The sequence below is a fragment of the Kribbella sp. NPDC056951 genome (assembly GCF_042674205.1).
GTDB classification, from domain to species: Bacteria; Actinomycetota; Actinomycetes; order Propionibacteriales; family Kribbellaceae; genus Kribbella; species Kribbella yunnanensis.
In genome coordinates, this window is record NZ_JBHUQZ010000018.1 from 1 (window position 1) to 57,063 (window position 57,063).

Below are 57,063 nucleotides of genomic sequence, written 5' to 3' on the forward strand. Positions count from 1 at the left end.
GCCCCTGACGAAGACGGATCCCATCAAAGACAGCGTCGTCAGTGCTCAAGCGAGTCATCCGCCAAGGGCCACAACCATCATCACTGTGCTCAAGGCGCGCTGGTCGGGCGACCTCGAGCACGGTTCGACCGTTTCGCCGGGCGTCGGATGGTTGGTGGGCGCCCAAGGTGAATCTCGCCCCGCGATCTCGGGTCCCCCCGGGCGGCACGCCCGTCTGCCGATCGCAACCTCAGCGCTAACGTCCGACGATGTGGGCGGACGCCGACATCTCGGACTGGCTGGAAGGCGCCAAGACCCAACTCGAATGGCTCACTGCGGCCGACGTCGCCGCGACCGCCGCCTCGCCGCCTCGGGTGAACTTCCAGCAGGTCACGATCATGCCGACCGGTCAGCCGAACTGACGAGCTTCAACAGGTCGGTCATGGTGTGAGCGACGGGTGGTTGGAAGCCGGGCTCGGGGTGGGCGTCAGTGTCGTCACTGCGGAAGAGGACGGGCTGGAAGCCGGCCGCTTCGGCGGCGATCAGGTTGGTCGGCCGGTCGTCGACGAAGCGTGTGCGGGCAGCGTCCAGCCCTGGGTGTGCGAGCACCGGACGGTACGCCGCAGGATCGGGCTTGCGCGCGCCAATCGCGGAGCTGACGAACCACGTCTCGACGTAAGCAGTCAGCCCGAACCGGAGGCGCAGCTGTTCCGACCACGGCACCGCGTCGTTGGTGAGCACCAAAGGCGTGATGCCGGCCTCGCCCAGTCCTCGCAAGACCTCCGATACATCCCGCGTCAGCTCGTGACGACCGCAGTAGTCAGCATCGCTGGCGGTTGCCGCCACGCCGAGCGCGGACCAGAGTTCGCCGGTGGAGATCGCGCCCACCGTGCACCGGCGGTATACCTCACGAATCTCCGCCTCGGTATGAGTGCAGCCGTGCTCACGCAGGTAAGGGATGAGGACGCCCCGCACAACGTTCCCGTGCCGATAAAGCACGCCCATGGCATCGAACACAACAAACTCGCGCTGCACACCCGCGATCATCCCAGCCCTCGACGATCGCGTCCCGCCGATTTCCCCGCACGCCATCGCAATCGCATGGGTGAGCGCGAGGGCCCGGGGCTACGTGGGTGGGGTGGGGGCGAACTCGACTCGCACCCCGAGCAGCCGGACAGGGCGGCGGAGTTCGAACTTTTCCAGCAAGGCGAGTGCGGTCGCCGCGATCACCTCGGGGTCCTGCGTCACCGCCTTCAACTTGCGGCTTTTGATGGGGGTGAAGAACGAGGTGAAGCGGACCTTCACCCAGACACGTTGAATACTGCGCCCCTCCTTCACCACCTCCCGGGTCACCTCGACGGCGATTCGGCGTAGCTCGTCGGCGATCTCGGCCGGCTCGACCAGGTCGCGTTCGAAGGTTTCCTCGTGACTGCGGGACACCGGTTCGCGCGGTACGTCGGTTACCTCGGTATCGCCGAGGCCGCGGCCGAGGGCGGCGTACCAGGTGCCCATGTTCGGGCCGAACCGCTTCTTCAACGCCTCAACGTCGGCGGCTGCGAGGTCGGCCACCGTGTGCAGCCCGAGCTCCTGCAGGTTGCGTTCCATCCGGCTGCCGATGCCCCACAGTTCGCGGACCGATCGGTGGTCCATCACCTCACGCCAGTTATCGGCGGTCAGGCGGTAGACGCCCGGCGCCCCAGCGCCAGCACCCTCAAACGCAGTGGCGTGCGAGCGCGGCTGTTTGGCGAAGGTGGTCGCCAGCTTGGCCCGGGTCTTGTTGTCGCCGATCCCGATCGAGCAGGTCAGCCCGGTGCGTTCCACCACCGCCGCTCGCAGGGCGGCTGCGAGTCCCTCGGGATCGTCGGTTGTAGCGCCGACGATGCACTCGTCCCAGCCCCACACCTCGACCACGACCGGGAACGTCCGCAGCGTGTCCATCACCTCGGTCGACGCCGCCTCGTAGGCGGCAGGGTCCGACGGCAGAAAGACCGCGTCCGGACACTTCTTGTACGCCGCCCGAATCGGCATCCCCGAGTGCACCCCGAACTCACGAGCCTCGTACGACGCCGTCGCCACCACCTGCCGCGGTTTCGTCGGATCGCCCGACCCGCCGACCACGACCGGCAGGCCGCGCAGTTCGGGCCGGCGCCGGATCTCGACGGCCGCGATGAACTGATCCATGTCCACATGCAGGATCCACCAGCCCATCGCAGCCCTCCCTTCAACCACTACTCAGCGACGACCTCAGCTCGACGCACTCGCGTACGTCCGCAGCCCACGCTGCCACAACAACCGGATCAGCAACACCGCAATCACCGACAGCCCGATCCCTAGTGCCACCGGTCCCCAGCCGAGCGAGCCCGCCAGCGCCTGCACCGGGTACGTCGTCGCGAACGCCACCGGGAACACGAACGTCAGGAAGCTCCGCACCGCCACCGGGAAGAACGTCAGCGGATACCGCCCAGCCTCAACGACGTTCAGATAGATGATGCCGACCGGCCCGACCGACTGCAGCCAGAACGCCAGATACACCAGCGCCGACCACACCACCGTGAGCAGCACCAACCCACAACCCGCGAGTACGACGGCCTGCAGCACCTGACCCACATTCGGCGTGAGCCCCGACTGCACCAGCCCGAACGCCAGCACAATGATGCCGCTGGCAACATTGCTCAACTCCGCAACGTTGATCCACCGGAACGTCAGGTAGAACTGACTCGACACCGGACGCAGCAGTACGGCGTCCAGTTCACCCTCGGTCAGGTACGTCGTCATCCGGTTCAGGTTCGGCGCGATGAACGTCGCCATCAACCCCGTGATCACCTGATACATGCCAACCAGCGCGATCACCTCCGCGCGCGTCCAGCCGTGCACCTCCGAGGTGAACCCGAACAGCAGGAGCGTCGGCACGATCCCGAGCCCCAGCTGCACCAGCCCGACCAGCAACGTGGTCAGGAAGTGCGCGCGATAATGCGTCTCCCGTACGACGGCCTGTGCGAAGAACCGCCGCCACAACCGCAGGTGCCTCATCATGCGCCCACCGCCGAGTACGCGCGGATCCCGGCCGCCCAGACGACACGGGCGAGCACGCCGACAGCGACGACGTACCCGAGTTGGACGCCGAGCCCTGTCAGCAGTTCGGAGCCGGACAGGTTCCCGGCGACGATCTCGACCGGGAACGACACGGTGTACCGATACGGCTGGTAGTCGACGAACGTGCGCGACCACTCCGGCATCAGCGCCAGCGGTACGACGGACCCTGACAGCACCGAGCCGATGATCACCCGCGCCTGGACGAGGGCACTCACATCGTCCATCCAGAACGCGAAAGCCGCGATCAGGATGTCGATCGTGAACAGCAGGATCGCGCCGAGCACGAGAGTGACGAAGAACAGCGCCCACCGGCCGGCACCCGACGGCACATGCATCGAGCCGCGGAAGATCCACCACACCAGCCCGATCATCGGGACCAGCGCGAACAGCTTCAGGAACTTCTCCGACAGGTTGTTCGCGACGAACCCGACGAGCAGCGACGCCGGCCGGATCATCCAGCTGGACAGCTTGCCGAGCCGGATGTCGTTCGCGAGGAAGCCGGCCATCCACGACGAGGTGGCCATGGTCGCGAAGCCGAGCAGCACGAAGTACGTCGTGAGGTACCGCTGATCCACGGGGAGTTGGGCGCCATTCGCGAGCGCGGTCCGCCAGATCAGCAGCGAGATGAGCGGCGTACAGATGTTGGCCAGCATGAAGATGACCCACGCACCGCGGTAGACGGACTGCTGCGCGATCTCGGCCGCGACCATCCGTCGCAGTACTCGCAGGTTGCGGACGAACCCCTTCATGACGCCTCCCCGCGGCGCTCGAAGAGGTCGCGCATGATGTCCTCGACATCGGCGTCCGCGACGTCCAGGTCGACCAGCGGGCCGAGCCGGGTGAGCTGCTCCAGTACGTCGCCCGTCCGCTCCCGATCGGCCTCCAGGCGGAGGGTCAGGCCGGACACCTCAACCCCGCTGACCCCGGTGAGCCCACGGCCGTCCACAGGCGTCGCGTACGTCGCTCGCACCAGCTTGCGCGGTTGCGCGGTCCGGACGAGTTCGTCGAGAGCGCCGTCGAACTGCAGGCGGCCGTGGTCGATGATCATCACCCGCGAGCAGAGCGCCTCGATGTCGTCCATGTCGTGGCTGGTGATCAGGATCGTCGTACCGCGGAGCCGATTGACGTCGGCCAGGAAGCTCCGGACCCGGGCCTTGGCGACCACGTCGAGCCCGATCGTCGGCTCGTCCAGGAACAGGATCTCCGGACCGTGGACGAGGGCCGCCATCAACTCGAGCTTCATCCGCTCACCGAGGGAGGTCTTGCGGACCTGGACGTTCAGCAGGTCCTGCACCTCGAGCAGTTCGGCGAGTTCGGCGACGTTGCGCTCGAACACCGGCGTGGACAGGCCGTACATCTCCTTGTGCAGGAGCAGGCTCTCCATCGCCGGCACGTCCCACCACAGCATCGTCTTCTGCCCCATCACCAGCGCGATCCGGCGCAGGTAGTCGGGCTTGCGGTCCGACGGCGTGTGGCCGAGAACCTCTAGATCGCCGGACGTCTTGTACAGCAGCCCGGACAGCATCTTCAGGGTCGTGGTCTTGCCCGCGCCGTTCGGGCCGAGCAGCCCGACGACCTCACCGGGCTCGATCGCGAACGAGACCCGGTCGACAGCGAGCCGGGTCTCGTACTTGCGCTTCACCAGGCTCTTCAAGGCTCCGCCGAGACCGGCGCGCTGCTGGTGGAAGGTGTACGTCTTGGTCAGATCATGCGCAGAAAGGGCATGGGTGTGCGTCACAGTTGGGGCACCGCTTTCGAAAGAGCTGGACAGGACCGGGCAGCAACCCAAGGCCCATCACGGCACCGCGATCCAGCAGGATGGCGGGAAAATCAACCGTGCGCGCAGCTATCTCGAAACGGGGTAGTCACCGCATCGACGCTAAGCCGAAGCAGAGCGTGATGTCCAGTGGATTTCAGTCGAAGAGATTCTCCAGGAAGGACTTCTGCTTCTTCTTGTGCGAGTAACCGCGGTCGTCGTACCGCCGCTGGTCCTCGTACCGACGGTCGTCCGAACGGCGGTCGTCATAGCGCCGATCGTCGTCGTACCGCTTCTTCTCGTCGTACCGCTTCTCTTCGTAGCGCTTCTCCTCGTGCCGCTGCTGCTGCGGAGCGTTGAAGCGCGCCTCGGCATCCACCAGCCGCTCCAGCTCACCCCGGTCGAGGAAGATCCCACGGCACTCGCCGCACTGGTCGACCGTGATCCCACTACGTTCGTAGGTCCGCATCCCACCGCGGCATTTCGGGCAAATCAGGCTCTCCATCCAGAAACCCTAAGTGACGAAAAGCCCGGAACGCCGCGTTTTCAGCCAACTCTCAGCAACTTCGGCGCGTCACAACCGGTCGATCCCCGCCAGCCCCCGGACGACCAGGTGGTCGCGGCCGGCCGGCGGCTCGTACGGCTCCGGCCACGTTCATGGGTCGGACGGTAGCGGGCTCCACCGACACTTTGCCGATGGAGCTGACGGCTACTTGAAGCGGGCGAGGAAGTTCTTGACGATCGGGCCGGCTGCCTTGCCGCCGGACTCGCCGCCTTCGACGATGACCGCGAAGGCGACGTCACCGCGGTAGCCGACCATCCAGCCGTTGGTGCCGACCTTGCCGTTCGTCACGACCTCCGCCGTACCGGTCTTGGCGCCGACGGTGCCGCTCTGGGCGAGGATGTGCGCCGTACCGCCGGTGACCGTGGTGCGCATGAAGGTGCGGAGTGCGGCGACGGTTGCCGGGGGCAACGGAGAGGCCGCGGTACCGGCGGCGTCCTTGCCGGGAACCAGGACCGGCTTCATCGCGGTGCCGTGGGAGACGGTGGCGCCGACCAGGGCGATCGACAGCGGGCTCGCGGTGACGGTGCCCTGGCCGATCATCGAGGCGGCCTCCTCGACGTCGTCCTTCGGGGCCGGAACCTTACCGCCGTACGCCGGGATGGAGAGCTGGAGGTCGCGGCCGATGCCGAACATCGCGGCCGCCTTGGTCATCCCGTCCTTCTGCAGGCGTGCGTGCTGCGAGATGAACGCGGTGTTGCAGGACTGGTTGAACGCCTTCTGCATGGTGCCCGCGCCGTACGCCGCGAGGGCGTCGTAGTTCTTGAACGTCTTGCCGAACACGTTGATCGTGTCGGTACACGGGAGCGAGCTGTTCGTGGTGAGGCCGTTGCTCAGCAGCGCGGCCGAGGTGACGGTCTTGAACGTCGAGCCCGGGGCGTAGCGGCCCTGGAACGCGCGGTTGTAGCTCGTCACGTCCGGACCGTTCGCCGCGGCCAGGATCTGGCCGGTCGAGGCCTGAACGGCGACCAGCGAGGCGTGCAGCTTCTGGCTCGCCAGCGCGGCCTCGGCGGCCTGCTGCATCTTGGTGTCGATCGTGGTCTTCACCGGCTTCCCGGGGGTGCCCTTCTGGGTGAAGACCTCCTTGATCGTCAGCTTGGTCTTGCCGTCGCGCAGGCTCACCACGCCACCGGGCGTGCCGGCCAGCTGCTGCTGGAACGCGTACTGCAGGCCGTTGACGCCAACCTGGTCCTGCGCCGATGCGGTCGGGCCCGCGTTCTTCAAGCTGTCCTCGTTGGCCAGCTTCATCGAGCCGAGCAGCGAGCGGGCGAACGTCGGGTTCACCGCCAGCGACTGGGTCCCGCCCATGGTCAGCACGCCGGGCAGCTTGCCCATCGTCGGCCGCAGCTTCTCCCACTGCTCCGCGCGGATCGTGATCGCGTCAACGAACTGACCGGCCGGGGCCGCCTTCGCCCGCTTGGCCAGCTTCGCGCCGTCGACGTCAAGGTTCTTGGTGAACGCCGCGTACGTCGCCGCGGTCGCCACGTTGCCGGAGGCGACACCGACGATCACGACCGGTTTGTTCGAGGTCAGCGCGGCGCCGTGCCGGTCCTGGATCGAGGCCCGGGCCGGGAGAGTGCGGACGCGCTTGAGGTAGTTGGTCCCGTCGCCGAGACCCGGGTAGATCGTGTCGCCGGCCGCCTTGACCTTCCAGACATCGCCGACCTTGACCGCGGTCGCCGTACTGGTCCACTTCATCGCGCCGATCCCACGCAACTGCGCCTCGACAGCGAGCTCCTGGGTGCAGGTCGCGTCGTCGGAACACTTCGCGTCACCCTGCGGTACGACGGTCACCGTGCTGGCCGCAAGCGCTGAGTCGACATCGTCCAGCCGCTTGCCGAACGCGGTCGGGTTGTCGGTCAACGCGGCCGCGTCGGTCGGCTTCCCGTCCGGCGCCCAGGCCTTCACCCAGGCGTCCGCGAACTGCTTGACGACCTGCGCGGAGGCCTGCTTCTCGTTGTTCGGATCGGCCTTCCCCCCGTCGCCCGACTTGCTGTCGGAACAACCAGCGGTGATCAGCAGACTACTCAGGCAGACGACAGCAGTGGTTCGCTTCACGGTTCCAACTCTCGCACGACGATTGGCAAACACACGGGCGAAACTACTCAACCCACCCAAGTACGACGCTTGTGGCGGCCCGTTGGTTGGTTCCGGAAGCGCGTATCCTGCACGATTGTGACCCGCCTAGCCCTGCACAGCCGGCTCCTTCCCGGTACCGAAGAGGCCTACGAGCTCGAGCACGCCCGCGTCTGGCCGGAACTCATCACCGTGATGAACGCCGCCGGAATCTCCGACTGGTCGATCTGGCGCAGCGGCCGCGACCTGTTCCATCTCGTCGTCTGCGACGACTACGAGGCCGCCGTCGCCGAACTCCGCCAGAACCCCACGGACCAGCGCTGGCAGCAACACATGTCCCAGTTCGTAGAAGGCTTCGCCGAAGGCGGCAAACCCCTCCCCCACGTCTGGACCATGACCCAACAAACCGACTAACGACACCGCCTCCGGCGGCGGCAGCACTCTTGGCGCCTCCGGCGCAGTCGGCCGCGGTCCGACCCCCACCACCTGCGGCAAGTGATACACGCTGTTGTGGGGATGGGGCGCCTCCCACACGAGCACCTCGGCCCCCGCGGTGAGCCGACGACCACCGCCGCGCAAAGGACACCGCCTTCGGCGGCGGCTCCTTCTTCTGGCGCCTTCGGCGCGGTCGGCCGTGATTCGGCCCTCACCAGATGCGGCAAGTGATTCATGGGGTTGTGGGGATGGGGGCGTCGCCGGAGTGCCTGTCCGTGGGGGTGGGTGCGGGGGCGCTTGGGGAGACTGCTGTGCATTCGCCGGACTGGTCAGGGGGAGCGTTCGCGCAGCTGGTGGGCGCACAGGACTGCGTGATCGTGGGGGCCGGGGGCCGGGGGGGGTGCGGGGACGCTCGAGGGAGGCTGCTGTGCACCCGCTGGGCTGGTGAGGCTCGACGACCTTGAGACTCCACCAACCACCTGACACCTGTCGAAACGGTCGAACCGTGCTCAACGTCGCCGGACCATCGCACCTTGAGCGCCACTCAACCACCCTCCGGGCGCGGACATGGTTGACCCGTGCACAACGTCGTACCGGTCCGTGCGGAGAGCCCCTGGCAGGAGGCCCCGGCGTGGAACCCCACACGCCGAGCAGAAGAACCGCTAGTACATCTCCCAGACGAGTACTTCGGTGCCGGTGGGGCCTGCGGTGAGCTGACGGCCGCCTGAGTCGGTTAGGCGGGCGGTGTCCGCTGTGGCGAGGTCGATGCCTTCGAGGGTTGCTGTTCCGTCGGCTATGAACACGTGGAGGTGTGGGGCTTCCGGCAGTTGGACGTGTTGTGCGGGTGCCAGGCGGGCTACGGAGAGGCCGGCGGATTGTTGGTGTAGGGGGATCGCTGTGCTGGTGGCGTGGTGGGGGAGGCCGGAGACGACTGGGGTTAGTTCGCCGGTGGTTAGGTCTATCGGAGACTGGGCGTAGGACGGGGGGAGGTCTAGCTGGTCGGGGCGGACCCACATTTGGACGTAGTGGACTGGGTCGGGGCCGTCGTTCCATTCGGAGTGCTGGATGCCTGAGCCGGCGGTCATTCGTTGGACCAGGCCTGGGTGGACGACGCCGTGGCGGCCGAGGGAATCGCGGTGGGCCAGGGCTCCTCGTAGTACCCAGGTGACGATCTCGAGGTCCTGGTGGGGGTGGGTGTCGAAGCCGGTGCCGGGCGCGACGATGTCGTCGTTGTGGGCTACCAGGAAGCCGAAGCCGATGTTCGCGGGGTCGTAGAAGGGGCCGAACGAGAACGAATGGCGCGACTCGAGCCAGTCGGACGAGGTCACGAAGCGATCGTCTGCCCGGCGGATGTCCATGGGTACTAGTAATACCCGGTTTGGCCGTCGGCGAGTTCGCGCATTGCGTCCAGGTGGCCGACGTGGCGGGCGGTCTCTTCGACCATGTGGATGACGATCCAGCGCAGGCTCGGCTGGAACTCGGGGTCCTGCGCGATGTCGTCGAGGCTATGGGCGGCGACGATTTCGTTCGAGCGGGCCCACTGCGCGTCGTACTGGTCGAGGAGCTCAGAGAGCGGTACGCCGGGGACCAGCATCTCGGCGTTTTCGACATCCTTGCGGAACGCCGGGTTCTGGTCGCGGGGAACGTCCCGATAGACCACCTCGAACCACAGGTGTTCGACCCATCGCAGGTGTGAGACGAGGCCGGCCGGGGTCATCAACGGTGACTGGGGTAGCAGCGCTCGGTGCTCGTCCGCGGGGGACAGGCCTTCGAGTTTGTGGCGGACCAGGACGCGCTGCAGGTCGAGCCAGCCGATCAGCTGGGTTCGTTCGTCGGCCACGATCGGCGGGCGGGCCTCGTAGAGATTCATGGCAGGAACCCAACCACAGAACCCGACCACACAAACGGACTCCGGCCGCTCGGTGGGCGGCCGGAGTCCTGACGTGGGGTGTGTCAGCCGGTCGGCTTGCCGTCGTCGGAGCCGAGGGTGGCGGTGACGTCCTGGGATTTGCCGGCCCGGGTGATGGTGACCTTGACCTGATCGCCGGGGCGGTGCGAGCGAACTGCGGCGACCAACGCGTCCCCTGACGCGATCGCCTTACCGTCCACAGCGGTCACCACATCGCCCGCTTGCAGACCGGCTTTGTTCCCCGCACCGCCCGGCGTGACCTCGCGGAGGGTTGCTCCGTTCACGAGCCCGTCGGAAGACTGCGCGTCGCCGACCGACACTCCGAGCCGCGCATGCGTGGCCTTGCCCTTGGCCACCAGCTCGTCGATGATCGGCTTGGCCTGGTCGATCGGGATTGCGAACCCCAGGCCGATGTTCCCGCCGGCGGATTGTCCCGATCCGCCCGCGGTTTTGATCGCGCTGTTGATACCGACCACCTGGCCCGCGAGGTCGATCAGAGCGCCGCCGGAGTTGCCCGGATTGATGGCGGCGTCCGTCTGGATGGCTGGGAAGACCGTGGTACTGCTCTGCTCCTCGTCGCCCGAGGTGACCGGGCGGTTGAGCGCCGAGACGATCCCACTCGTCACGGTGGACTGGAGGCCGAACGGCGAACCGATCGCGACCACGCCCTGGCCGACGGCGAGTTTGCCGCTGGAACCGAGGGTCGCCGGCGTCAGATCGGTGGCGTCGGCGTGGATCACGGCGAGGTCGGTCAGCGGGTCGAGCCCCTTGACCGTGGCCGGGACCGTGCGGCCGTCGTTCAGGATCACGGTGAGCTTGGCGCCCTGCCCGGCGGCGCCGGCCACCACGTGGTTGTTGGTGACGATCAGGCCGTCCTTGCTGATCACGATGCCCGAACCGGTCGCCGCGCCCTGCTGGGTGGCGACCGCGATCTTCACCACGCTGCCGAGCACCTTGGCCGCTGCGTTCTGCACCGAGCCGTCGGGTGCCGAGGCCGGTGCGGCCTGGTTACCGTTCAGCGGTGCGGTCACCGACGGGCTTGCACCTGTGTCGTTCGTGGCCGAATACACCGCGGCTGCGCCCACGCCACCGGCCGCCCCGACCAGTAGCGCGGTCGCGGCCACGATTGCCAGGCCCATCCGCTTCGGCTTGCCCGGTGTGGGAGCCACCGGCTGCTGCTGCGGACCGAAGGGCCAGTTCGGGCCGGGAGACGCCCCCTGATGCGTCCCCGGCGCGGCGAACTGCGGGTAAGCACTCCCACCTGAGGGGTGCTGACCCGGCTGACCCAGCTGCTGCTGTCCACCCTGCGGCGCGAAATGCTGTTGCTGATGTTGCCCAAGGCTCGAATACCCAGGCATCGGCAACTGCTGCATACGCTCCGGCGGGTTGGAGCCGAAGGGGGCGGGCCCACTCTGCGGCTCGGGCGGCTGGTTGTCGGTCATGACGAGTACTTTGGCTGCCGGACCTGAGAACCCCCTGAAGATCCCGTCAGAGCTCCCGAAGAACTCTGTGAAGATCCCCTGAAGGCGCCCAGCAAACTCCCAGCTTTAGCGGGTTTGGGTGGCGGCGTGGGGGAGCCAGAGGGTGAATTGGGCGCCGGCGCCTGGGGCGTTGCGGGCGTAGATCATGCCGCCGTGTTGTTCGGCTGCGTGTTTGACGATGGCTAGGCCTAGGCCGGACCCGGGGCGGCTGCGGGCTTCGCTTGAGCGGTAGAAACGCTCGAACACATGCGGTAGGTCCGCGTCTGCGATTCCTGGGCCGGAGTCGGTGACAGTTAGTACGCCGTCCTGTAGGCGCACGGTGACCAGGCCGACGATGCGGCCGTCGGTGGGTGCGTCCTCGGGGACCGAGTACTTCGCGGCGTTGTCGAGCAGGTTGGTGACCGCTCGACCTAGTAGCCGCTCGTCGCCCCACACCGGGAACGGCTCGATGCTGACATCCCACTCCAGGTTCGGAGCACGTCGCCGTACCTTGATGAGGGCGTCTTCGACGACGTTGGACAGCTCGATGAGCTCGGCGTTGCGGATCTGCGGGGTGTCGCGGGCGAGCTCGGTCAGGTCGCCGATCAGGTTGGTCAGCTCGTCCATCTGAGCCCGTACGTCGTCCAGCAATTGCTGGCGGTCTTCCGGGCGCAGCCCGCCGCGTTTGTCCGCCTGAGCGAGCAGGTCGAGGTTCGTCCGGATGCTGGTTAGCGGCGTCCGCAGTTCATGCCCGGCATCACCGATCAGCCGGCGCTGGCGATCCTGAGAGCGCGCCAACGCGGCCAGCATGGAGTTGAACGACACCGCGAGCCGGGAGATCTCGTCCGACCCGTCGACGGGGATCGGCCGCAACTCCGCCGTCCGCGCGACGTGCTCCGCCGCACCAGACAGCCGCGCCAGCGGCCGAAGACCGGAGACGGCGATCGCGTTGCCGGCAATGGCTGCGCCGATGACGCCGAGCAGCCCGACCGCCCACAACACGATGCCCATGTTGTGCAGCGTGTGGTCGATCGGCTTCAGCGACTGCGCTACCACCAGGGCAGCGGGCTCCCAGACCCCCGGCCCGTCGGGTTCACACTCGTCCCGAATGGTCTCCTGTGGGCAGAACTGCGCTGGTACGGCGACGACGCGGTAATGCTGACCCGTCGCCGCGTCCCCGACAGTCCGCTGAGTGATCTGGTTCTGGCTCTGAGCCACCTCGAGCTCCGGCTCCTCCATCGGAGGAAGCGGGCTCTTCGTGCTGCCGATCCGCTGGCCGTCGGCGGTGTAGACCCCGAGCAGTGTGTCGCTGAGACCGAGCGCCTCGGGTGGGATCCCCTCCAAGGCGACCTGCTGGGTGAGCACCCGCCGCTTGGCGACCTGGCTGGCACGGTCGGTCAGGCTGTCGTCGAGGTTCTGGTACATCTGCTGGCGGACCGTCAGGTACGCGGCGACGCTCACGAAGGCGACTGCCAGACCCACCGCGACCGCGGCGAGTAGCGTCACTCGCGAGTGCAGGCTCAGCTTGTGCAGCTTCTCCTGCCACCAGCTCTGCGTGTTCGCGACCATCCGCCGTCCGTTGCCGTTGGCAACAGGTCGTGGCTGGGCTTCCGGCCGTGGTTGGGGTTGCGGTGCGCGGCGGGCATACGAGGGGAAGTTGTCGGGACCGCTCACGGTGGCGTGTCCCGCAGTACGTAGCCAATGCCGCGGACGGTGTGGATCAGTCGCGGCAGATCGTTGACCTCGGTCTTGCGGCGCAGGTAGCCGATGTAGACCTCGAGCGAGTTCGCGGTGGTCGGGAAGTCGTAGCCCCAGACCGCGTCCAGGATGACGGCGCGTTCGAGCACCCGGCGGGGGTTGCGGATCAGCAGCTCGAGCAGCGAGAACTCGGTGCGTGTCAACTGGATCGGTACGTCGCCACGGTGCACCTCGTGCGCGTCCACGTCGACCACGAGGTCGGCGTACTGCAGGACCTCGCCGCGCGGGCCGCCCTCGCCGGGGGTGCTGCTGCGGCGCAGCAGCGCGCGCAACCGGGCCAGGAGCTCTTCGAGCGCGAACGGCTTGGTCAGGTAGTCGTCGCCGCCGGCGTCCAGGCCGTCCACCCGGTCTGCAACCGCGTCCCGCGCGGTCAGCACCAGGATCGGCACGTTGTTGCCGGCGGCCCGCAGCGCCTTGGTGGTCTCCAGACCGTCCAGCCGCGGCATCATCACGTCCATCACCACGACGTCGGGATCGACGTTCCCGATCACGGCCAGCGCCTCGGCGCCGTCGGCGGCGGTGACGACCTCGAAGTCGTTGAACTCCAGCGAACGGCGCAGCGAGTCCCGGACCGCCCGGTCGTCGTCCACCACCAGTACCCGCATATCGCTCCCCGCTCGAGGTCAAGTGGGCGGTCCAGCGCAGACCACCGCGGATCCGAGCGTAGGCGGTCCGCTTGAGAAACGCCTGAGAACCCGCTGATCACTCGCTCAAGAGTAGGTTTGGGCGGGTGGATGTCCTCGAGTTCAGCCCCGAGCCCAACGACTACACCTGGACCTTCGGCGGTGCACCGCCGCTGCATCGGGTCAAACCCGGTACGGCGTTGCGGCTGTGGACCGAGGATGCGTTCTGCGGACGCCTGCGGAGTACTGCGGATCTGGCCAGCGCGAGTCTGACCATGCCGTTCGTGAATCCGCAGACCGGACCGTTCTACGTCGAAGGCGCCGAGCCGGGCGACACCCTGGTACTCCACTTCGTCGAGCTGACCCCGGCCCGCAGTTGGGGCGCCTCTGCGACCATCCCGTTCTTCGGTGGGCTGACCAGTACCGACCGGACCGCGACGCTGCAGGACCCGCTGCCGGAGCGCACCTGGATCTACGAGGTGGACACCGCTCGGCAGACGGTTGGGTTCCAGGCGCAGGGCAGCGATCTGGAGCTCGCGCTGCCGATCAACACGATGCTCGGCACGGTTGGCGTGGCTCCGGCCGCGGGCGAGGTGCGGTCATCGCTGGTCCCGGATGTGTTCGGCGGCAACATGGACACCCCCGAGATGAAGGCCGGCGCGACCTGCTTCCTCCGGGTCAACGTCGAGGGCGCACTGTTCTCAGTCGGCGATGGTCACTACCGCCAGGGCGAGGGCGAGTCCTGCGGTACGGCGGTCGAGGGCGCGATGAACGTCGTACTGATCGTGGAGCTCCTCAAGACGCCCGGACCGGCCTGGCCGCGGATCGAGAACGACGACTACCTGGCCGTGGTCGGGTCCAGCCGCCCGCTCGAGGATGCATGGCGAGTTGGTCAGGTCGACATGGTCGGCTGGCTCAGCGAGCTGTACGGGCTAGACAAACTCGATGCGTACCAGTTGCTGAGCCAGATCAGCGAGGTCCCGTTGGCCAATGTGGTGGACGCCAACTACAGCGTGGTCACCAAGGTCCCGAAGCGGCTCCTCCCGCAAGTCGATGCCTACAGCAACATTCACGTCCACCTGCGCGAGTTGGCCGCAACCCTCTAGCCGAAGGCCGGTACGACGTCTGCTGCGAATCGCTCGAGTGGTTCGTGGTCGTACGCGACGCCGGGGATGTAGACGACGACGTACTGGATCCCGGCCTCCTGCAGTTGCTCGAGCTGAGTCCGGATCTGCGCTGGGGAAGCCATCGTGGCCGGTCCGGCGGAGCCGCCGCCTCCGCCGTTCGCCAGGAACTCGTCGACGGTGTAGCGACCGCGGGCCTTCGCGCTCGCGGTGACCGGGTCGGCTCCAGCGGCTAGCGGGAACAGGTTCAGGCTGGTCGACTTCACGATCTCGTCGTAGTCGCGGCCGACGGTTTCGCAATGCGCTCGCAGGATCGAGAGTTTGCGTTTGATGATGTCGACCTGGCCGGTGCCGAAGTTGCAGGCGTCGCCGTACTGCGCGACCAGACGGAGTGTGACTTGCTCGCCACCGCCGCCGATCCACAGGGGTGGTTTGCGGCGTGGTTCGACGATCGGCTTGTCGACCGAGTGGTATTTGCCCTGGAAGACGACGTCGTTCTCGGTCCACAGCCGGTGGATGAGCTCGACGGATTCGGCGAATGAACCCATCCGGTCCTTGAGTGTTGTCCACGGGTAGCCGTAGGCCTTCCACTCGTGTTCCGACCAGCCTGCGCCGAGGCCGGCGTACAGGCGTCCGTGGCTGGCGACGTCCACGGTGGCGGCGATCTTCGCGTACAGGGCGGGGTTGCGGTAGCCGTTGCAGCCGACCATCTGGCCGATGTTCACCCGGGTGGTGTCTCGAGCGAGGGCGGCGGTGGCTGTCCAGGCCTCGAAGACTGTCTCGCGGGCTGGTTCGGGGACGGTGTGGAGGTGGTCGAACAGCCAGATCGAGTCCCAGGGGCCGGCGTCGGCGGCTCGGGCGACGGCGGTCATCGCCTCCCATTGCTCGACCGGGTCATCGAAGTCGACGAGGTCCATCCGCCAGCCTTGGGGAACGAATACTCCGAACTTCATCGGCCACTCCTTCGGGAGATTGCTACTCCGGTGAGGCACAGCGCGCCGCCGGCCAGGGTGAGGAGGGCCGGGGTTTCGCCGAGGAAGAGCCAGCCGAGCGCGATGGCTACGACGGGGACGGCGTACACGGTGACGCCCATCTTTCCGGCGGTGGTACGGCGGAGTGCGAACGCCCAGGTGGTGAAGCCGAGCGCGGTGGGGAAGGCGGCGAGGTACACGGCCCACCAGATCGCGCCTGCGCTCGCGGTGCGGAGTTCGTCGATCAGGGTGGGGGCAAACGGGAGGCACGCGACTGCGCCGACAGTGCAGGCGAGCCAGGTCACCTCGGCGGCGGGGAGCCTGCTCAGCAACGGCTTCTGGGTGACGACACCGACGGCGTACGCGATGGCGGCGACGATGCACAGGACCACGCCCCAGGTCTCCGCGTGGCCGGTCGAGGTCGACGTACCGATCACGATGATGCCGGCGAACGCGACCAGGCCGCCGATGACGAGTCGGCGCGGGAAGCCCTCGCCGAGGGTGAGGCCGGCGAGTACGGCGATCAGGAGGGGCGCGATGTGGACGAGCATGGCCGCGGTACCGGCGTCGAGGCGGCGCTCGGCTTCGTTGAGGGCGATGTTGTAGACGCCGAACCAGAGCAGACCGCAGGCGAGGAGTTGCGGCCAATCGCGCTTGGCCGGCCAGCGGCGTACTGACGGCTCTTGGCGGGGGCGCGCGAAGAGCATGGCGCCGAGCAGGAGACTGCCGAGGCCGAGGCGGGCCAGCGACAAGGCGCCGGCGGAGAACTCGGTGCCGAGGTGGCGGATCGCGACGAACGACGAGGCCCAGAGGACCACGGTGATGGCTGCTGCGGTGGTTGCTTGCTTACTCACCCGATTACCCTAGGAAGGTCGCTCGTGGTTTCCCATGGCGATCTGAAACCTGGAAGGTGCTGATGGTTGCCGGAACGAATGTCGAAGGCGGGCAATACCTTCAAACCGAAAAGCCGGTGCTGGATGAGCTGAATCTGCGGCTGCTGCGGGAGCTCTCGGCGGATCCTCGGTTGCGGACGACCGAGCTGGCGCGGCGGCTCGGAGTTTCGGCGCCGACGGTGCGCGAGCGGGTCACCCGGCTGGAGGAGTCGGGGGTGATCCGCGGGTATCGGCTCGAGGTGGATCCCGGTGCGTTCGGTCTGCCGGTGGCGGCGTGGGTGCGGCTGGCGCCCGGGCCGGGGCAGATCCCGAAGATCATCGACCTGGCCGCGCGGACGCCGGAGGTGGTTGAGTGCCATCGGATCTCGGGTGAGGACTGTTTCCTGATGCGGGTTCAGGTGGCCGCGATCGCGGGGTTCGAGGATGTGCTGGACAAGTTCCTGGTGCATGGGCGGACGACGAGCTCGTTCGTCGTGTCCACGCCGGTACCGCCGCGGTCGGTGCCACTCGGCTGACTTTCGTTGGCGCGCCGGATGCTTTGGAACGACGTACCGGTCCGGTTGCGCTCGGTAGCGTCCTTTCATGAGACGCGTTGCACCGGCGATCGGCTTGTTCCTGCTGGCGCCGTTCGTCGGGGAGTTCCTGCTCGGGAACCTGCGGCTGGATGAGCTCGGGATCGGTCTGATCCTTGCTCCGATGTATGGCGCTGGTGCGCTGCTGATCCGCGAGGTCGCGCGCCGTACCGGGCGTGGCTGGCCGACCATGGTGCTGCTGGCGATCGCCTACGCGTTGATGGAGGAAGGCCCGATCGACCAGCTCCTCTGGAACGACTCGTACGCCGGGCAGGATCTTCTGCACGGTGATTCGTATGTTTCTGCGTTGGGCATGAGCGTTGAATTGACGGTCGCGATCATCGCGCTGCACACGGTGTGGAGCATCTGCGTGCCGATCGCGTTGGTCGAAACCATCACCAGCCGCCGTACGACGCCGTGGCTCCACACACCGGGTTTCGTCGTCGTGGTGCTCGTGTACGTGGTTGGCGCCGTACTGGTCTTCCTGGGCAACTACTCCGAAGAACACTTCCTAGCCAGCCCGTGGCAGATCGGCGGTGTCGCCGTGGTGATCGCCGCCCTGGTCGCCGCAGCCTTCCGCCCATGCCCAGCGGGTCCGGCTGCGCCGGCCAACAGGATGGGAGAGCGCGAGCCGCGCGCGGCTGCGGGTGGAGTGGTGGGCGAGGACGCGGCTGCGGGCACGGGGCTGGCGGGGCCGGCTGGCTCCACGGGACGTGCGCCTGCGCCTTGGGTGGTGGGGGCCTTTGGGCTGGTGGCTACTAGTGCTTATTGGGGGCCGTCGACGTTGGTGACTGCTGGTTGGTACGAGTGGGTGAACGTGGTGACCTTTTGTGTGGTTGCAGGGGTGGGGGTTGTGGTGGTTCGGCGGTGGGCTGGGTTGGTGGGGTGGGGGCAGGGGCAGGTGTTCGGGTTGGCTGCGGGGGCGACGCTTACTTATGTGTGGACGGCGTTTCCTACGGTGCCGGAGAGTGGCGGATCGGCGGCGGGGGATCTGGTGGGGAACGCGGTGTTCGGGGGGATTGCGTTGGTGGTTCTGGGGGTGGGTGTCCGGAAGGTGGGCACCGACCACCATTAGGAGTGGTCTGCATCACTACGCTGTTGGTGACTTCAGCGACCTTCGGAAGGACCCTGACCCATGGCTGCCGACAAGTCTGTCCGCAGAGTTGCCCTGCTCACGGCCGGTGGCCTTGCGCCGTGCCTGTCGTCCGCCGTCGGCGGGCTGATCGAGCGCTACACGGAAGTGGCGCCCGACGTGGAGATCATCGGGTACCTGAACGGGTACCACGGCCTGCTCAGCGGGCGGCATGTCGTCGTCACGCCCGAGGTGCGGGAGAAGGCGGGGCTGCTGCACAAGTTCGGTGGTAGCCCGATCGGGAACAGCCGGGTGAAGCTGACCAACACCGCGGACCTGGTGAAGCGTGGGTTGATCGCCGAAGGCCAGAACGCACTGCAGGTGGCTGCGGAACGCCTGGTGGCGGACGGTGTCGACGTACTGCACACCATCGGTGGTGACGACACCAACACGACTGCTGCGGACCTGGCGGCGTACCTGCAGGAGCACGACTACGACCTGACCGTGGTCGGCCTGCCGAAGACGATCGACAACGACGTGATCCCGATCCGGCAGAGCCTGGGTGCGTGGACCGCGGCCGAGCAGGGTGCGTTGTTCGCGCGCAACATCGTCGCCGAGCACAGCTCGAACCCGCGGATGCTGATCGTGCACGAGGTCATGGGCCGCAACTGTGGCTGGCTGACCGCGGCGACCGCGAAGGCCTACCGCGACTGGCTGGACCAGCAGGAGTGGAACCCAGGCATCGGTCTCGACGAGTCGAGCTGGGACGTGCACGCGGTATACGTGCCGGAGGCAACGATCGACCTGGACGCCGAGGCCGAGCGCCTGCGCAAGGTGATGGACGAGAACGACTGCGTGACGATCTTCCTGTCCGAAGGCGCCGGCGTCCCGTCGATCGTGGCCGAGATGGAGGCCCGCGGCGAGGAGGTCGGCCGCGACCCGTTCGGTCACGTCAAGCTGGACACGATCAACCCCGGCGCCTGGTTCGCCAAGCAGTTCGCCGAGCGCATCGGCGCCGAGAAGACGATGGTCCAGAAGAGCGGCTACTTCAGCCGCTCAGCCGCCGCCAACGACGCCGACCTCGCCCTCATCAAGCAGTGCACCGACTACGCAGTCGACGCCGCCCTCCGCGGCGAGAGCGGCGTAGTAGGCCACGACGAGGACCGGGGTGACGAACTACGCGCCATCGAGTTCCCCCGCATCGCCGGCGGCAAGGAGTTCGACCCCACCGTCGCCTGGTTCGTCGACCTGAAATCCACCATCGGCCAGTCCTAACCGCCCCGCCGGCTGCTAGCCACTCCCCCGGTTATCCTCCCCAGCTGTTGTGGCCTGGCCGGTCGGCGGGGGCTGGGGAGCGCGAACGGTCGTTTTCGGGTGGTTTCGGTCCCCAGCCGGCGTGCAGTTGTTGCGGGTGTGAACAAGAAATGGGGGCCGTGAACAAGGCATAACTTGTTCAAGCCCCCCGCACCGGGTGCACACCCCCGGGATGTTTCCCATGGACTCCCCCGCCCTCGCATCAGTAAGGAATCGGCGGGCAAGGGGATTCAGCCGCGGAGGCGTGAGACCCAGCGGTCGGCCGCCTTCTCGATCTGTTGCAGGACTTCGTCGAAGCCGGCGTCGGCGCCGTAGTAGGGGTCCGGTACGTCGGCGTCGGCGAAGAGGGAGATTGGTACGTCGGCGCGGCCGCGCGACTGGCGTGTCAGCGCGGCCAGGTGGCCGGTGTCCATGGCGAGGACGAGGTCGCGGGAGTCGAACCATGCGCGGTCGAATTCGCGGGCTCGGTGGGAGCGGCCGTCGTACCCGCGGCGGTGGAGGGCGGCGGCCGCGCGTGAGTCCATCGGGTCACCGGCGTGCCAGCCGCCGGTGCCGGAGCTGGTGACGACGACATCTTCGATGCCGGCTTCGGCGAGTTTGGCGCGCAGCACGACCTCACCGATCGGTGACCGGCAGATGTTGCCGGTGCACACGACCTCCACGTATCTCAGCGGAGTTCGGCCTTGTCGGGCAGCACGGCGTTGATGATCATGCCGACGACGCTGATGATCAGGGCGCCGAAGAGGGCTGACCAGAAGCCGTCGACGTGGAACTGGACGTCGAGCTTGCCGGTGATCCAGGAGGTCAGCAGCAGCATCGCGGCGTTGATGACGAAGGTCAGCAGCCCGAGCGTCAGGATCAGCAGCGGCAGTGACACCAGCTTCACCACCGGCTTCACGATCGCGTTCACGATGCCGAAGATCGCGGCGACGATCAGCAGCGTGAGGATCTGCTTGCCCCGGGTCGCACCTTCCAGGGTGATCCCGCTGACGAGCCAGGCGGCGATCGCGAGGGCCACCGCGTTGGCGAGCAGCCTGATGATCATGTTCTTCATACCTCGATCCTTCCACCCCGGTCCCAGTCACACGCTCCGTACACGCCCTGACTCACCCCTGAACTCTTGACAGGCAAATGACCAAGTGATCAGATCAATTTCATGTCACGACGAAGTCTGGCCGGAATTGTCGCGCTGTCCTTGGCAGCCGCGAGTGTCACAGCGATTGGAACAGGGCCCGCCGCAGCGACCCGGGCGGACTGCAATGCCGTGGGGACGAACTGGACTGCTCAAGCCCAGCCGCATGCGGCCCCAGAGAGCCTGCTGAACGCCTACAGCGACACCGGCAAGGGCTGGACGGGTGCCGACAGCACCTACTCAGTCGCGCTCTCCGGCGGCCGGACGGCGTGGATCTTCTCCGACACCTTCCTCGGTCCCGTCAATCCGGACGGCAGCCGCCCGCGCACGACGCCGTTCCTGAACAACTCGTTCGTGATCCAGCAGGGTCAGACGCTGAAGACAGTGACCGGCGGTACGGCGTCCAACCCGACAGCGCTGGTCCCGCCGCCGGCCAACGGGTGGTACTGGTTCGGTGCCGCACAGACGAGTGATGCGGGCCGCAAGCTCGATGTGGTCGCACTGCGGTTCGAGAAGACCGGAACGGGCCAGTGGGACTGGCGCTGGGCCGCGAACTACCTCGCTCGTTTCGACAGCCGCACGTACAAGCTGTTGAGTCTCACTCCGCTCCCGTCCACGGCCAATGTGCAGTGGTCCGGCTGGCTGCAGCGGGACGGCGGTTTCACCTACATCTACGGCGTCGAGGACCTGGGCGCGTCGAAGTACCAGCACGTCGCCCGAGTGCGCGGCGATGACTTGACCAAGCCGTGGGAGTACTGGACCGGCAGTGGCTGGTCGGCCGACGAGACTGCGTCGGTCAGAACGCTAGAGGGCGTGGCCAACGAGCACAGCGTGACCAGGTGGAGCGATGGCTACCTCTTGGTCACTCATGACACCAAGGAGCTGTTCAGCCGCCGAGTCGTCGGGTACTTCGGCTGCTCGCCGACCGGTCCGTTCGTCAAGCCGGTCGAGCTCTACCAGACCCCGGAGACGGGTGGGAACCACATCACCTACAACTCCCACGACCATCCGGACCTGCGCTCGGGTTCCCAGTTGCTGGTGAGCTACAACGTCAACAGCCTGGTCAGTGACGAGCTGTACGACGACGTGAGCATCTACCGACCGCGGTTCGTCGGTGTGACTCTGCAGGCGGCCCGATGACTGCCGTCGTACGGCGGAGCCTCCTCGATGACCTGGCTGCGTCGATGCTGGGGCTCATCGCGGACCGGAAGCTCGCGGTCGGCGACCAGTTCGAGTCGGTGCGGTCGTTGGCCGAGCGTTTCAGGGTCGCCGTACCGACTGTGCGAGAGGCGTTGCGCCGACTGGAGGCGATCGGAGCCCTCGAGCTCCGGCACGGCTCCGGCGTGTACGTCGGTCCGAACGTCGGCCGGCTCGTCCTGGCGAATCCACTGGCGCTCACACCGTCAGCTGACCGACTCGTCGAGCTCCTGCAGGCACGGGCCCTGATCGAACCACCGGTCGCCGCACTGGCCGCCAAGGCGCGCAGTGAGGCCGCACTGGTTCAGATGGAGCAGGACCTGGAGCAGGCGGCCGAGCTGATCGCTTCTGGCGACCATGACCGGCTGGCCGAGATCAACATGGACTTCCATCGTGCGCTGGCGCAGGCGTCCGGGAACGCGACGCTGGCTGAGGTGGTCGAGTCGGTGACCGTGGTGAACGTCCGCGAGCAGCTGGAGATCCTGCACATCCACGGGGACCGTGAGACCGACCTGGCCGAGCACCACGCCATTCTGGCCGCGGTCCGGGCCGGCGACGACGTACTGGCCGAGCAGTTGACCCGTGCGCATCTGGACGGCGTTCTCGCCGTCATCAACGACCGCGTGAACCCCTGACTTCTTCGGAGGACGCACCACCATGCAACGCATCAGCCATTGGAAGGCGCTCACCGCCCTCACCATGACCGGAGCCCTCGCGCTCACCGCCTGTGGAGGTGCCGGTGGCGCCAAGCCCGCGGCCGACAAGCCGGTCGAGTCGCTGAAGTTCTACAACGACAAGGGCGGCTGGAAGGACGCGTTCACCCAGGTCGGTGCCGCGAGCAAGCAGGACATCGGTGTCGGGATGGAGCCGGTCGGCTACTCGGACTCGAACAGCTACACCGCCTTCATCCGTTCGTCGTTCCGGACCAAGGAGAAGGCGGACCTGTTCACCTGGCATACCGGTAAGGAGCTGGAGGACCTCGTCGACCAGAAGCTGGTCGCCGAGACCACCGAGCAGTGGACCAAGGCGGTTGCCGACGGCAACGTACCCGAGGCGCTGAAGCCGTACTTCACCTACGACGACAAGCAGTACTGCGTCCCGCTGAACGCGGGCTACTGGGTGATGTACTACAACAAGGCCGTCTTCAAGAAGGCCGGGATCACTGCGAACCCGAAGACCTGGCCGGAGCTGCTCGCCGTTGCGGACAAGGTGAAAGCCGCCGGGGTGAAGCCGTTCTACCAGACCAGCATCCTGTTCAGCTTCGTCTGGTTCGAGACGCTGCTGGCCGGCAAGGACCCGGACCTGTACGACGCTCTCGCCGCGGGCAAGGCGAAGTACACCGACCCCGGTGTGGTCGAGGTGATGAACGACTGGAAGAAGCTGATCGACGCCGGCTACTTCAGCGACCCGGGAGCGAAGACCGAACCGCAGGCGCAGCTGAAGAGCGGCGATGTCGCGATGGTCAACTTCGGCACCTGGTTCAGTGGCTCGCTGAACACCCTGAAGATGAAGGCCGGTACCGACTACGACTTCTTCGTCATTCCGAACGTCAACCCGGCGCTGCCGAAGACCTCGATGATCTTCGAGACCGGTCCGGTCTGTTCGGCCGCGGCGAGTGAGCACAGCTCGACAGTCAAGAAGTGGACGGACTGGTGGGTCACTCCGCAGGCTCAGACCGCGTGGGCGAACTCTCGCGGCGACCTGTCCTTCAACCCGAAGGCGGAGGTCAAGGACACCGGACTGGCTGCACTGAACAAGGACGTGAGTGGGGACGGCTACCGGCTGATCAACCGCTGGTTCGAGGCGACTCCGGTCCCGGTGGCGAACAAGGCGCTTGAGGTGTTCGGTGCGTTCGTCACCAAGCCGGGTGACCCGATGCCGGGCCTGCAGAAGATTCAGGCCGAGGCGGACGCGTACTGGGCCAAGCAGAAGTGAGCCGGAAGGGGTTGAGCAGCCGAACAGGGGCGCGGGCGGCGCCGCTGTTCGGCCTCCCGGCCGCCGGGGTCGTCGCTCTGCTGCTCTACCTGCCGTTCCTGTGGACGACGTACGTCAGCTTCACCTCGTACGACGGTCTGGCGTCGCCGGTGTGGGCCGGGCTGGCCAACTACCAGGCGATGTTCAGCGACCCCGATCTGATCGGTGCACTGGTCAATACGCTGCTGTGGGTCGTCGGGATGGTGACTCTGCCGGTGGTACTCGGGCTACTGGTCGCCGTACTGACTTATGGGCATCGGTGGGGGAGTTGGCTGCGGCTGCCGTTTCTGTTGCCCTATGCGATCTCTGGTGTGGCCGTTGGGGTCATCTGGGGCTTTGTGCTGCAGCCGGATGGCGCACTGGGTCAGGCGCTCGGGTTCTTTGGGCTGCCTGGTGCGCATACCGGGTGGCTGCAGTCCGGGCCCGGGAACACGCTCATGATGATCGTGGCGGTCACGTGGCAGGCAGCGGGAGTGAATGCGCTGCTGTTCGTGGTGGGGCTGCAGTCCATCCCTGGTGAGCCGTTGGAGGCTGCGCGGTTGGACGGTGCGGATGGGTTCCGGCTGTTCCGGCATCAGTTGTGGCCGCAGCTGCGTCCGATCACCACTGTGGTGGTTGGGCTGTCGATCGTGGGCAGTCTGAAGACTTTTGATGTGGTGTGGGTGATGACGCAGGGCGGACCCGGTACGTCGTCCGAGACGCTGGCGTTGTCGATGTACAAGGAAACGTTCGTTCTGAACGACTACGGGCAAGGTGCGGCGATCGCGTTGTTCCTCAGCCTGGTGACGTTCGCCGCGTCGATCCTCTACCTGCGCTACCAGTTGGGGGACGCCCGTGAGCAGGCTTAGAACCGGACTCCTCGTCGTACTCGGGCTGCTGTGGCTCGCGCCGATCTACCTGCTGGTGGTGAACGCGGCCAAGCCGGTCGACGGGTACGACGCCGACTCGGTATGGCGGCCTGCCGGCTTCGCGTTGTTCGCGAACTTCGGGGACGCGTGGTCGAAGGCGGCTCTCGGGGACACGCTGGTGGCTACGACGCTGTATAGCGTGGTGGCGCCGGTGCTGGCGGTGGTGATCGGTGCGGCGGCTGGATACGCGATCGTCGTACTGCGGCTGCGGCGTGGGTTCTTGTGGTTCGTGTTCATCTTCGGTGGGACGATCTTTCCGTTGCAGATGGTGCTGATGCCGCTGTTCTCCGGGTATGCGTCGTCGGGTCTGTACGACACGCGGGTCGGGATGATCATCGTGTACACGGCGATCAGCGTGCCGTTCTCGGCGTTCGTGATGCGGAACTTCTTCACCGGGATCGCGCGGAGCGTCTTCGAGGCTGCTGTCGTTGACGGTGGTGGGTTGTTCCGGATCTTTCGGAGCATCTACCTGCCGATGGCCGGGTCCGCGCTGGCCGCGATCTTCATTTTGCAGGCGACGTTTGTCTGGAACGACCTGTTGCTGGGGTTGACGCTGAGCCAGTCCGAGTCGGTGCGGCCGATCATGCCGGCGCTGACCGGGCTGCAGTCGACGTACGGCGGTGCTGCGTTGCCGACTGTCCTGGCCGGCGGGCTGCTGGTGTCGCTGCCCACGGTCGTGCTGTTCCTGGCCGCCCAACGTTTCTTCTCGCGCGGACTGGCCCTCGGCCAGTTCTGAAAGGACCTCAATGTCTCGCACCGTTGTCGTCACCGGTGGTGCCGCCGGAATAGGCCGAGCCGCCGTAGAACGCTTCCTCGCTGCCGGGGACTCTGTCGTTGCTCTCGACCGTGATGCTGCCGCGCTGGCGACTCTCCCTTCTTCTGTGCGCGGGATGGTCGTTGATGTGGCTGATCGTGCTGCCTTAGCAGGAGCTGCAGAACAGGTCGGTGGGGTGGATGTGCTTGTGTGCGCAGCCGGGGTGCAGCGGTACGGGACGGTGGTTGATACGCCGGAGGATGTGTATGACGAGGTGATGGGGGTGAATGTCGGCGGGGTGTTCTTTGCTTGTCGGGCGTTTGTGCCTTTGGTGCCTCGGGGCGGGAGTGTGGTGGTGGTTGCTTCCGTGCAGGCTTATGGGGCGCAGCGGGGGGTGGCGGCTTACTCGATGGGGAAGGGGGCGTTGCTGAGTTTGGTGCGGGCTATGGCGGTTGACCATGCGGCGGAGGGGATTCGGGTTAATGCTGTTTGTCCGGGGTCGGTGGATACGCCGATGTTGCGGAGTTCGGCGGAGTTGTTCGGGGCTTCGGTGGAGGAGTGGGGGCGGTCGCATCCTTTGGGGCGGGTGGCTGAGGCGAGTGAGGTGGCTGAGGTCATTCACTTTCTGAGTTCGCCGGCGGCTTCGTTTGTGACGGGGGCTGATGTGAAGGTTGATGGCGGGCTTACTGCGCAGATTCCTGTGGTGTTGCCGTGAAGATCGTCGATATCCGGGCCACCACGGTGACTGTGCCGTTGGAGGCGCCACTGAGACACAGCAACGGGGCGCACTGGGGGCGGTTCGTTCGGACGGTGGTTGAGGTTGAGGCTGACAACGGGCTGATTGGGCTGGGCGAGCTGGGTGGTGGCGGACAGAGTGCTGAGGACGCCATTGCTGGGCTGAAGCCGTATCTGGTTGGGCATGACCCCGCGCGGACGGAGGCGCTGCGGTGGATGATCGCCAACCCGACTGCGAGTCTCTACAACAACCGCACGCAGTTGCTGGCGGCTATTGAGTTCGCCTGTCTCGACTTGCAGGGGCGGGCGCTCGGCGTTCCGGTGCATGAGCTGCTGGGCGGCAAGGTGCGCGACCGGGTGCCGTTCGCGAGCTATCTGTTCTTCCGGCATCCGAATGAGGACGGTACGGGCGAGATCCGGACTGCTGACCAACTGGTGGCGCATGCGCGGGAGCTGGTTGATCAGCACGGGTTCAGCGTGCACAAGCTCAAGGGCGGTGTCTTTCCGCCGGACTACGAGCGGGACTGCTTCCGGGCGCTGGCTGAAGCGTTCCCGGGGCACCGCGTGCGGTTCGATCCGAACGGCGCGTTCGGGGTCGAAGAGGCGATCCGATTCGCGCACGGGATCGAGGACCTCGACAACGACTATCTCGAGGACCCCACCTGGGGGCTGAACGGGATGCGCCGGGTCCGCGAGAACACGCGAATTCCCCTTGCTACCAACACGGTTGTGGTGAACTTCGAACAACTCGCCGCCAACGTCCGAGACCCGGCGGTCGACGTGATTCTGCTGGACACCACCTTCTGGGGTGGAATCCGCGCGTGTGTGAAGGCGGCCGGGGTCTGCGAGACCTTCCAGCTCGGCGTGGCCGTCCACTCCTCCGGCGAACTCGGCATCCAGCTGGCGACGATGCTGCAGCTGGGCGCCGTCGTACCGAACCTGTCGTTCGCCGCGGACGCGCACTACCACCACCTGCGCGACGACATCATTGCCGGCGGCAAGCTTCCGTACGCCGACGGCGCGATCGCGGTCCCGGACGGACCAGGGCTTGGCGTCGAGCTCGACCGCGACAAGCTGGCCGAGTACGCCGAGCTGTACCGCGAGCTCGGCAACTACCCCTACGACCGCGACCCGGCACGCCCGGACTGGTACCCCCTGCTCCCGAACACCGATTGGGCCGACCCCTCATGACCATCCCGCGCAGCCGCGACTTGGCCAGCGACGTCCTCACCCACACGTACGACGACATGTTCAACCCGCCCGGGCTGACGAACTTCCTCGGTACCGCACAGGTCGACCTGGACGTGTTCGCGATCCGCAGTGTGAACTTCCCGCCGTACTCGCACGGCGACTGCATCACCGGCCAGCTGTACGTCGACGGTCGGCTGGTCCGCTCGTACGGCGGCACGGTCGAAGTGGTGTGGCGCCCCGACCACGTGGTGCGGTCCACCACCGTCGACGGGCTCACCCTGCGCACGACCACCGCCTGTGCACCCGGCCGCCCGGCAGTCGTCGTACAGCTGGAGGTCACCGGCGCCCCAGGGCGTGAGGTCGAGCTGGGACTCACCCTGGCCAGTACGGCGACCGGTGCGGCCGGAGGCTGGTCGAACTACATGCCCCCGTCGGAGCCGAACACCCTGCACGAGGTGGACGGCAGACTACTCGGTGTCGGGGAGTCCGGAACCGCAGTGAGTCTGCAGGGCCTCGACATACCGGCCGTGGTCGACAGAAGCATGCTGAAGACCACCATCACTCTGGACGCCGACGGCACAGCCCGCCTGGGCTACGTGCACGTGCTGGCGAAGGACCTGACCGAGGCGGAGGACCACTTCGAGGTCTGCGTCTCCGACATCCCCGCGGTGATCGCGGTGGCGGAGGGCGTGTGGGACGTGGCGTTGTCTGACGCCTTCGACCCGGACAGCGACGGCTTCAGCGGATCGCTTCCCGTCCTCGAGACCACCAATGAAGCGCTGCAGAAGCTGTACTGGTGGGGCGTGCTGGGCGTGATCTGGTTCCGCCGCGACAACCCGGCCAGTGTGCTCGGACGCGCCTACGACACCCTGATGCCGCGGCACTGGGCGACGACCACGTTCATCTGGGACTACAGCCTCTCGTCGCTCACGCACGCACTCCTCGACCCGGTACCGATGCGGCGACACATCGAGCACTGGATCGACCTGGACATCCATAAGCACTTCGGCACCGAGTGGCTGACCGGTGGACCCGTCGGACAGTGGTACTCGGTCAACGACTTCGCCATGACTCGCCTGGTCCGCGACTACGTCCGATTCACCGGCGACAACAGCTTGCTCAGCCCTGCAGTCACCGATCACGTGGTCGAGTGGGCGACCGCGTGGCGCGGTCTGCGTGGGAAGCACGCCCTGGCCGACTATGGCGGTATCGACAACCTGCTGGAGTGCGTGAGCAGCTACGTGCACGAGGTGGCCAGCTTCAACGCAGCCAACGTCTGGTGCATGCGGGTGGCGGCCGAGATCACTGGCAACCACGACCTGCTGAAGCAGGCCGACGAGCTAGCCGGCCACGTCAAGGAGCTGTACGTCGAGGGCGCCGGCCACTGGACCGCACGTCAGCCCGACGGTGAGCTGGTCCCGGTCCGGCACTGCTACGACTTCAACATCATCGGTACGACGATCGCCGACGACCTCTCCGAGTCGCAGCAAGCGGAGATGGTGGCGTTCTTCCAGCGCGAGCTCCAGACACCCACGTGGATGCGCGCACTCTCGCCGTACGACGCGGATGCGTCCTTCAGCCTGCGCCCGGATCACCAGTGGAACGGCGCCTACCCGGCCTGGCCGGCTGATGCGGCTCGCGCACTGATCGCCTTCGGCCGCACCGACGTCGTACTGGACTGGCTGCCCGGTCTGGCGCGGTCAGCGAACCAGGGCCCTTGTGGACAAGCGCACTTCGTCGAGGAGGGTGCACCGCTGATGGCAGGCGGTGCCCGGAAGGCTCCGCCGCAGGACCCGTACCTGATCGACTGGGCCTGCTCCTCGTCCGGCGCCTGGGTCTCACTCGTCCTGGAAGGCCTCTTCGGTGTCGAGGTCGATCTGGACGGCACAGTCACCGCAAACCCGCGAGTCGCCGCACTGGACCCCTCAGCACGACTCCGCGGTCTCAAAGTCGGCAGTACGACGTACGACGTCAGTGCCGACGGACTGCAGCAGGTCTAGGCCGGCGGGGTGGCGATTGCTTCGAGGAGGGACTCCTCGGCGCCGGCCAGGTGACGGCGGAGCTCCTCGACGCACTCGTCCAGCTCGCCACGCTCCAGCAGCCGGATCAGCTTGCGGTGCGAGGCGACCTGCTGGCGGGCGTCCTGACGCAGGGCGTCCACCCGGGCCAGGGCGAGCCGGGCCTCGCCGGTGATCGAGTCCTGGGTGGCGATCAGTCGCTCACTGCCGGTCAGGGCGACCAGACTGCGGTGGATGGCCAGGTGGGTCTCGGTCATCGCCTCCGGGTCAGCGCCGTCCTGGGCGGTCGCAGCGAAGGTCCGCATCGCCTTCCGGACCTCCTCCCGGGCGTCCTCGTCGGCGTCGAACCAGGCCCGGATCCCGGCCGACTCCAGCACGAACCGGGCGTTGCAGATGTCGGCCACCGCGGCCGGGTGCAGGATCGCGACGCTGACACCCTTGTTCGGCTCGCGGATCGCCAGCCCTTCGGTGACCAGCATCGTCATCGCCTCGCGGACGGTACTGCGGGCGACGCCGAGCGCCTCGGCCAGTGGCTGCTCACGGAGCGGCGTACCGGGTTCGAGGTCGCCGGCGAACAGTGCGGAGCGCAGCGCGTCGACCACCCGGTCCACGGTGGTCGAGCGGTCCACCCGCAGCTGTTCGTACATAGAAAGATTCTCTTCCAATTGGCCGTCGTTGTCGCGTGCGGCACGGTACCCGGGCCGACCTGTGGATAACTCACGACACAATGACCTCGATCTGCGAGAAGATCTGCTGAGCAGTTGCCGCCCCGACGCGCCGAGGAGAGCAGGATGGACAACAAGGGTCCGCTGATCCTCGGTGGCGTGCTGACGGTCTTCTTCCTGCCGCTCATCATCGCCATCGCGCTGATCATCGGCAGTCTGATGAGCCTGCCGGACGCCGAGGCCTCCGGCTGCGGTGGACCGAGCGGCGGCGAGGTGAAGCCGTTCTCGTGGCCGACCGACGAGAAGGAGATCGACGAGGAGTGGTCCGACGACCACAAGGGCGTCGACTTCGATGTCGACGAGAAGAGCCCGGTTTACGCGGTCGACTCCGGCGAGGTCATCAAGAACGCCGACAACGAGATCTGGATCCGGCACGAGAAGGCCGTCGAGTTCCACTACAAGTTCTTCCACGACATGCCGGTCAAGGTCGGCGACAAGGTCGCCCGCGGCCAGCAGATCGGCACCTCCGGCTCGGGTGACGAGGAGGAGGGCGCGAGTGGCGAGCACCTGCACTTCGAGCTCTGGGTCGACGAGAAGGGTGACGGCAAGCTCGTCAACACCGACCCGAAGGAGGAGTCGTTCGGCGACACCCCGCCGCCCGCCGGCGGTGGCGGCTGCGGCTGTGGTTCCGGCCCGCTGATCGGCACCGACAACCAGCAGAAGGCCTTCAACTTCCTGGTCAGCAACGGGTACTCCAAGGAGCAGGCCGCCGGTGCGGTCGGCAACATGGTCGTCGAGTCCTACGGCGTCCGGCCGCTCCAGTTGCAGGACACCAAAGAGGGCGCCGAGACGACCGCGCAGCAGGCCGAGGGCAGTTCGGCCGGCTGGGGCATCGTCCAATGGACGCCGGCCAGCAAGATCATCAGCGCCTCGCGCCGCGACGGCGTCCCGTACGAGACGATCGGCACCCTCGAGCACCAGCTCAACTTCCTGCTGAAGCAGCTGCAGACCAACGAGAAACCCGCCAGCGACCAGCTGAAGAGGACCACCACGCCGGAGGATGCGGCGTACGCGTTCGGGCACTACTACGAGCGGTTCGCCGGTCACGAGGGGGACCCGAACAGCCAGAACTACCGCGAGCGCAAGACCGCGGCCCGCCTGGTCTTCACCACCTTCTCCGGCGCCAGCCCCGGCGCGAATCCGGGCGCCACGCCGGCCACCGCCTGCGCCCAGGGCAGCGGCGACATCGCGGCCGTCGCCAAGAACCTCGCCTGGCCGAACCAGCGCCCGGAGTACAACCACCAGGGGTCGAACGCCGCGGATGCCAAGGTCGCCAAGCCGGAGTTCGTCCAGGCGATGAAGGACTTCAACGATCCGAACGGTGACCGTGCCTACACCGACTGTGGCCGGTTCGTCGCGACCGTCATGCACATGAGCGGGGCCGACAAGAGCTTCCCCAAGGTGTCGACCGGCGACCAGAACACCTACATGAGGTCGTCGGGCAAGTACGACTTCTGGCACGGCGAGCCGCCCGGCGGGATGAAGCCGGGCGACATCCTGAACGGCCCGGGCCACACGTACCTCTACACCGGACCGTGGGGTGAGGAGGGCAAGGGGTACAACTCGGCCTCCGGATCGCTCGGCGACCACGTTCCGTACGCCACTTACCTCTACAAGGTGGGCACGCAGTTCACCGTGTTCCGGTTAAAGGTCGCCCCGGCCGGTCCGGACAAGAAGTCCTGAGGAGGGACGCCAGATGGAGAGCGAAGGCCAGCACCGGATGCTGATCGGCGGTGTCGTGCTCGTGGTCGTCGTCGTGGTGCTCGGCAGCTTCCTGATCTTCCGGGACAAGGGCGCCACGATGCAGGTCACCGCGATCCCGAACGACCTGACCCTGACCCTCGACGGTCGGCAGGTCGACGCGTCGGGCGAGATCAAGGTCAGCTCCGGCCGGCACACGCTGGTCGGCGAGCGCCGCGGCTTCCAGCCGTACTCCACCACCTTCACCGCCGAGAGCGGCGACGAGATGAAGCTCAAGATGTACCTGTACGCCAACAGCGCCGAGGGCCGGGACTGGACGCGGAAGAACCCCGAGGCCGAGCGGGAGCTGGAGGCCGAGGCGGGCCGGAACTTCGACGAGGGGCAGCGGCGGATCGTGGCCCGCTACCCGATCATCCAGCAGCTGCCGCACCTCGGCCGCGGGTACAAGGTCGACTACACGACGTCGAAGAGCGACCCGCAGAACCCGGAGGCGCTGTCGATCCGGATCGCGACGTACACCGCGGACGGGAAGGACAACGCGCTCTACTGGATCACGTCGAACGGCTGGAATCCGGACGCGCTCGACATCATCTACACCACGATCAAATAGCGGTCAGAGCGGCAGGTGGAGCTCGCCGCCCGGGGTGCTGATCGCGGTCAGCGGGAAGTCGAGTGGGTTCGTCATGCAGCGGGCCGAGCCGCCGCCCTTGTGGAACTCGCTCAGGTCGACCAGTACGACGCGCAGGCCCAGACCGGTGAGGATCTCGTGCAGCCGCGGTGAGCAGGCCGGCATGATGATCGTCTCGTTCACGACCAGCGAGTTACCGCTGAAGGCGAAGGCCTCCTCGTCGGTCAGCACGATCGGGTCCGGGACGATCCCGGCCAGTTCGGCCTGGCTCGCGGCGTCGAAGGCCGGCGGGTAGATCATCGCGTGCGTGCTGTCGACCGGGCAGAACGGCAGGTCGAGGTGGTACATCCCCTCGTGCGCGATCCGCAGCCCGCGGACCCGGATGTCCCACTCGGTGGCCAGGTGCTTGAGCGCCTCGGCCTCGGTGCGCGGGCCGTAGCCGACGACCAGGCTGTCACCGAAGACGAACGCGTCGCCCGACTCGAAGTGCGGCCCGACACCCTCGGTGCCGGTCCGGCCGAGGTCGAAGCCGTGGCCGACGAACCAGTCGGCGGCGGTCAGGGACTCCTTGCGCCGGGGCTCGAAGCGCATGTGCGAGAGCATCGCCCGGCCGTCCGCGGCCGCCAGCCCGAGGTTCATCGCGTAGACCATGTCGGGGGAGTCCGGCCGCTGGGCCAGCACCTCGACCTCGCCGCCGGCGTCGACGATCGCCTGCCGCAACGCGTCCCACTGCTTCAGCGCGAGCTCGGCGTCGGGCTGGTCCTGCGTCGACATGTACGGGTTGATCACGTAGTCGATCCGGAAGTGGTCCGGGCGGACCATCAAGTAGCGACGACCCCACTCCAGCGACTGACCCATGACCCCTCCAGAAATGACTGATTGTCCGACAATCAGTCATTGTGCAGCCCGGTTCCTCTGCGCGCAACACAGCTCGGCAGGGCGCTCGTCACACCGCCCGGCAGGGTCTGGCCGGAGCGGGGTGTCAGGACTAACCTGCGGCTATGACTCCTGACAAAGGGCTCCCCCCGGGCGTTCGCTTCCGCGGTTGCCTGGACGACGTCGCGGCTTACAAGCCCGGTCGTCCGCCCGCGACCTCAGACGGCAGGCCGTCGTACAAGCTGTCGAGCAACGAGAACCCTTATCCGCCGTTGCCAGGCGTGCTGGCGGCCGCGACCGACGCTGCCCAGCACATGAACCGCTACCCGGACATGGGCGCGGTCGACCTGCTGGAGGCGCTGTCGGAGCGGCTCGAGGTGCCTACCGACGACATCGCGGTCGCGACTGGGTCGGTGGCGCTGCTTTACCACCTGCTCCAGGCCGCGGTCACCCATGGCGACGAGGTCGTCTACGCATGGCGATCGTTCGAGGCGTACCCGATCGCGGTCCAGCTGACCGGTGCGACGTCCGTCCAGGTCCCGCTGACCGAGGACCACCGGCACGACTTCAAAGCCATGGAAGCGGCGATCACCGACCGGACAAAGGTCGTCCTGGTCTGTACGCCGAACAATCCGACCGGCCCCGTGGTTCACCGCGACGAACTGCTCGCCTTTGTCGAGGCAGTCCCGTCCAACGTGCTGATCGTGCTCGACGAGGCGTACCGCGAGTTCGTCCGCGACCCGGAGGTCGTCGACGGGGTCGAGGTCTACCGCGACCACCCGAACGTCGTCGTACTGCGGACGTTCTCGAAGGCCTACGGCCTGGCCGGCTTCCGGGTCGGGTACGCGGTCGGCCACCCGCCGGTGGTCGGCGCGATCCGCAAGTGCGCGCTGCCGTTCGGGGTCAGCTTCGTCGCGCAGGCTGCGGCGATCGCTTCGTTGCAGGCCGAGGACGAGCTGCTCGCCCGCGTCGAGGACCTGGTGACCGAGCGGACCCGGGTCGTCGAAACACTGCAGGCGTCGGGCTGGCGGGTGCCGGACACCCAGACGAACTTCGTCTGGCTGGACCTGGGCGAGGCCACCGTGGAGTTCACCGCCGCGGTACAGGCCGTGGGAGTGTCGATCCGCCCGTTCCCCGGAGATGGCGTGCGCGTCAGCATCGGTGAGCGCGAGGCGAACGATCTGTTCCTCGAGGTCGCCTGCGCCTGGAAAAGCCCATAAAAAATCCGGCCCGCGCTGGGACGAGGGCCGGAATGAGTGCGGCGCCGGGAGGAGTGAGGCTTTCTCCCGGCGCCGCCGGTAGTGCATCCGAATCAGTCACCCCACCGAGGTGGCTCTTTCGGGTCCTGCATCACTGACCAGGGAGAAGGTCAGTTGTTCTGCGACGTGGCCTGCTCGCAGGTCTTCAGCGAGTCGATGGCGTTGTCGTCGTTGTCCAGACCCAGGACACCGGCGATCGTGTTGATCGGCACAGCCGCGCCGATGCCCGATCCGGCGATGTCGTTGTGGCAGGCCTGGAACGGGCCGACGCGGTTGTCGCTCACCGAGACCAGGTCGTCGTTGCCGACGCGGTACCACTTGCTGTTGTCCTGCTTGGTGCCCTGCTCGCAGGTCTTGACGGCGGTGACCGAGTTGCGGTCGTTGCCCAGGCCCACGATGCCGATGACATCCTGAACGCTCACGGCGCCGCCGATGCCGGTGCCGGACGCCTGGTTGTGGCACGCCTGGAACGGGCCGACGCGGTTGCCGTCGACGCCAACCAGGCCGCCGCCCTTGGTGATCCAGTACCACTGCTTGCCGCCACCGTGGCCGTAGCCCTTCGAGGCGACCGACGCCGCGTCGGCCAGACCGCCGACCTCAGCCTTCTTCTGGGTGTCGTCGAGAACGTTGGCGCTCACGACGGTGGCCAGGCCGAGGGTGGCGACAGTCGCCACAGCCGCGGCAGCGGCGATCTTACGAGTTACCTGCATTGTGCCAGGTTTCCTTTCGGGTTTGACGGGATCGTCTTAGTGGTAACGACACCTGGCAAGGCCGGTTACAAACTTTTTTGTCAGCTATTCGAGTCATAATCCAGCTGTAATGAGATGCCTGACGCGGCATACAAACTGCCGGAAAGTTGTGTCGGGGTGGGCCGTAACCGGTCGATGGGTCCGTCGTTGAGTCAGCGCGGGTGACGGAAAAGTCCGGTGATTCGGAAGATTGTCGTCGATGGGCTCGGTGGCCGTCGAATAGGCGATACCACGATGAATCCGGAAATCGTCGGAACTATTGCCGGGGTTTCGCGCCGTGTTTTTTCGGGGCAGGGCGCGCCGCCTGGCAACTCATGCCCGCTGCCGCGCGCATCGGCAGCGGTGGGAGACCCGGGTCCCCTAGGGGCCCGGGTTTTTCCGTTCCGCCGACACCACCAGGGCGACCCCGGAGATGATCACCGCGCCGCCGGCGACGATCTGCCAGGTCAGTGGCTCGCTCAGGATCAACCACCCGAGCAGTACGGCGACCGCCGGGTTCACGTAGGCGTAAGTACTGATCAGCGAGATCGGCGCGTTCGCCAGTAGATAGGAATAGGCCGAGTAGGCCAGCAGTGATCCGAACAGGATCAGGTAGCCGAGCGCGATCCAGCCGCTGCCGTGGATCCGGTCGAGGTGCAACCGCCCGGGCTCGCCGCGGATCACGCCGAGCAGGACCATCGCCGTACCGCCGAAGAGCATCTCGTAGAGAGCAGTCACGAGCGGGTCGCGCGGCAGGCCGAGGCGCGGTGAGAAGCGGGAGCCGGTCGCCCAGGAGATCGTGCCGAAGATGATCAGTGCGATCGAGAACGGCTTCGCGCTGGTGTCGCCGCCGGACAGTGCCAGTACGGCGACGCCGCCGAACCCGATCAGGACGCCGAGCCAGGTCAGGGCGCGTGGGCGTTCGCCGCCGCCGACCCGCAGGGCCATCAGCCACAGCGGGGTCGCGGCCACCAGGAGAGCGGCCAGCCCGGACGGCACCGTCTGCTCCGCGACCGCGACCGCACCGTTGCCGAAGGCAAGTAGCAGCAGACCGACCGTGGCGGCGCCGAGCGCCTCGCGGCGGGTGATCCGCAGCCGCTGCCAGCCGGACTTCAGGGCCAGTACGGCGGCCAGCAGGGCGCCGGCGACCAGGAATCGGCTCGCCATCCCGAGCATCGGCGGGATCTCGGCCTCCACGACGACCCGGATGGCCAGGTAGGTGGAGCCCCAGACGACGTACACGACCGCGAGCGCGGACCAGATCATCGCGGCGGACGCGGTCCGGCCGGTACCGACGACCGGTGCAGCCTGGGCGGGAGCGGCCATCCGAGCCTCCTGAGTTCGCCACCCCGAGGCAGCCGGCGGCCGTCAGGAGTGTCTTTGCATGATGATGCTTACGCTATGGCCTCCCGGGGTGGGGTGCAAGGGTTTTCCTGCCAGGGGCAAATGATGGGGTGGCGCATGTCACATCGCTGGAGTTCCCGCTCGGCGGCGGGCGGTGGAGGCGAAAAACCTGACCAGTGGGTGGACTGGTGTCTCGTGTCGAGACCGATTTCGGTACCGCCGTACCCGCGAGCGTCCAGACTGTTAGCGGATCAGGCAACTGCTCGGTACGGTGTGCCGCAAGTGGTGTGCATCAACCCCTGGATCCATGTGGTCCTGCCTGCGAAGCCTCATCCGGCACAACGGCCGGGCCCGTGCAACGTTGCGGTCGCGGCGATCCCGCGCTCGAACCCGAGGAGTGCATGTGAGTGAGTCGGTGCCGGGGACTCCCCCGGAAGTGTTCGCACCCGTCGAGGTGCCGGTCAGCCCATCCCAGCCTCCCGAAGAGGTCGAGTTCGTCCAGCTCCTGACGCCCGAAGGTGAGCGCGTCGAGAACCCGGACTACTCCTTCGACCTCGGCGACGACGTCATCAAGGGTTTCTACCGGGACATGACCCTGGTCCGCCGGATCGACTCCGAGGCGACCGCCCTGCAGCGTCAGGGTGAGCTCGGCCTGTGGGCGTCGCTGCTCGGCCAGGAGGCCGCGCAGATCGGCTCCGGCCGCGCGCTGAACAAGAAGGACATGGTCTTCCCGACCTACCGCGAGCACGGCGTGGCGTTCTGCCAGGGCGTCAACCCGCTGAACCTGCTCGGCCTGTTCCGCGGTGTCGACCAGGGCGCCTGGGACCCGAAGGACAACAACTTCGCGCTGTACACGATCGTCATCGGCGCCCAGACGCTGCACGCGACCGGGTACGCGATGGGTCAGCAGCGCGACCACGCGGTTGGCGACGCTGACAACGGCGAGGCGACGATCGCGTACTTCGGCGACGGCGCCAGTAGCCAGGGTGACGTGAACGAGGCCTTCATCTACGCCTCGGTCTTCAACGCCCCGGTCGTCTTCTTCTGCCAGAACAACCAGTGGGCGATCTCGGAGCCGATCGACCGGCAGACCCGGATCCCGCTGTACCAGCGCGCGGCCGGCTTCGGTTTCCCCGGTATCCGCGTCGACGGCAACGACGTTCTTGCGACGTACGCCGTCACTCAGCAAGCGCTGAAGCGCGCCCGCGAGGGCAGTGGCCCGACACTGATCGAGGCCTACACGTACCGGATGGGTGCGCACACCACCTCCGACGACCCGACGAAGTACCGGCTCTCCGAGGATCTCGAGCACTGGAAGCTGAAGGATCCGATCGAGCGGGTGCACGCGTATCTGACCCGGCATGCCGGGGTCGACAGCGACTTCTTCGACGAGGTCGAGGCCGAGGCGGACAAGGTCGCGGCCGAACTGCGGGCCGGCTGCCTCGCGCTGCCGGACCCGACGATGACCGACTTCTTCCAGCACGTGTACGTCGAGGAGACGCCGCAGCTCGCGGAGCAGCGCGACCAGTACGCCGCCTACGCGGCATCGTTCGAAGGCGAGGGCTGAGCGATGGCGAAGATCACTCTCGGCAAGGCCATCAACGCCGGGCTGCGGGCCTCGATGGAGGCCGACCCCAAGGTCGTCGTGATGGGTGAGGACATCGGCAAACTCGGCGGGGTCTTCCGAATTACCGAAGGTCTCCAGAAGGACTTCGGCGAGGACCGGGTGATCGACACCCCGCTGGCCGAGTCCGGCATCATCGGGACCGCCGTCGGGCTCGCCCTGCGCGGGTACCGTCCGGTCTGCGAGATCCAGTTCGACGGGTTCGTCTTCCCGGCGTACGACCAGATCATCAACCAGGTCGCGAAGATGCACTACCGGTCGATGGGCAAGATCAAGATGCCCGTCGTGATCCGGATCCCGTACGGCGGTGGCATCGGCGCGGTCGAGCACCACTCGGAGTCGCCGGAGACGCTGTTCGCGCACGTCAACGGGCTCAAGGTGGTGACCTGCGGCGACCCGGTCGACGCGTACTGGATGATCCAGCAGGCGATCGCCTCCGACGACCCGGTCGTCTTCTTCGAGCCGAAGCGGCGCTACCACGAGAAGGCCGAGCTGGACGAGTCCGTCCCGCCGGCATTGCCGCTGCACAAGGCGAAGGTGGCGCGCGAGGGTACCGACGCCACGCTCTTCTGCTACGGCCCGATGGTGAAGACCTGCCTGCAGGCCGCCGAGGCCGCGGCCGAGGACGGGCGGAACCTGGAGGTCGTGGACCTGCGTTCGATCTCGCCGTTCGACCTGGAGACCATCTTCGCCTCGGTGAAGAAGACCCGGCGCGCGGTCGTGGTGCACGAGGCCACGCTGTCCTTCGGGCCTGGTTCCGAGATCGCCGCGCGGGTGACCGAGGAGTGCTTCTACCACCTGGAGGCGCCGGTCCTGCGCGTCACCGGCTACGACACCCCCTACCCGCCGTCGCGGATGGAGGAGGAGTACCTGCCCGACCTGGACCGGGTCCTGGACGGTATCGACCGGGTGATGGAGTACTGATGGCCATCCAACGCTTCAACCTCCCCGACGTCGGCGAAGGCCTCGTCGAGGCCGAGATCGTCAGCTGGAAGGTCAAGGTCGGCGACACGGTCAAACTCAACGACACCATCGTCGAAATCGAAACCGCCAAGTCCCTGGTCGAGCTTCCCGTCCCGTTCGCCGGCACCGTCCACGAACTCCTGGTCCCCGAAGGCGAAACGGTAGACGTCGGTACGCCGATCATCGCCGTACTGACCGATGCCCCCGAGCCGGCCGCCGTACCCGACGAACCCGCCGACGGCGGCCGCACCGCCGTGCTGGTCGGCTACGGCCCCCGAACCACCGAAGCCAAACGCCGCCCCCGCAAGGGTCCTGGTGGTGCTGCGGCTCCTGCCGCTCCCGCAGTACCAGCTACACCTCAGCCGGTCGCGCAGGCCCAGCCTCCGTCCGCCCCAGCCCAGGTTGCGGGGCTTGGTGCGGCCGTCTCCTCCTCGACATCACCGGTTGCCGTGGGCAACGGGGTGGGGGCGCATGTCCTGGCCAAGCCGCCGGTGCGGAAGTTGGCTAAGGACTTGGGGATCGACCTTGGCGCGGTGACGGCTACCGGACCAGGCGGAATCGTCACCCGCACCGACGTGGAGAACCACGTGGCTGCTCCGGCTGCACCGGCGTACGAGGCTGCTCCTGTGGTTAGTGGGCGTGGGGACACTCGGGTGCCGGTCAAGGGTGTGCAGAAGGTGATGGCGCAGGCGATGGTGGCCAGCGCTTTCAGTGCGCCGCATGTGACCGAGTGGATCACCGTCGACGTCAGCGCCACGATGGAGTTGGTCGAGCGGCTCAAGGGTGACAAGGCGTTCCGCGACCTCCGGGTGTCGCCGTTGCTGATCGTGGCGAAGGCGGTCACCTTGGCTGCGCGGCGGACGCCGATCATCAACGCGGCCTGGGATGAGCAGGCTCAGGAGATCGTCTACAAGGGTGCGGTCAACCTCGGCATCGCCGCGGCCACCCCGCGTGGACTGATCGTCCCGAACATCAAGAACGCCGACACCCTCACCCTGCCGGAGCTCTGCGCGGCCCTGGGCGAGCTCGTCGCCACGGCCCGCGAGGGCAAGACCTCACCGGCTGACCAGGCCGGCGGTTCGTTCACGATCACCAACGTCGGCGTCTTCGGCGTCGACGCGGGGACCCCGATCATCAACCCCGGCGAAGCCGCGATCCTCGCCTTCGGTGCGGTCCGCAAGATGCCCTGGGTCGTCAACGACGAGATCGTCCCCCGCTGGATCACCACCCTGGCGCTGTCCTTCGACCACCGCCTCATCGACGGCGAAAAGGGTTCCACCTTCCTCGCCGACGTAGCCAGCATCCTCGAAGACCCCGCCCGAGCCCTGATGTTCTAAAGGACACCGCCTTCGGCGCGGCCGCCTCCCGCGGTCGCGCCGAACTGCTTTCGACGGACAGCAGTAGACCATTCGAGCCTGGCGGAATGTGTTGGTTTGTGGGGCTTCATGTCTTGTCGGGGAGGTGACGTCGCGTGTAGCTTCCCTCGCAGTGAGTGCCGCCCCACCCACGGATGGAGTCCGCCATGCGCCGACGTCTGCTCGCTTCCGTTCTGAGCTTGGTCTTGTGTGCTGTCGTCGTGCCGGCGACCGCGCAGGCCGCGCCGCAGGCGAAGCCGGATCTTGCGCCTACCCCGCCGATGGGGTGGAACAGCTGGAACACATTCGGCTGTGACATCAACGAGGCGCTGATCCGCGATACCGCTGATGCGATGGTGTCGTCGGGGATGGCGGCGGCTGGGTACAAGTACGTGAATATCGACGACTGCTGGATGGCGCCGCAGCGTGATGGGAGCGGTCGGCTGCAGGCTGATCCGACGCGTTTCCCGAGCGGGATCAAGGCGATCGCCGACTACGTGCACGCGCGTGGTCTCAAGCTCGGCATCTACTCGTCCGCCGGTTCGCACACCTGCCAAGGCCTACCGGCCAGCCTGGGCCACGAGACCGTCGACGCGCAGTCCTGGGCGAGCTGGGGTGTTGACCTGCTCAAGTACGACAACTGCGGGCAGCAGAACGGCATCCCGGCCACGACGCGGTACAAGACCATGGCCGACGCCCTGCAGGCCACCGGGCGCCCGATCCTCTACAGCATCTGCGAATGGGGTCAGAACCAGCCATGGCTCTGGGCCGCCAGCGCGGGCGGTCACATGTGGCGCACCACGGGCGACATCGCCAACAACTGGTCCAGTGTGATGTCGCTGCTCGACCAGCAGGTCGGGCTCGAGCAGTACTCCGGCCCGAACGCCTGGAACGACCCCGACATGCTCGAGGTGGGCAACAGCGGTCTCACGTACGCCGAGAGCCGGGCGCACATGAGCCTCTGGTCGATCATCAACTCACCGCTCATCGCCGGCAACGACCTGCGCTCCATGCCGGCGTCGACGCGCGACCTGCTCACCGATCCCGACGTGGTCGCCGTCAACCAGGACTGGGCAGGCCGACAAGGCGCCAAGCTTCGGGACGACGGTGACATCGAGGTGTGGTCGAAGAAGCTGTCCGACGGCTCAGCCGCGGTCGTCCTGCTCAACCGCTCGCCGAACGCCGCAACGATCAGTACGACGGCATCCGCGCTCGGGCTCCCCGCATCATCGGCGTACACGGTGAAAGAGCTGTGGAGCAACGCCGTACGGGCGTCTGCAGGGACTGTGCGTGCGGCGGTCGGTGCGCATGATGCGGCGATGTTCCGGGTGACCCCGGGGGCCGGGGCCGACGTTGCTCCGATGGTGGTGCCGGAGGCTGTGCCGGTGAAGCCGTACGTCACTTCGGCTGCAGGGCGGGCCGATGTGCAGACGAAGCTGTACAACGACGGGCCGACCGCAGTGACCGGTGCACAGCTGTCCCTGAGCGTTCCGGCCACGTGGGCAGCCACTCCGGAGGGTTCGACCCAGGTGGGCACAGTGGGAGCCGGACAGACCGGCTCAGTGACCTGGCACCTGACGACAAACCAGTCCGCCCTTGGACCGGTCGCCCTGACCACAAGTGCCAGCTGGTCATGGAACGGGACCTCCCAGACTGGTACGGGCGCAGGTCGCTTCACAGTGGCCGATCCGCCACCTCTCGGCCGTACGACGCTGTCCGACCAGCCATGGGCCTTTGCTGACAACGGCTGGGGACCTGTCGAGACCAACACGAGTGTCGGCGAGCAGCCGGCCGGTGACGGCAAGCCGCTGACCATCGCCGGCACGGTCTACCCGAAGGGCCTCGGCACACACTCGCCGGCTCGGGTCGGCTACTTCCTGGACGCGCAGTGCACCCAGCTGACCGTGAAGGCTGGTATCGACGACGAGGTCGGCGACAGGGGCGACGTACGGTTCGAGGTCTGGGGTGACGGCACCCGCCGTGCCCAGGCCGACGCGACCGGAGCAGGCGGCGCAGTGACGCTCAGCGCTGACCTCACCGGCGTACAGGTGCTGGAGTTGCGGGTGGACCCGAAGGACACGCCTGACTTCGACCACGCCGACTGGGTGACGCCGGAGATCAGCTGCCTCGGTGCGCCGCCGCCTGCGGGCAAGTCGCGGTTGGGTGACCGCCCGTGGGTGTCGATGACCAACAGCTGGGGACCGATGGAGCGGAACCGCAGCGTCGGCGAGCAAGCCGCGGGTGACGGTCGCCCGCTCACCGTGGCCGGCGTCGTCTACGGGTCCGGTCTGGGCGGCCACGCCAACAGTTCGGTCACCTTCCACCTCGCCAAGCGCTGTACGACGCTCACGACCGGGATCGGTATCGACGACGAGGTCGGCGACCGCGGCCAGGTGCACTTCGAAGTCTGGGGCGATAGCACCCGCCTCGCGCAGGGCGACGCCGTCGGCACCGGTGGCATCACCCAGCTGACGGCCAACCTCACCGGTGTCACCATGCTCGAGCTCCGGATGGACATTGCGGGCGATCAGAACTACGACCACGCCGACTGGCTGACGCCCGAAATCACCTGCACCTGAGTTGCTGTGTCATGAGGCCGAGGAATCGTATCCTCGGCCTTATGACCTGGTTGCTGGCTTTGCTGGGTGGGGGCGGACTGGCCGTCGCCGGCCGCTACCTGTGGGATCGGCGGGCCGCCCGGCAGGGTGACGCTGCCGAGCTGGAGCAGGTGAAGAAGCTGGCGGACGAGGACGTGACGCTGCTCGGTGAGGAGCTCACGAGGCTGGGCGCGGTGGTGGAGGGCCGGGAGCTCGATGCGGAGACTCGGCTCGACTACCAGCGCGGGCTGGATGCTTATGAGGCTGCGCAGCGTGCGGTGGGTGGGGTCAAGCGGGCTGATGGCATCAGTGCAGTGACCGATGCGTTGGCGACCGGGCGGTACGCCATCGTGTGTGTCCGCGCGCGAGTCGCGGGTGAACCCGTTCCGGAGCGGCGGGTGCCGTGCTTCTTCAATCCACAGCACGGACCGTCCACCACTGATGTGGTGTGGAACCAGCCGAGGCGTGGCACGCGCACAGTGCCGGCGTGTGCGCAGGATGCGGCCCGGCTGAAGGCAGGCGACGAACCCGAGGTCCGGTACGTCGTACTCGGCCAGCGGCGCGTTCCCTATTGGGAGGCCGGCGCGGCGGTCGCGCCGTACGGGCAGGGGTACTTCGCAGCCGGTGCCGGCGCCAGCTACTTCGCGCTGGGTTCGTTCGACACCCAGGTCGATCCCGGCGGCGCCTGGGGTGGGGGGTGGCACGGTGGTGGTCACGACGGTGGCGGATTCGGCGGTGGGTACGACGGTGGCGGTTATGACGGTGGCGGTGGTGGCGACGGTGGCTGAGGCTTCTGACCTGCAGCTGAGAAATCGTTGGCTGAGGGCCGCGGTTGTCGGAGAGACTCGGCGGCGTGGCCGTCGATCTGCAAGCACTGCTGAAGAACTGGGGTCTCGGTACGCCGAGTGAGATCGCGGCACCGTCCAATGGGACGAACAACTGGGTGCGGCTGCTGCGCTTCGGAGCCGACGGCTATGTCCTTCGAGTGCAGCACCATGCCGATCCGAGCAAGGTGGACGCCGAGCATCGCCTGCTGGCTGAGCTCACGCGGTGCGGACTGTCCTTCGACGTACCGGCTCCGATTCCAGCGACGGATGGGACGACTGCGGTCGTGACGCCGGTCGGTCTGGCGACCCTCAGCCGTCAACTGCCCGGTGCGCACCCCGCACGTTCGGAACGCGAGCTGGAGCTGGCAGGACGGGCTGCGGGCGAGCTGTGTGCCGCCCTGGCGGACCTGCCGCTGGAGCTCGCCCCATCGGACTGGCGACGACCACTGGACACGATCCGCCCGGAGCTCACCGAGGTGTACGCAGTACTGCGGCGTGAGCTGCCGGGTACCGCGAGCGAGTGGCTCGCGAAGCGTGCGCCTGAGATCGACCTGGCCATGCAGGAGTTGCGGCAACGCCTCCCGGTTCAGATCGTCCATGGCGACTTCGGCCTCAGCAATCTGCTGATCGCCGACGGCCGTGTGAGCGCCGTACTGGACTTCGAGATCGCGGGACTCGACCTGCGGTTCGCCGACCTGGTGACCGGGTTCGCCCACTCCACTCCTGAGCAGCTGACGGCTTTCCGGCGCGGGTATGCCGCGTTCACCGTCCTGTCGGCGGATGAGGAGGCGGCGCTGCCGACGATGGTTCGGCACCGTGCGATCGGGTCGGCGATCTGGCGGGCCGGAGTCTGGAAGGCCGGCCACGCGACGCTGGACGACATCCGGGTTCGCCTGGAAGCTGCTCACGAACTGGATAGGTCCGGACCAATCACCACACTATGAGAAGGTGGAGTCGTGCTGGTTCTGGTGGTGGTCCTGGCTGCTGCGGTGTTGCATGCGACGTGGAATGCGATGGCGCATGGGGCGGTGGATCGGGTGGCTGGGCTGGCGTTGTTCGAGCTGGCGGCGGGTGTCATCGGGCTGGTGCTCGTGCTGGTGCAGGGGTTGCCGCCGGCTGACACCTGGGGCTACATCGCCGCCTCGGCTGTCCTGCACCTGGCGTACCTGGGTGGGCTGCTGGCGTCGTACGAACTGGGGCAGTTCAGCCAGATGTACCCATTGGCCCGCGGTACGTCGCCTTGGGTCGTTGCAGTGGTGTCAGTCGTGGTGCTGCAGCAGACGCTGGCCCCCGGCGTACTGGTCGGCGTACTGCTGGTGTCGGCCGGGCTGATCGGGCTGGTGTTCATCGGACGGCCCGGTCGGCGGCAAGTGCCCGCTCTAGCCGCGGCAATGGGGACCGGTCTGACCATCGCGGCGTACACAGTGGTGGACGGGCTCGCGGTGCGCCAGATGCCCGTGCTGACCTACATGGGCTGGGTCTTCATGCTGCAGGGTTTCGCCATGCCGCTGCTGGTGATCGCCTGGCGAGGACCGTCTGTACTGCGTCTGCCGCGTGGAGCCGTACTGTCCGCGCTGGGCGGCAGTCTGGTGTCGATGGTGGCCTACGGGCTGGTGCTGTGGGCACAGACCCGGGGCACGCTGGCTGCGGTCGCTGCGTTGCGCGAGACCAGCATCATCTTCGGGGCGGTCATCGGCGCGGTGTTCTTCGGCGAACGGTTCGGACCGCGGCGGGCGATCGCGGCCGCGGTGGTCGTCGCCGGCATCGTGCTGATCAGTCTGGAATGAGAAGCGAGTGGGGGTCCCGGGCGGGAGACCCCCACTCCGATCAGGGTTAGTAGCCGCGCTTGACCGCGTCGAGTGCGTCCACGTTGCCTTCACCGAAGAAGGCGTTGTTCGCCGTGGTGCCGGTGCAGCGTGCGTCCGGGGTGGTCGGGCAGGCGGTGTCGTCGGCCTGCTTGCGCAGTGCGGCCTCCAGCTGCAGCGGGCCCCACCACGGGTGCGCCGACTTCATCAGGGCGGCCACGCCGGCCACGTGCGGCGAGGCCATCGACGTACCGCTCATCGTCTGGTAGCCGCCGCCGGGCACGGTGGACAGGATCGAGCGGCCAGGAGCCGCGACGTCGATCTTGTTCAGGCCGAAGTTCGAGAAGGAGCTCTTGGCGCCGCCCTTGTCGGTCGAGGCCACCGTGATCACGTGCGGCAGCTCGGTCGGCATGTCCAGGCAGTTGTTGTCGATTGTCCGCGGTACGGCGGTCGAGTCGTTCGGGCTGCTGTTGTCGACGGTCTTGTTGGCCAGGTCGTAGTTCGAGTTGCCGGAGGCCGCGACCGCGAGCACGCCGCGACCGGTCGAGTACGCGACGGCCCGCCGTACTGCTTCCTGGACCGCGCCCTGGTCGCCGTTGTCCTTGCACCAGAACATGTATGGGTCGATGAAGTAGCTGTGGTTCGTGACGTCCATGTGGTGCTCGGCCGACCAGACGAAGCCGCAGATCGCGTACTCCGGGTAGATGTAGCCGGCGTCGTTCACAACCTTCACCGACGCGATCCGTACGCCGGGCGCCACGCCGACGATGCCGACGCCGTTGCGCGCTGCGGCCACCGTGCCGGCCACGTGCGTGCCGTGCGAGCTGGTGGTCTGGCGCCAGGCACCTGCAGTGGTGTCCGGTACGCCGTTGTTCACGCAGCTGACCGAGTTCTTCGCGTCGAAGTTCGGCGCGAGGTCGGGGTGGGTGTCGTCCACGCCGCTGTCGTTGATGCCGACCAGGACGCTGCGGGAACCGTCGGTGATCGCGTGGGCCTGGTCAGCCTTGATCTGGGTCAGGTCCCACTGCTCGTTCTCGCGCGGGTCGGCGACCGGGGCGCCCACAATCGCGCGCTCGGACGCCGCCCCGGCCGCAGCCGGTGCCGCCGCAGCCGCGGTCCCGTCGGTCACTGCCGCCGTACGGGTGGCGCCGACGGACTGGACCTCTCGGCCGTCACGGCCGGACTTGAGCGCGGTCTTGAAGTCCGGGTTGGTCGACTGCGCGACCACGACGCCGAGCTGCCGGTACGAGACCAGGACGGTGCCACCGGCGGCCTTGACCGCGTTCTCCACCTTCCGGATGTGACCGGGGGAGGGCTTGGTGTTCACCACGTAGTTCATCAGCGGGCCGGCCTCGGCAGCAGCTGCGAGCGGAGCCGGTACGGCGCTCGCGGCGGTGGCGCCGAGGGCGGTCAACGCCAGGGCGGTGGCGGCCAGGCCGGCGGACAACCGGCGCGGGCGGGACAGAGGGGACACGCTGCCTCCAGAAGGGCGGGGCCTGGATCGGACGGGACCAGGCTCGATCACTCGTGACTCTAAATCTCATCGTCGGTGAGTGGTCTGGTTTGTCCACAAGACAGGGGAAACCCTGCGTTTGTCACTACCGATAGTTCGGCAGTTCACGCTCAGTTACCCACATCATGTGGATCACCCTGTGGATAACTCGTGGAGAAGTTGGGGACAGCCAGTGGATTGCCTGTGGGTGTAGGATAGATACAACAGAGATACCAAGTGCGTTTTAGGGTGAGGTTGTGCAGTTCGAGCTGGGGGAAGAAACCGCCGAGATCGCTCGGGTGGTCGTCGAGGCAGCGCCGGGAGTGGAGAAGATCCCGGCCGCTGAGCGGGTGTACGCGTATGTGAAGGCAGCGATCCTGGACCGGGTCTACCCCGGCGGGGAGCTGCTGACGGAGGGCGAGCTCGCCACCGCGGTCGGCGTCTCGCGCACTCCGGTCCGGGAGGCGTTGCTGCGGCTGGAGGAGTCCGGCCTGGTCAAGCTGTACCCGAAGAAGGGCGCACTGGTGCTGCCGGTGCTGCCGCAGGAGATCAACGACGTGCTCGAGGCTCGCGAGCTGATCGAGTCGCACGCGGCCGCCAAGGTCTGGCCGCGACGCAAGCAGCTGATCGAGAGTCTGTCGGAGCGCGTCGACGAGATGCGCGCGCATCGCAAGGCGAATGACGCGAAGAGCTTCCTGGAGGCCGACCGTGCCTTCCACGAGGCGATTGTCGGTGCCGCCGGCAACGAGATTCTCGCCAAGCTCTACAACAGTCTGCGCGACCGTCAGGTGCGGATGGGTGTGCCCGGTATCGAGGTGCAGCCGGCCCGGATGGACAGGTCGATCGCGGACCACCAGGAGATGATCGACGCGCTCGGAGGGAACAGCGTCAAGCGGTTCCGCGAGCTGGTCGTCGCCCACATCGATTCCGCTGCGGCGGACCTGCGGGGCATTCGGTGACCGAACTCCTCTTCCCCCTGGGCGGACGGCGTGCCTGGGCGGTTTGGGCCACTGCTGTCTTCACCTACCTGGTGACGGTGCTGCACCGCGGTTCCATGAGTGTGGCCGGACTACAGGCCGCCGAGCGGTTCGACATCTCCGCATCCGCGCTGGCCAGCTTCACCGTCGTACAGCTGACTGTGTACGCCGCCATGCAGGTGCCGGTCGGCGTACTGCTCGATCGGTACGGCTCGAAGCGGCTGCTGATCGCTGCGTCCGGACTGCTGTTCGTGGCGCAGTCCGCGTTCAGCATGGTCGACTCGTACCCGGCCGCGCTCGCTGCGCGCGCCGTACTGGGTGTTGGTGACGCACTGGTCTTCATTAGCGTGCTGCGCGTCGTCATGGCGTGGTTCCCCGCACTGCGGCAGCCGGTGATGTCTCAGGCGACCGGAATGCTCGGTGGCATCGGTGCGATCGTTTCGACCGCTCCGATGGCCGCTGCGTTCCACGCGTTCGGCTGGACACCGACGTTCGCCGGGGCGAGTGTGCTGAGCCTGGTCGCGGGCATCGCCGTACTGCTGCTGCTCAAGAACACCCCGTACGACGAGCCGCTGCGTAACGCCAAGCAGTCGGTCACCGAGGTTCGCAAGAACCTCCGGCGGGCCTGGAATGAGCCGGGTACCCGGCTGGGGCTGTGGACACACTTCACGACCAGCTTCTCCGGCAGCACGTTCGGTCTGCTTTGGGGCTACCCGTTCCTCGTGCAGGGACAGGGTGTCGCGCCAGGGACTGCTGCGGCGATGCTCATCCTGCCTGTGCTCGCAGGGCTCTGCTACGGACCGCTGGTCGGCCGGTACGCCGCCAAGTTCCCGTTCTACCGGTCGTGGATCGTGCTGGCCGTCATCGCCGGCTCGGTGCTGATGTGGACCGTCGTACTGGTGTGGCCGGGGCAGGCCCCGATGCCGGTGCTTCTGCTGCTGATCGTCGTACAGGCCGCTGGTGGACCTGGCTCGATGCTCGGGCTGGACTACGCGCGGACCTTCAACCCGAGCACTCGGTTCGGTGCGGCCAACGGGATGGTCAACACCGGCGGCTTCATCGCCACGCTGATCTGCATCGGCATGGTCGGCATCCTGCTGGACGCCTCGTCTGGTGGCGCTCCGCAGACGATCGGTGACTTCAAGTACGCACTGGCCTTCCAGTACGTGCTGTGGGCGATCGGTATCCGGCAGATCCTCAAGTACCGCCGCCGGGCGCGTGGTCACCTGGCCCGCTACAACCCGGAGGCGTACCAGGCGCTACTCGCCAACAAGGTGGTCCCGCTCAAGGGCTGAGGCCCCCTGCCAGAGCGATGCCAGCCCCGTGCCAGCGCAGCAGTGGACGGTAGTCCCAGTGAAGTGAGTCCACTGGGAGGAAATCGATGAGTACATCGAACCAGGTCGCCATCGAGGCGGTCGGCTTGGTCAAGAAGTACGGAACCACGACTGCGCTGGCCGGGGTCGACCTGACTGTCCCGACCGGGACAGTGCTCGGAGTGCTCGGGCCGAACGGCGCGGGCAAGACGACAGCGGTCCGGATCCTCGGCACGCTGCTGCGTCCCGACGCCGGGCACGCGACGGTCGGCGGGTACGACGTCGTACGGGATGCCGCCAAGGTCCGCGGGATCATCGGCCTGACCGGGCAGTACGCCTCGGTCGACGAGGACATGTCCGGCCGCCGCAACCTGGTCATGATCGGCCGGCTGCTGGGCATGTCCCGGCCGAATGCCCGTAGTCGTGCGGAGCAGTTGCTCGAACGCTTCGAGCTGATCGACGCCGGCGACCGGATCGCGAAGACCTATTCCGGCGGTATGCGGCGCCGGCTCGACCTGGCCGCGAGCCTGGTCGGCAACCCCCGCATCCTGTACCTCGACGAGCCGACGACCGGTCTGGATCCGCATGCCCGCAACGGCGTGTGGGAGACGATCCGCGACCTCGTCCTGGACGGGACCACGGTGCTGCTGACCACGCAGTACCTCGAGGAGGCCGACGCACTGGCCGACTCGCTGATGGTGTTCGACAAGGGCCGCGTGGTCGCATCCGGCCGACCGGCCGAGCTCAAGGCACAGGCCGGTAAGCAGACGCTCGACGTACGGCCGTCTGAGCCCGCACACCTCGAGCGCGTCGCCGCGATCGTCGCCGAAGCAGTCGGCGTCCGACCGAGCGTCGACGTCGTCAACGCCCTGGTCAGTGCACCGGTCACCGACGGTACGGCGATGCCCGTGGTGGTCCGCCGTCTCGACGAAGCCGGTATCGCGGTCACCGAACTGGCGCTGCGACTGCCCAGTCTGGACGAGGTCTTCCTCGCCCTGACCGGTCACGCCGCCGAAGAACGTCCCGCCGACATCCTGGAAGGAGCAAGCCGATGACCACGGCAACTCTTGAGCACGCACCCGCCGTACACAGGTCCCGGCCGTTCGCCTGGGTGCAGCAGAGCCTGACCCTGGCCTGGCGCAACATCGTCCGGATCCGGCAGAACCCCGAAGCCCTCGCGGACGTGACGTTCCAGCCGATCATCTTCCTGACGCTGTTCCTGTTCGTCTTCGGTGGCGCGATGAACCGGGGCGAGGGCTGGCAGGGCTATCTGCCCTGGCTGCTCCCCGGCCTACTCGTCCAGACCGTCGTCTTCTCCACCATGGGTACCGGCGTCGGCCTGAACGACGACTTCGCCAAAGGCGTCTTCGACCGCTTCCGCAGTCTCCCGATCGCCCGCATCTCCCCGCTGATCGGCGCCGTCCTCGGCGACGCCGTCCGCTACATGCTCTCGATCGTGATCCTGATGACGACCGGTTTCGCCCTCGGCTTCCGCTTCGAGAACGGCCTCGGCTACGGCCTGCTCGGCCTCGTCATCGTCCTCGGCTTCGCCCTGTCGATGTGCTGGATCTGGGTCTGGCTCGGCCTGACCATGAAGACCGCCCAAGGCGTCCAGGGCATCGCCTTCCTGGTGATGTTCCCGCTCACCTTCGGCAGCAACATCTTCGCCCCCACCAGCACCATGCCCGCCTTCCTCCAGGAGTTCGCCAAGTACAGCCCGATCCCCTACCTGGTAGACCTCGAACGCGCCCTGATGGGCGGCGGCGCCATCCAGAAACCCCTCCTGGTCACCCTGGCCTGGATGATCGGCCTGGTAGCCGTCTTCGCCCCCCTCGCCATCCGCGCCTACCGCCGCCGCACCTGAAACCACGCGACCGGATATCCGGTCTTGTGGTCATTGCGGGATGTCGGCGAAGGCGAGGGGTTCGCGGGTGCAGAGGTAGGTTGCCCAGTGCAACTTTGTGGGGGTGCCGTCGGGGGAGCGGGTGATGGTGAGGAGTTCGCCGGTTTCGCGGCCGGAGGTGGTTCGGTAGGTGTCTTCGGCGATGCGGTCGAAGACGGCGGGGGCCTGCCAGTCGGCGGCTGCGGGGGACTTGGCTTGGAGGACGCCGGCCTTGACGGTGAAGTTGAAGGGGGAGCCCTCGGTCCACCAGGTGCCCAGTACGCCGGTCAGTTCGGCGGGGACCGGGGTGCCGGGGAGCCAGGGGTCGGCGGGGAGGGGGTCCAGGTCGAGGACCTTGGTGATCAGGTCGGTGGCCAGGAGGGATGGGGCGGGCGCCGAGGTGGAGGACTGCAGGCAGATGCCGGCGGTGCCGGACTCGCGGTGGACGAAGGTGGAGGTGATGTGGCCGGGCATGCCGCCGTCGTGGCCGACGAAGAGGTTGTCGCCGCGGCGGAAGAGCATGAAGCCGAGACCGAAGGCGAGTTGCCAGCGGGCGGTGTCGGCCATGATCTGGACCTGGCACATCTCGTCCAGGGTGTCCTTGGACAGCACCTCCGAGACCGGGTTCGCGATGAACATCGCCCACTTCGCGAGGTCCTCCGCCGTACTGGCGAGGCCGCCGCAGGCCGCCATCGCCTTGATGTCGAGCAGCGGTTCCTGGACCGGTACGTCGGTGAACGGCGGCACGTAGTAGCCGGTCGCGGCCGGGCCGCCGTCCATCCCGACTGTCGTCCGGCGCATCTCCAGCGGATCGAGGATGCGGGCCTTGATCGCGTCGTACCAGGGCTTTCCGTCGAGGCGGGCGACTACCTCGCCGAGCAGTGAGTAGACCAGGTTCGAGTAGTGGAATCGGTGGTGCGGCTTGCCGACGCGCTCGGCGTCGTTCCAGCCTGCGACCAGTTCGTCACGGTCGGGGAACTTCATCAGGTCCCAGACGTCGCCGACCGGTTCGCGCTGCATGCCGCTGGCGTGGCTGAGCATCTGCCGCAGGGTGACACCGCCGTGCTTGCTCTCCGGAACGTGCGTCTCCAGAGGGTCGTCCAGGCTGAGCTTGCCCTCGTCGCGCAGCGCCAGTACGGCGACCGCCGTCAGCGTCTTGCTCTGCGAGGCGATCAGGAACTGCGAGTCCGCCGTCGGCGGTACTCCCGGGGTGTCCAGATCGGCGGAGCCCGCGCCGTGCGACCAGACCAGCGATCCGGCGCGGGCGACAGCGCCCACCAGTCCGGGGACGCGGCCGGTGGCCTGGCGATCAGCGACGAGTCGAGTGAGGGCGGTTTGCGTCTGCGCGGCGAGTTCGGTCACGACAGTCGACAATAAGCGAGGGTGATGACAAAAGGCAGAGGCCCCGGGGCACCTGGATGTGCAAGGCTGGGTAGGTGCGCATAGCGGTGCTCGGTCCTCTCGCGATGTGGGCGGCCGACGGGACTCCGCTCGACGTCCGCGGGGTTCGCCTGCGCGGACTGCTCGCCCGGCTCGCGCTGAGTGCCGGGAAGCCGGTCAGTGTCGAGACGCTGGTCGACGGCCTGTGGGGGACTGCGGCGCCCAGTGCCAACGCGCTGCAGTCGCTGGTGTCCCGGTTGCGTGCGAGTCTCCCGGCGACCGAGTCGAGCATCTCGATCCAGTCCGGCCCGGCCGGCTACACACTGACCATCGGTGCGGACTGTGTCGACGCCCAGCAGTTCGAAGACCTGGTACGCCGAGGGCGCGCGCTCCTCGGCTCTGATCCGGAGCAGGCGTACACACTGCTCGCCCAAGCCGAGAAGCTCTGGCGTGGTGAGGCCCTCGCGGACCTGCGCGACCTGCCGTTCGCAGCGATCGAGGCGGACCGTCTGACCGAGCTACGGCTCGGAGCGGCCGAGGACCTCGCCGAAGCCGCGGTCAGCTGCGGCCGAGCCCGCGACCTGATCACCGAGCTCGAGCACCTCGCTGTCACGCATCCCCTCCGCGAACGCCTCCACGAGCTGCTGATCCGTGCCCTGTACGCCGATGGCCGCCAAGCCGAGGCCCTGACGGCGTACGAGCGAGTCCGTACGACGCTCGCCGACGAGCTCGGCGCGGATCCGGGCACACGGTTGCGTGACGTACATGTCGCGGTCCTGCGCGGTGACGCGGTCGATCCGGTCGCGGTGTCCACGCCCGCGCCGATGCCGGCCGTGCCGCGGAGCAATCTGCGCGCACCGGTCACCAGCTTCGTCGGCCGTCATGAGGATGTCGCGGAGCTCAGCCGACTGCTCAGCAACGGCACCAGACTCGTCACCATGGTCGGCCCCGGCGGTGCCGGGAAGACCCGGTTGGCGACAGAGACCGGTCGGACCTTGGTGGAGCAGAGCGGTGACGGCATCTGGTTCGTCGAGCTCGCGCCACTCGGCGACGCGGCCGACGTGGCACCCGCCGTACTGTCGGCGCTGGGAGCCAGCGAGTACGTCGATCTGACGCCACCGTCGAGTCTCGTACCCAAGCAGCTGCGGGCGAGCCGCGCCGCGACCGATCGTCTGGTCGAGGTGATCGCGGACCGCCGGATCCTGCTCGTGCTCGACAACTGCGAGCACCTGGTCCAGGAGGTCGCCGGACTGGTCGATTCGCTCCTCGCGGCCTGCCCGCGGCTGCGGGTGCTGACCACGAGCCGGGAGCCCCTGAGCATCCTCGGCGAACACCTCCATCCCGTCGGTCCGCTCGGACTCCCACCCGAGGCGATGCCGGCGGGAGAGGCGCCGTACGACTATCCGGCGGTGCAGCTCTTCGTCGACCGGGCTCGCGCGGTTCGCCCAGACTTCGCGTTGACGCCCACCAACTGGGCCGCGGTCGCCGAGATCTGCCGCCGGCTCGACGGGATGCCGCTGGCGATCGAGCTCGCCGCGGCTCGGCTGCGCGCGCTCACTCCGGAGCTGATCGTGGATCGGCTCGCGGACCGATTCCGCTTGCTGACCAGCGGTTCGCGGACGGCGTTGCCGCGGCATCAGACGTTGCGCGCGGTCGTCGAGTGGAGCTGGGATCTTCTCGATGCCGACGAGCAGGCGGTTGCTCGCCGACTCTCACTGTTCTCCGGTGGGGCCACACTGGAAGCCGCCGAGCAGGTCTGCAGCGACGACGATCTGCCGTCCGAGGCGGTCCTCGGCGTACTGGCTTCTCTTGTCGACAAATCGCTTGTCGAGGCGGTCGCCGGTGACCGGTCGGTGCGCTACCGGATGCTCGAGACAGTCCGCGCGTACGGCGCCGAGCAGCTCGCGGCCGCTGGTGAGCGGGATCGGTTCCGGCAGGCGCACACCGAATACTTCCAGCGGTTGCTGCGGAAGGCCTCGCCGAAGCTTCGGACCGGTGCGCAGGTCGAGTGGATTGCCCGGTTGAAGGCGGACCACGACAACCTGACCGACGCTCTCCGTACGGCGATCGACTCCGGTTCGGCACGGGCTTCGGTGCAGATGGTGTCGGTGCTCGCCGAGCTGTGGAACATGAGCGGCCGCCCGACCGAGGCGGTCGGCTGGATGCGCGCAGCGCTCGCCGTACCGGGGCCGAGTGTGCCGGTCGAACGGGCGATCACGTTGATGATGCTTGCCTTCGGCACCATGTCCACCGAAGAGGACTCGGAGTCGATGGTCCCCAAGGCGCTGCGTTCGCTGGCCGAGGTCCGGCTGTTGTCGCGGCGGTACCCGACCGTCTGCGACTCGGCCGTCGGCCGGTTCACCAACGCGATGTGGGCAGCGCTCCGGCGGGACACGTCGGCGTCGTTCCTCGAGCTCGAGGCAGCGCGTGATCATCAGGATCCGTGGACGCGGAACATGGCCTCGCTGCTGCTCGCGATGTTCCGCGACAACGAGGGTGAGCCGGTCCAGATGGACGCCGATCTGGGTGTCGCACTCGAGGGCTTCCGTGGTCTCGGTGACCGCTGGGGTACGTCGATGGCGTTGCGTGGACTGGCCAGTCTGCAAGCCGCTCGTGGTGAGCACGAGGCTGCGTTGGTATCCCTCGAGGAGTCGATGAGTCTGTTCGAGGAGCTCGGCACCACCGAAGGGATGGGGCAGCTACTCGGTTCGGCGGCGATCAGCCGGCTCGAGCTCGGTGACGTCGAGGGTGCCCGGGCAGTTCAGCAGCAGGCACTCCGGATCGCCGAGGAGAACGGTTCTCGCGAAGGCGAGGCGATGTCGCTGTTCGGCTTCTCCCGGATCGAACTGCGGGCCGGCCGGCTCGACGAGGCGAAGGAGCTGGCCGAACGCGCGCGCTCGATGCTCGGCCCAGCGTTCGACCGGGCTCCGCAGGCGATGGCGATGCTGCTGGCCCAAACCGGCCGGGTCGATCTGCGGCGTGGCGACCTGGAGTCGGCCAGGACCTTGAGCCGGGAGGCGGTCGAGCTCGCCCTGACCAGTTCGGACATGCCGATCACCGCGGTGGTCGTCGATACCGCAGCCGAGGTCGATCTCGCGTCGGGCGACCACGAGGCGGCCGCACGGACCCTCGGTTTGGGCGCCGCGCTGCGTGGGATGCGGAGCGTGCCGGATGCCGACGTTCGCGCCGTCACCGAGCAGCTCCACGAGCTGCTGGGTGACGACGCGTTCGAGACGGCGTATGGCGCTGGTGCGGCGATGACGCGCGATGACGCCCTCGCCGAATTGCGCAAGCGGTTCAGCTCGTCATGAGCTGAATCGCCAACTCCTGCAGGGATTTCTGCACCTTCTGCTCGGGCGGCCGCGGGTCGGCGAGCATCCAGTCGTAGATGACCGCGTTGACCGCCCCGAAGAAACTCAGGCCGACGAACCGGAAGTCGCGCCGTTCGATCTCGCCCTTGGCCGCGGCACTGTCGCCGAGGTCGCGCACTCCCGCGATCAGCAGATCCCGGAACGCGATCCGCTGCTCCTCGACGGCCGGGCTGGTGCCGACCACCTCGACGAACGAGATCCGCGCCCGGCGCAAATCGGCCATGATCGTTTTCAGATAGCTGTCGACCGCTGCGGTGATCCGCTCCTTGACCGGTCGACCGACGGTCTGCCGGATCGCGTCACCGGTGTTCCGCACGGTCAGCTCGATGACTTGTGCGTGCACCGCGAGCAGCACGGCTTCCTTGTTCTGGAACTCGTGGTAGAAGTGCCGCGTGGACACTTTCGCCTGTGTGCACAGGCGTTCCACCGATGTCGCCGGGTACCCTTCGGTCCCGAACAACTCCACCGCGGCGGCCAGTAATCGCTCTCGGCGCGCTGCCTTCCACTCCTCGACCGATCGCCCGGAATAACGGCGTACGGAGGGTTCCCTCATCACACCTCTTGTCGCTACCCCGTGCCAGATCCCGGACATCCTATCCACCCTTCGGCGCAACAGGAACCGGCACGGGGTCCGACATCAGTTCATCGACTCGTACCCGGTCCCGCCGTCGAGCAGTTCACGGACGATGTCGAGGTGCCCGAGGTGCCGC

Annotated in this window: 53 protein-coding genes (1 of these 53 only partly in view); 29 read left to right on the forward strand and 24 right to left on the reverse strand. The window is 67.4% G+C overall.

The annotated features are described in order from the left end of the window. Positions 1–248 precede the first annotated feature (248 nt). Positions 249–401, forward strand: coding sequence for a hypothetical protein (locus ACFTSF_RS38840; RefSeq protein ID WP_380160292.1), 153 nt, complete (start codon positions 249–251; stop codon positions 399–401). Here the strand turns inward: ACFTSF_RS38840 and ACFTSF_RS38845 are convergent. The 7 genes from ACFTSF_RS38845 to ACFTSF_RS38875 all read right to left on the reverse strand — a co-directional run bounded on the left by ACFTSF_RS38845 (position 376) and on the right by ACFTSF_RS38875 (position 7,448). Next, the gene (locus ACFTSF_RS38845) at positions 376–1,014 is read right to left on the reverse strand and encodes an HAD family hydrolase (protein ID WP_380160293.1); all 639 of its coding nucleotides are present in this window, start codon (positions 1,012–1,014) and stop codon (positions 376–378) included. The two genes, ACFTSF_RS38840 and ACFTSF_RS38845, sit on opposite strands and share 26 nt — an antisense overlap. 90 nt (positions 1,015–1,104) lie before the next feature. After that, on the reverse strand, positions 1,105–2,187 hold the full coding sequence (locus ACFTSF_RS38850) for a DNA polymerase IV (protein ID WP_380160295.1): 1,083 nt from the start codon (positions 2,185–2,187) through the stop codon (positions 1,105–1,107). Between the two features lie 36 nt (positions 2,188–2,223). Continuing rightward, positions 2,224–3,012 carry an ABC transporter permease gene (locus ACFTSF_RS38855; protein ID WP_380160297.1) on the reverse strand — a complete coding sequence of 263 codons (789 nt, stop codon included), beginning with the start codon at positions 3,010–3,012 and terminating at the stop codon, positions 2,224–2,226. After that, positions 3,009–3,821 (reverse strand): ABC transporter permease, encoded by an 813-nt coding sequence (locus ACFTSF_RS38860; RefSeq protein ID WP_380160299.1) that lies wholly within the window; start codon positions 3,819–3,821, stop codon positions 3,009–3,011. Before ACFTSF_RS38860 ends, ACFTSF_RS38855 begins: the two co-directional genes overlap by 4 nt. Then, a complete protein-coding gene (locus tag ACFTSF_RS38865; protein ID WP_380160300.1) occupies positions 3,818–4,810 on the reverse strand; it encodes an ATP-binding cassette domain-containing protein in 993 nt (330 codons plus the stop codon). Before ACFTSF_RS38865 ends, ACFTSF_RS38860 begins: the two co-directional genes overlap by 4 nt. Positions 4,811–4,985: 175 nt before the next feature. Next, positions 4,986–5,333: a zf-TFIIB domain-containing protein gene (locus tag ACFTSF_RS38870; protein WP_380160302.1), complete on the reverse strand. Its 348-nt coding sequence runs from the start codon at positions 5,331–5,333 to the stop codon at positions 4,986–4,988. Between the two features lie 204 nt (positions 5,334–5,537). Further along, on the reverse strand, positions 5,538–7,448 hold the full coding sequence (locus ACFTSF_RS38875) for a penicillin-binding transpeptidase domain-containing protein (protein WP_380160304.1): 1,911 nt from the start codon (positions 7,446–7,448) through the stop codon (positions 5,538–5,540). Positions 7,449–7,565: 117 nt separating this feature from the next. Here ACFTSF_RS38875 and ACFTSF_RS38880 point away from each other — a divergent pair, with 117 nt between their 5' ends. Then, a complete protein-coding gene (locus ACFTSF_RS38880; RefSeq protein ID WP_344163161.1) occupies positions 7,566–7,880 on the forward strand; it encodes an L-rhamnose mutarotase in 315 nt (104 codons plus the stop codon). 683 nt (positions 7,881–8,563) lie between these two features. Here ACFTSF_RS38880 and ACFTSF_RS38885 read toward each other — a convergent pair. From ACFTSF_RS38885 to ACFTSF_RS38905, 5 genes are all read right to left on the reverse strand, one after another. Further along, positions 8,564–9,229 carry a pirin family protein gene (locus ACFTSF_RS38885; protein WP_380160305.1) on the reverse strand — a complete coding sequence of 222 codons (666 nt, stop codon included), beginning with the start codon at positions 9,227–9,229 and terminating at the stop codon, positions 8,564–8,566. 35 nt (positions 9,230–9,264) lie between these two features. Further along, positions 9,265–9,771 carry a DinB family protein gene (locus ACFTSF_RS38890; protein ID WP_380160307.1) on the reverse strand — a complete coding sequence of 169 codons (507 nt, stop codon included), beginning with the start codon at positions 9,769–9,771 and terminating at the stop codon, positions 9,265–9,267. A gap of 83 nt (positions 9,772–9,854) precedes the next feature. Next, positions 9,855–11,252 carry a trypsin-like peptidase domain-containing protein gene (locus ACFTSF_RS38895; protein ID WP_380160309.1) on the reverse strand — a complete coding sequence of 466 codons (1,398 nt, stop codon included), beginning with the start codon at positions 11,250–11,252 and terminating at the stop codon, positions 9,855–9,857. Positions 11,253–11,357: 105 nt separating this feature from the next. After that, complete coding sequence (locus ACFTSF_RS38900) at positions 11,358–12,944, reverse strand: HAMP domain-containing sensor histidine kinase (RefSeq protein ID WP_344163150.1); 1,587 nt, start codon at positions 12,942–12,944, stop codon at positions 11,358–11,360. Beyond that, on the reverse strand, positions 12,941–13,633 hold the full coding sequence (locus tag ACFTSF_RS38905) for a response regulator transcription factor (protein WP_344163147.1): 693 nt from the start codon (positions 13,631–13,633) through the stop codon (positions 12,941–12,943). Before ACFTSF_RS38905 ends, ACFTSF_RS38900 begins: the two co-directional genes overlap by 4 nt. A gap of 125 nt (positions 13,634–13,758) precedes the next feature. Here ACFTSF_RS38905 and ACFTSF_RS38910 point away from each other — a divergent pair, with 125 nt between their 5' ends. Next, a complete protein-coding gene (locus ACFTSF_RS38910) occupies positions 13,759–14,757 on the forward strand; it encodes an acetamidase/formamidase family protein (RefSeq protein ID WP_380160311.1) in 999 nt (332 codons plus the stop codon). Here the strand turns inward: ACFTSF_RS38910 and ACFTSF_RS38915 are convergent. Together ACFTSF_RS38915 and ACFTSF_RS38920 are read right to left on the reverse strand one after the other, a co-directional pair. Beyond that, complete coding sequence (locus ACFTSF_RS38915) at positions 14,754–15,728, reverse strand: TIGR03560 family F420-dependent LLM class oxidoreductase (protein WP_380160313.1); 975 nt, start codon at positions 15,726–15,728, stop codon at positions 14,754–14,756. The genes ACFTSF_RS38910 and ACFTSF_RS38915 overlap by 4 nt on opposite strands. After that, positions 15,725–16,600 (reverse strand): DMT family transporter, encoded by an 876-nt coding sequence (locus ACFTSF_RS38920; protein ID WP_380160315.1) that lies wholly within the window; start codon positions 16,598–16,600, stop codon positions 15,725–15,727. Before ACFTSF_RS38920 ends, ACFTSF_RS38915 begins: the two co-directional genes overlap by 4 nt. A 62-nt stretch (positions 16,601–16,662) precedes the next feature. Between ACFTSF_RS38920 and ACFTSF_RS38925 the strand changes: the two genes are divergently transcribed. The 3 genes from ACFTSF_RS38925 (at position 16,663) to ACFTSF_RS38935 (ending at position 19,558) form a co-directional block, all read left to right on the forward strand. Continuing rightward, the gene (locus ACFTSF_RS38925) at positions 16,663–17,154 is read left to right on the forward strand and encodes an Lrp/AsnC family transcriptional regulator (protein WP_380160316.1); all 492 of its coding nucleotides are present in this window, start codon (positions 16,663–16,665) and stop codon (positions 17,152–17,154) included. 67 nt (positions 17,155–17,221) lie between these two features. Then, a complete protein-coding gene (locus ACFTSF_RS38930) occupies positions 17,222–18,286 on the forward strand; it encodes a hypothetical protein (RefSeq protein WP_380160318.1) in 1,065 nt (354 codons plus the stop codon). A 60-nt stretch (positions 18,287–18,346) separates the two neighbouring features. Beyond that, on the forward strand, positions 18,347–19,558 hold the full coding sequence (locus tag ACFTSF_RS38935; RefSeq protein ID WP_380160320.1) for a pyrophosphate--fructose-6-phosphate 1-phosphotransferase: 1,212 nt from the start codon (positions 18,347–18,349) through the stop codon (positions 19,556–19,558). Between the two features lie 269 nt (positions 19,559–19,827). On the opposite strand, the gene ACFTSF_RS38940 is transcribed toward ACFTSF_RS38935, so the two are convergent. Together ACFTSF_RS38940 and ACFTSF_RS38945 are read right to left on the reverse strand one after the other, a co-directional pair. After that, positions 19,828–20,259, reverse strand: coding sequence for a low molecular weight protein-tyrosine-phosphatase (locus ACFTSF_RS38940; protein WP_380160322.1), 432 nt, complete (start codon positions 20,257–20,259; stop codon positions 19,828–19,830). A gap of 5 nt (positions 20,260–20,264) precedes the next feature. Next, positions 20,265–20,651 carry a phage holin family protein gene (locus ACFTSF_RS38945; RefSeq protein ID WP_344163122.1) on the reverse strand — a complete coding sequence of 129 codons (387 nt, stop codon included), beginning with the start codon at positions 20,649–20,651 and terminating at the stop codon, positions 20,265–20,267. A 102-nt stretch (positions 20,652–20,753) separates the two neighbouring features. Between ACFTSF_RS38945 and ACFTSF_RS38950 the strand changes: the two genes are divergently transcribed. Genes ACFTSF_RS38950 through ACFTSF_RS38985 form a run of 8 tightly spaced genes read left to right on the forward strand, consistent with a single transcriptional unit; the run spans position 20,754 to position 29,488 of the window. Next, a complete protein-coding gene (locus tag ACFTSF_RS38950; protein ID WP_380160323.1) occupies positions 20,754–21,869 on the forward strand; it encodes a DUF4185 domain-containing protein in 1,116 nt (371 codons plus the stop codon). After that, on the forward strand, positions 21,866–22,561 hold the full coding sequence (locus tag ACFTSF_RS38955) for an FCD domain-containing protein (RefSeq protein WP_344163116.1): 696 nt from the start codon (positions 21,866–21,868) through the stop codon (positions 22,559–22,561). Before ACFTSF_RS38950 ends, ACFTSF_RS38955 begins: the two co-directional genes overlap by 4 nt. A 22-nt stretch (positions 22,562–22,583) precedes the next feature. After that, a complete protein-coding gene (locus ACFTSF_RS38960) occupies positions 22,584–23,861 on the forward strand; it encodes an ABC transporter substrate-binding protein (protein WP_380160325.1) in 1,278 nt (425 codons plus the stop codon). Between the two features lie 11 nt (positions 23,862–23,872). Next, a complete protein-coding gene (locus tag ACFTSF_RS38965) occupies positions 23,873–24,748 on the forward strand; it encodes a carbohydrate ABC transporter permease (protein WP_380160327.1) in 876 nt (291 codons plus the stop codon). Then, the gene (locus ACFTSF_RS38970; protein WP_380160329.1) at positions 24,735–25,544 is read left to right on the forward strand and encodes a carbohydrate ABC transporter permease; all 810 of its coding nucleotides are present in this window, start codon (positions 24,735–24,737) and stop codon (positions 25,542–25,544) included. Before ACFTSF_RS38965 ends, ACFTSF_RS38970 begins: the two co-directional genes overlap by 14 nt. 10 nt (positions 25,545–25,554) lie before the next feature. Beyond that, positions 25,555–26,277: an SDR family NAD(P)-dependent oxidoreductase gene (locus ACFTSF_RS38975; RefSeq protein WP_380160330.1), complete on the forward strand. Its 723-nt coding sequence runs from the start codon at positions 25,555–25,557 to the stop codon at positions 26,275–26,277. Next, positions 26,274–27,488: an enolase C-terminal domain-like protein gene (locus tag ACFTSF_RS38980; protein WP_380160332.1), complete on the forward strand. Its 1,215-nt coding sequence runs from the start codon at positions 26,274–26,276 to the stop codon at positions 27,486–27,488. The genes ACFTSF_RS38975 and ACFTSF_RS38980 overlap by 4 nt, the downstream gene beginning before the upstream one ends. Next, complete coding sequence (locus ACFTSF_RS38985) at positions 27,485–29,488, forward strand: hypothetical protein (protein WP_380160334.1); 2,004 nt, start codon at positions 27,485–27,487, stop codon at positions 29,486–29,488. The genes ACFTSF_RS38980 and ACFTSF_RS38985 overlap by 4 nt, the downstream gene beginning before the upstream one ends. Here the strand turns inward: ACFTSF_RS38985 and ACFTSF_RS38990 are convergent. Continuing rightward, entirely contained in the window at positions 29,485–30,153 is a 669-nt protein-coding gene (locus ACFTSF_RS38990) for a GntR family transcriptional regulator (protein WP_344163095.1), read from the reverse strand. The two genes, ACFTSF_RS38985 and ACFTSF_RS38990, sit on opposite strands and share 4 nt — an antisense overlap. 144 nt (positions 30,154–30,297) lie before the next feature. Here ACFTSF_RS38990 and ACFTSF_RS38995 point away from each other — a divergent pair, with 144 nt between their 5' ends. Both ACFTSF_RS38995 and ACFTSF_RS39000 read left to right on the forward strand, forming a co-directional pair. Then, positions 30,298–31,914 carry a phage tail tip lysozyme gene (locus tag ACFTSF_RS38995; protein ID WP_380160336.1) on the forward strand — a complete coding sequence of 539 codons (1,617 nt, stop codon included), beginning with the start codon at positions 30,298–30,300 and terminating at the stop codon, positions 31,912–31,914. Positions 31,915–31,927: 13 nt separating this feature from the next. After that, the gene (locus tag ACFTSF_RS39000; protein WP_380160338.1) at positions 31,928–32,542 is read left to right on the forward strand and encodes an S-layer protein; all 615 of its coding nucleotides are present in this window, start codon (positions 31,928–31,930) and stop codon (positions 32,540–32,542) included. A gap of 3 nt (positions 32,543–32,545) precedes the next feature. On the opposite strand, the gene ACFTSF_RS39005 is transcribed toward ACFTSF_RS39000, so the two are convergent. Beyond that, a complete protein-coding gene (locus ACFTSF_RS39005) occupies positions 32,546–33,418 on the reverse strand; it encodes an arginine deiminase-related protein (protein ID WP_344163086.1) in 873 nt (290 codons plus the stop codon). A 143-nt stretch (positions 33,419–33,561) separates the two neighbouring features. Here ACFTSF_RS39005 and hisC point away from each other — a divergent pair, with 143 nt between their 5' ends. Then, positions 33,562–34,656 carry a histidinol-phosphate transaminase gene (gene hisC, locus ACFTSF_RS39010; protein WP_380160340.1) on the forward strand — a complete coding sequence of 365 codons (1,095 nt, stop codon included), beginning with the start codon at positions 33,562–33,564 and terminating at the stop codon, positions 34,654–34,656. 149 nt (positions 34,657–34,805) lie between these two features. Here the strand turns inward: hisC and ACFTSF_RS39015 are convergent, their stop codons facing one another. Beyond that, positions 34,806–35,405, reverse strand: a complete 600-nt coding sequence (locus ACFTSF_RS39015; RefSeq protein ID WP_380160342.1) for a hypothetical protein — start codon at positions 35,403–35,405, stop codon at positions 34,806–34,808. A 399-nt stretch (positions 35,406–35,804) separates the two neighbouring features. Continuing rightward, a complete protein-coding gene (locus ACFTSF_RS39020; protein ID WP_380160343.1) occupies positions 35,805–36,749 on the reverse strand; it encodes an EamA family transporter in 945 nt (314 codons plus the stop codon). 421 nt (positions 36,750–37,170) lie between these two features. Between ACFTSF_RS39020 and pdhA the strand changes: the two genes are divergently transcribed. From pdhA to ACFTSF_RS39055, 7 genes are all read left to right on the forward strand, one after another. After that, positions 37,171–38,334: a pyruvate dehydrogenase (acetyl-transferring) E1 component subunit alpha gene (pdhA, locus tag ACFTSF_RS39025; protein WP_380160345.1), complete on the forward strand. Its 1,164-nt coding sequence runs from the start codon at positions 37,171–37,173 to the stop codon at positions 38,332–38,334. Between the two features lie 3 nt (positions 38,335–38,337). Then, positions 38,338–39,315, forward strand: a complete 978-nt coding sequence (locus ACFTSF_RS39030; RefSeq protein ID WP_380160346.1) for an alpha-ketoacid dehydrogenase subunit beta — start codon at positions 38,338–38,340, stop codon at positions 39,313–39,315. Next, on the forward strand, positions 39,315–40,691 hold the full coding sequence (locus ACFTSF_RS39035) for a dihydrolipoamide acetyltransferase family protein (protein ID WP_380160348.1): 1,377 nt from the start codon (positions 39,315–39,317) through the stop codon (positions 40,689–40,691). Before ACFTSF_RS39030 ends, ACFTSF_RS39035 begins: the two co-directional genes overlap by 1 nt. A 185-nt stretch (positions 40,692–40,876) precedes the next feature. Further along, on the forward strand, positions 40,877–43,288 hold the full coding sequence (locus tag ACFTSF_RS39040; RefSeq protein WP_380160350.1) for an NPCBM/NEW2 domain-containing protein: 2,412 nt from the start codon (positions 40,877–40,879) through the stop codon (positions 43,286–43,288). A 41-nt stretch (positions 43,289–43,329) separates the two neighbouring features. Further along, positions 43,330–44,094 (forward strand): hypothetical protein, encoded by a 765-nt coding sequence (locus tag ACFTSF_RS39045; protein WP_344163065.1) that lies wholly within the window; start codon positions 43,330–43,332, stop codon positions 44,092–44,094. A gap of 65 nt (positions 44,095–44,159) precedes the next feature. Then, complete coding sequence (locus tag ACFTSF_RS39050; protein WP_380160352.1) at positions 44,160–45,077, forward strand: phosphotransferase enzyme family protein; 918 nt, start codon at positions 44,160–44,162, stop codon at positions 45,075–45,077. A 12-nt stretch (positions 45,078–45,089) separates the two neighbouring features. Then, on the forward strand, positions 45,090–45,920 hold the full coding sequence (locus ACFTSF_RS39055) for an EamA family transporter (protein ID WP_344163057.1): 831 nt from the start codon (positions 45,090–45,092) through the stop codon (positions 45,918–45,920). Positions 45,921–45,966: 46 nt separating this feature from the next. On the opposite strand, the gene ACFTSF_RS39060 is transcribed toward ACFTSF_RS39055, so the two are convergent. Further along, positions 45,967–47,412, reverse strand: a complete 1,446-nt coding sequence (locus ACFTSF_RS39060) for a S8 family serine peptidase (RefSeq protein ID WP_344163054.1) — start codon at positions 47,410–47,412, stop codon at positions 45,967–45,969. Between the two features lie 275 nt (positions 47,413–47,687). Here ACFTSF_RS39060 and ACFTSF_RS39065 point away from each other — a divergent pair, with 275 nt between their 5' ends. From ACFTSF_RS39065 to ACFTSF_RS39080, 4 genes are all read left to right on the forward strand, one after another. Further along, positions 47,688–48,389, forward strand: a complete 702-nt coding sequence (locus ACFTSF_RS39065) for a GntR family transcriptional regulator (protein ID WP_380160354.1) — start codon at positions 47,688–47,690, stop codon at positions 48,387–48,389. After that, complete coding sequence (locus ACFTSF_RS39070; protein WP_344163048.1) at positions 48,386–49,702, forward strand: MFS transporter; 1,317 nt, start codon at positions 48,386–48,388, stop codon at positions 49,700–49,702. Before ACFTSF_RS39065 ends, ACFTSF_RS39070 begins: the two co-directional genes overlap by 4 nt. 86 nt (positions 49,703–49,788) lie before the next feature. Further along, the gene (locus tag ACFTSF_RS39075; protein ID WP_344163045.1) at positions 49,789–50,775 is read left to right on the forward strand and encodes an ATP-binding cassette domain-containing protein; all 987 of its coding nucleotides are present in this window, start codon (positions 49,789–49,791) and stop codon (positions 50,773–50,775) included. Beyond that, complete coding sequence (locus tag ACFTSF_RS39080) at positions 50,772–51,584, forward strand: ABC transporter permease (protein WP_380160357.1); 813 nt, start codon at positions 50,772–50,774, stop codon at positions 51,582–51,584. Before ACFTSF_RS39075 ends, ACFTSF_RS39080 begins: the two co-directional genes overlap by 4 nt. Before the next feature lie 30 nt (positions 51,585–51,614). Here the strand turns inward: ACFTSF_RS39080 and ACFTSF_RS39085 are convergent, their stop codons facing one another. Continuing rightward, positions 51,615–52,964 (reverse strand): serine hydrolase domain-containing protein, encoded by a 1,350-nt coding sequence (locus ACFTSF_RS39085; protein ID WP_380160359.1) that lies wholly within the window; start codon positions 52,962–52,964, stop codon positions 51,615–51,617. An 86-nt stretch (positions 52,965–53,050) separates the two neighbouring features. Between ACFTSF_RS39085 and ACFTSF_RS39090 the strand changes: the two genes are divergently transcribed. Further along, the gene (locus ACFTSF_RS39090; RefSeq protein WP_380160361.1) at positions 53,051–56,293 is read left to right on the forward strand and encodes a BTAD domain-containing putative transcriptional regulator; all 3,243 of its coding nucleotides are present in this window, start codon (positions 53,051–53,053) and stop codon (positions 56,291–56,293) included. Here ACFTSF_RS39090 and ACFTSF_RS39095 read toward each other — a convergent pair. Both ACFTSF_RS39095 and ACFTSF_RS39100 read right to left on the reverse strand, forming a co-directional pair. Beyond that, the gene (locus tag ACFTSF_RS39095; RefSeq protein ID WP_344163033.1) at positions 56,280–56,906 is read right to left on the reverse strand and encodes a TetR/AcrR family transcriptional regulator; all 627 of its coding nucleotides are present in this window, start codon (positions 56,904–56,906) and stop codon (positions 56,280–56,282) included. The two genes, ACFTSF_RS39090 and ACFTSF_RS39095, sit on opposite strands and share 14 nt — an antisense overlap. An 84-nt stretch (positions 56,907–56,990) precedes the next feature. Beyond that, a protein-coding gene (locus ACFTSF_RS39100; protein WP_380160363.1) for a DinB family protein crosses the window boundary here: on the reverse strand, positions 56,991–57,063 show its 3' portion. Its footprint extends 440 nt past the window's final position; only the last 73 of its 513 coding nucleotides appear in the window; its start codon lies beyond the right edge, outside the window — the gene reads right to left on this strand; the stop codon is at positions 56,991–56,993.

Coding starts and splice junctions, on each gene's coding strand:
- ACFTSF_RS39015 (WP_380160342.1), bottom strand. CDS start 35,405: ATGCAGGTAACTCGTAAGATCGCCGCTGCCGCGGCTGTGGCGACTGTC.
- ACFTSF_RS38915 (WP_380160313.1), bottom strand. CDS start 15,728: ATGAAGTTCGGAGTATTCGTTCCCCAAGGCTGGCGGATGGACCTCGTC.
- ACFTSF_RS39075 (WP_344163045.1), top strand. CDS start 49,789: ATGAGTACATCGAACCAGGTCGCCATCGAGGCGGTCGGCTTGGTCAAG.
- ACFTSF_RS38975 (WP_380160330.1), top strand. CDS start 25,555: ATGTCTCGCACCGTTGTCGTCACCGGTGGTGCCGCCGGAATAGGCCGA.
- ACFTSF_RS39030 (WP_380160346.1), top strand. CDS start 38,338: ATGGCGAAGATCACTCTCGGCAAGGCCATCAACGCCGGGCTGCGGGCC.
- ACFTSF_RS38960 (WP_380160325.1), top strand. CDS start 22,584: ATGCAACGCATCAGCCATTGGAAGGCGCTCACCGCCCTCACCATGACC.
- ACFTSF_RS39000 (WP_380160338.1), top strand. CDS start 31,928: ATGGAGAGCGAAGGCCAGCACCGGATGCTGATCGGCGGTGTCGTGCTC.
- ACFTSF_RS38890 (WP_380160307.1), bottom strand. CDS start 9,771: ATGAATCTCTACGAGGCCCGCCCGCCGATCGTGGCCGACGAACGAACC.
- ACFTSF_RS38855 (WP_380160297.1), bottom strand. CDS start 3,012: ATGATGAGGCACCTGCGGTTGTGGCGGCGGTTCTTCGCACAGGCCGTC.
- ACFTSF_RS38850 (WP_380160295.1), bottom strand. CDS start 2,187: ATGGGCTGGTGGATCCTGCATGTGGACATGGATCAGTTCATCGCGGCC.
- ACFTSF_RS39095 (WP_344163033.1), bottom strand. CDS start 56,906: ATGAGGGAACCCTCCGTACGCCGTTATTCCGGGCGATCGGTCGAGGAG.
- ACFTSF_RS38895 (WP_380160309.1), bottom strand. CDS start 11,252: ATGACCGACAACCAGCCGCCCGAGCCGCAGAGTGGGCCCGCCCCCTTC.
- ACFTSF_RS38945 (WP_344163122.1), bottom strand. CDS start 20,651: ATGAAGAACATGATCATCAGGCTGCTCGCCAACGCGGTGGCCCTCGCG.
- ACFTSF_RS38905 (WP_344163147.1), bottom strand. CDS start 13,633: ATGCGGGTACTGGTGGTGGACGACGACCGGGCGGTCCGGGACTCGCTG.
- ACFTSF_RS39020 (WP_380160343.1), bottom strand. CDS start 36,749: ATGGCCGCTCCCGCCCAGGCTGCACCGGTCGTCGGTACCGGCCGGACC.
- ACFTSF_RS38995 (WP_380160336.1), top strand. CDS start 30,298: ATGGACAACAAGGGTCCGCTGATCCTCGGTGGCGTGCTGACGGTCTTC.
- ACFTSF_RS38860 (WP_380160299.1), bottom strand. CDS start 3,821: ATGAAGGGGTTCGTCCGCAACCTGCGAGTACTGCGACGGATGGTCGCG.
- ACFTSF_RS39045 (WP_344163065.1), top strand. CDS start 43,330: ATGACCTGGTTGCTGGCTTTGCTGGGTGGGGGCGGACTGGCCGTCGCC.
- ACFTSF_RS38930 (WP_380160318.1), top strand. CDS start 17,222: ATGAGACGCGTTGCACCGGCGATCGGCTTGTTCCTGCTGGCGCCGTTC.
- ACFTSF_RS38990 (WP_344163095.1), bottom strand. CDS start 30,153: ATGTACGAACAGCTGCGGGTGGACCGCTCGACCACCGTGGACCGGGTG.
- ACFTSF_RS39005 (WP_344163086.1), bottom strand. CDS start 33,418: ATGGGTCAGTCGCTGGAGTGGGGTCGTCGCTACTTGATGGTCCGCCCG.
- ACFTSF_RS39035 (WP_380160348.1), top strand. CDS start 39,315: ATGGCCATCCAACGCTTCAACCTCCCCGACGTCGGCGAAGGCCTCGTC.
- ACFTSF_RS38935 (WP_380160320.1), top strand. CDS start 18,347: ATGGCTGCCGACAAGTCTGTCCGCAGAGTTGCCCTGCTCACGGCCGGT.
- ACFTSF_RS38840 (WP_380160292.1), top strand. CDS start 249: ATGTGGGCGGACGCCGACATCTCGGACTGGCTGGAAGGCGCCAAGACC.
- ACFTSF_RS38870 (WP_380160302.1), bottom strand. CDS start 5,333: ATGGAGAGCCTGATTTGCCCGAAATGCCGCGGTGGGATGCGGACCTAC.
- hisC (WP_380160340.1), top strand. CDS start 33,562: ATGACTCCTGACAAAGGGCTCCCCCCGGGCGTTCGCTTCCGCGGTTGC.
- ACFTSF_RS39040 (WP_380160350.1), top strand. CDS start 40,877: ATGCGCCGACGTCTGCTCGCTTCCGTTCTGAGCTTGGTCTTGTGTGCT.
- ACFTSF_RS38950 (WP_380160323.1), top strand. CDS start 20,754: ATGTCACGACGAAGTCTGGCCGGAATTGTCGCGCTGTCCTTGGCAGCC.
- ACFTSF_RS38985 (WP_380160334.1), top strand. CDS start 27,485: ATGACCATCCCGCGCAGCCGCGACTTGGCCAGCGACGTCCTCACCCAC.
- ACFTSF_RS38955 (WP_344163116.1), top strand. CDS start 21,866: ATGACTGCCGTCGTACGGCGGAGCCTCCTCGATGACCTGGCTGCGTCG.
- ACFTSF_RS39080 (WP_380160357.1), top strand. CDS start 50,772: ATGACCACGGCAACTCTTGAGCACGCACCCGCCGTACACAGGTCCCGG.
- ACFTSF_RS38925 (WP_380160316.1), top strand. CDS start 16,663: ATGGTTGCCGGAACGAATGTCGAAGGCGGGCAATACCTTCAAACCGAA.